The 55,446-nt window shown below is 68.2% G+C and carries 55 protein-coding genes, 1 tRNA gene and 1 pseudogene; 23 read left to right on the top strand and 34 right to left on the bottom strand.

Annotation, left to right across the window (positions count from 1 at the left end):
• Window positions 1-11: 11 nt before the first annotated feature.
• Window positions 12-407, bottom strand: a complete 396-nt coding sequence (locus tag ACTMTI_RS09550) for a response regulator transcription factor (RefSeq protein WP_441119644.1) — start codon at window positions 405-407, stop codon at window positions 12-14.
• Window positions 408-523: 116 nt separating this feature from the next.
• Between ACTMTI_RS09550 and ACTMTI_RS09545 the strand changes: the two genes are divergently transcribed.
• A tRNA-Arg gene (locus tag ACTMTI_RS09545) sits at window positions 524-595 on the top strand.
• Here the strand turns inward: ACTMTI_RS09545 and ACTMTI_RS09540 are convergent.
• The 5 genes from ACTMTI_RS09540 to ACTMTI_RS09520 all read right to left on the bottom strand — a co-directional run bounded on the left by ACTMTI_RS09540 (window position 584) and on the right by ACTMTI_RS09520 (window position 5,855).
• Window positions 584-1,138 (bottom strand): hypothetical protein, encoded by a 555-nt coding sequence (locus ACTMTI_RS09540; RefSeq protein WP_441119642.1) that lies wholly within the window; start codon window positions 1,136-1,138, stop codon window positions 584-586. The two genes, ACTMTI_RS09545 and ACTMTI_RS09540, sit on opposite strands and share 12 nt — an antisense overlap.
• Before the next feature lie 174 nt (window positions 1,139-1,312).
• A complete protein-coding gene (locus ACTMTI_RS09535) occupies window positions 1,313-2,944 on the bottom strand; it encodes an FAD-dependent oxidoreductase (protein WP_441119640.1) in 1,632 nt (543 codons plus the stop codon).
• Window positions 2,945-3,228: 284 nt separating this feature from the next.
• A complete protein-coding gene (locus tag ACTMTI_RS09530; RefSeq protein ID WP_441119638.1) occupies window positions 3,229-3,990 on the bottom strand; it encodes a class I SAM-dependent methyltransferase in 762 nt (253 codons plus the stop codon).
• Between the two features lie 45 nt (window positions 3,991-4,035).
• Complete coding sequence (locus ACTMTI_RS09525) at window positions 4,036-4,674, bottom strand: sulfotransferase family protein (protein ID WP_441119636.1); 639 nt, start codon at window positions 4,672-4,674, stop codon at window positions 4,036-4,038.
• Between the two features lie 11 nt (window positions 4,675-4,685).
• Complete coding sequence (locus tag ACTMTI_RS09520; RefSeq protein WP_441119634.1) at window positions 4,686-5,855, bottom strand: cytochrome P450; 1,170 nt, start codon at window positions 5,853-5,855, stop codon at window positions 4,686-4,688.
• Window positions 5,856-6,387: 532 nt separating this feature from the next.
• Here ACTMTI_RS09520 and ACTMTI_RS09515 point away from each other — a divergent pair.
• The 4 genes from ACTMTI_RS09515 to ACTMTI_RS09500 are packed head-to-tail and all read left to right on the top strand — an operon-like array spanning window position 6,388 to window position 9,627.
• Entirely contained in the window at window positions 6,388-6,903 is a 516-nt protein-coding gene (locus ACTMTI_RS09515; protein ID WP_441119632.1) for a MauE/DoxX family redox-associated membrane protein, read from the top strand.
• Window positions 6,903-7,415, top strand: coding sequence for a TlpA family protein disulfide reductase (locus ACTMTI_RS09510; protein WP_441119630.1), 513 nt, complete (start codon window positions 6,903-6,905; stop codon window positions 7,413-7,415). Before ACTMTI_RS09515 ends, ACTMTI_RS09510 begins: the two co-directional genes overlap by 1 nt.
• Window positions 7,412-9,214, top strand: a complete 1,803-nt coding sequence (locus ACTMTI_RS09505) for an ABC transporter ATP-binding protein (protein WP_441119628.1) — start codon at window positions 7,412-7,414, stop codon at window positions 9,212-9,214. Before ACTMTI_RS09510 ends, ACTMTI_RS09505 begins: the two co-directional genes overlap by 4 nt.
• The gene (locus tag ACTMTI_RS09500) at window positions 9,211-9,627 is read left to right on the top strand and encodes a S26 family signal peptidase (RefSeq protein ID WP_441119626.1); all 417 of its coding nucleotides are present in this window, start codon (window positions 9,211-9,213) and stop codon (window positions 9,625-9,627) included. Before ACTMTI_RS09505 ends, ACTMTI_RS09500 begins: the two co-directional genes overlap by 4 nt.
• A gap of 427 nt (window positions 9,628-10,054) precedes the next feature.
• Here ACTMTI_RS09500 and ACTMTI_RS09495 read toward each other — a convergent pair whose 3' ends face one another.
• The 3 genes from ACTMTI_RS09495 to ACTMTI_RS09485 all read right to left on the bottom strand — a co-directional run bounded on the left by ACTMTI_RS09495 (window position 10,055) and on the right by ACTMTI_RS09485 (window position 12,088).
• Window positions 10,055-10,462 (bottom strand): BTAD domain-containing putative transcriptional regulator, encoded by a 408-nt coding sequence (locus ACTMTI_RS09495; RefSeq protein WP_441119625.1) that lies wholly within the window; start codon window positions 10,460-10,462, stop codon window positions 10,055-10,057.
• Window positions 10,420-10,737: a hypothetical protein gene (locus ACTMTI_RS09490; RefSeq protein WP_441119623.1), complete on the bottom strand. Its 318-nt coding sequence runs from the start codon at window positions 10,735-10,737 to the stop codon at window positions 10,420-10,422. Before ACTMTI_RS09490 ends, ACTMTI_RS09495 begins: the two co-directional genes overlap by 43 nt.
• Window positions 10,738-11,089: 352 nt before the next feature.
• Complete coding sequence (locus ACTMTI_RS09485) at window positions 11,090-12,088, bottom strand: DUF5937 family protein (protein ID WP_441119622.1); 999 nt, start codon at window positions 12,086-12,088, stop codon at window positions 11,090-11,092.
• Between the two features lie 59 nt (window positions 12,089-12,147).
• Here ACTMTI_RS09485 and ACTMTI_RS09480 point away from each other — a divergent pair, with 59 nt between their 5' ends.
• Both ACTMTI_RS09480 and ACTMTI_RS09475 read left to right on the top strand, forming a co-directional pair.
• Window positions 12,148-13,359: an MFS transporter gene (locus tag ACTMTI_RS09480; protein WP_441119621.1), complete on the top strand. Its 1,212-nt coding sequence runs from the start codon at window positions 12,148-12,150 to the stop codon at window positions 13,357-13,359.
• Between the two features lie 305 nt (window positions 13,360-13,664).
• The gene (locus tag ACTMTI_RS09475; RefSeq protein ID WP_441119620.1) at window positions 13,665-15,302 is read left to right on the top strand and encodes an alginate lyase family protein; all 1,638 of its coding nucleotides are present in this window, start codon (window positions 13,665-13,667) and stop codon (window positions 15,300-15,302) included.
• Between the two features lie 198 nt (window positions 15,303-15,500).
• Here ACTMTI_RS09475 and ACTMTI_RS09470 read toward each other — a convergent pair whose 3' ends face one another.
• From ACTMTI_RS09470 to ACTMTI_RS09460, 3 genes are all read right to left on the bottom strand, one after another.
• Complete coding sequence (locus ACTMTI_RS09470) at window positions 15,501-16,316, bottom strand: carbohydrate ABC transporter permease (protein ID WP_441119618.1); 816 nt, start codon at window positions 16,314-16,316, stop codon at window positions 15,501-15,503.
• 98 nt (window positions 16,317-16,414) lie between these two features.
• The gene (locus tag ACTMTI_RS09465) at window positions 16,415-17,332 is read right to left on the bottom strand and encodes a carbohydrate ABC transporter permease (protein ID WP_441119616.1); all 918 of its coding nucleotides are present in this window, start codon (window positions 17,330-17,332) and stop codon (window positions 16,415-16,417) included.
• A complete protein-coding gene (locus ACTMTI_RS09460; RefSeq protein ID WP_441119614.1) occupies window positions 17,329-18,720 on the bottom strand; it encodes an extracellular solute-binding protein in 1,392 nt (463 codons plus the stop codon). Before ACTMTI_RS09460 ends, ACTMTI_RS09465 begins: the two co-directional genes overlap by 4 nt.
• 304 nt (window positions 18,721-19,024) lie before the next feature.
• On the opposite strand from ACTMTI_RS09460, the gene ACTMTI_RS09455 reads away from it, so the two are divergent.
• Together ACTMTI_RS09455 and ACTMTI_RS09450 are read left to right on the top strand one after the other, a co-directional pair.
• Window positions 19,025-20,161 (top strand): Gfo/Idh/MocA family protein, encoded by a 1,137-nt coding sequence (locus ACTMTI_RS09455; RefSeq protein ID WP_441119613.1) that lies wholly within the window; start codon window positions 19,025-19,027, stop codon window positions 20,159-20,161.
• The gene (locus ACTMTI_RS09450) at window positions 20,158-21,231 is read left to right on the top strand and encodes a Gfo/Idh/MocA family protein (RefSeq protein ID WP_441119612.1); all 1,074 of its coding nucleotides are present in this window, start codon (window positions 20,158-20,160) and stop codon (window positions 21,229-21,231) included. Before ACTMTI_RS09455 ends, ACTMTI_RS09450 begins: the two co-directional genes overlap by 4 nt.
• Window positions 21,232-21,287: 56 nt before the next feature.
• Here ACTMTI_RS09450 and ACTMTI_RS09445 read toward each other — a convergent pair whose 3' ends face one another.
• On the bottom strand, window positions 21,288-21,971 hold the full coding sequence (locus tag ACTMTI_RS09445) for a GntR family transcriptional regulator (protein WP_441119611.1): 684 nt from the start codon (window positions 21,969-21,971) through the stop codon (window positions 21,288-21,290).
• A gap of 73 nt (window positions 21,972-22,044) precedes the next feature.
• On the opposite strand from ACTMTI_RS09445, the gene ACTMTI_RS09440 reads away from it, so the two are divergent.
• Genes ACTMTI_RS09440 through ACTMTI_RS09420 form a run of 5 tightly spaced genes read left to right on the top strand, consistent with a single transcriptional unit; the run spans window position 22,045 to window position 26,829 of the window.
• Window positions 22,045-23,046 (top strand): ROK family protein, encoded by a 1,002-nt coding sequence (locus tag ACTMTI_RS09440; RefSeq protein WP_441119610.1) that lies wholly within the window; start codon window positions 22,045-22,047, stop codon window positions 23,044-23,046.
• On the top strand, window positions 23,043-23,813 hold the full coding sequence (locus tag ACTMTI_RS09435; protein ID WP_441119609.1) for a sugar isomerase domain-containing protein: 771 nt from the start codon (window positions 23,043-23,045) through the stop codon (window positions 23,811-23,813). Before ACTMTI_RS09440 ends, ACTMTI_RS09435 begins: the two co-directional genes overlap by 4 nt.
• Window positions 23,813-24,511 (top strand): SDR family NAD(P)-dependent oxidoreductase, encoded by a 699-nt coding sequence (locus ACTMTI_RS09430; RefSeq protein ID WP_138711675.1) that lies wholly within the window; start codon window positions 23,813-23,815, stop codon window positions 24,509-24,511. The genes ACTMTI_RS09435 and ACTMTI_RS09430 overlap by 1 nt, the downstream gene beginning before the upstream one ends.
• Before the next feature lie 21 nt (window positions 24,512-24,532).
• Window positions 24,533-25,480, top strand: coding sequence for a phosphotriesterase family protein (locus tag ACTMTI_RS09425; protein WP_441119607.1), 948 nt, complete (start codon window positions 24,533-24,535; stop codon window positions 25,478-25,480).
• Window positions 25,480-26,829 (top strand): FAD-dependent oxidoreductase, encoded by a 1,350-nt coding sequence (locus tag ACTMTI_RS09420; protein WP_441119606.1) that lies wholly within the window; start codon window positions 25,480-25,482, stop codon window positions 26,827-26,829. The genes ACTMTI_RS09425 and ACTMTI_RS09420 overlap by 1 nt, the downstream gene beginning before the upstream one ends.
• A 690-nt stretch (window positions 26,830-27,519) precedes the next feature.
• On the opposite strand, the gene ACTMTI_RS09415 is transcribed toward ACTMTI_RS09420, so the two are convergent.
• On the bottom strand, window positions 27,520-28,263 hold the full coding sequence (locus tag ACTMTI_RS09415) for a hypothetical protein (RefSeq protein WP_441119605.1): 744 nt from the start codon (window positions 28,261-28,263) through the stop codon (window positions 27,520-27,522).
• A 549-nt stretch (window positions 28,264-28,812) separates the two neighbouring features.
• Here ACTMTI_RS09415 and ACTMTI_RS09410 point away from each other — a divergent pair.
• The gene (locus ACTMTI_RS09410) at window positions 28,813-29,559 is read left to right on the top strand and encodes an AfsR/SARP family transcriptional regulator (protein ID WP_441119604.1); all 747 of its coding nucleotides are present in this window, start codon (window positions 28,813-28,815) and stop codon (window positions 29,557-29,559) included.
• A gap of 247 nt (window positions 29,560-29,806) precedes the next feature.
• On the opposite strand, the gene ACTMTI_RS09405 is transcribed toward ACTMTI_RS09410, so the two are convergent.
• From ACTMTI_RS09405 to ACTMTI_RS09310, 20 genes and pseudogenes are all read right to left on the bottom strand, one after another.
• Window positions 29,807-29,992, bottom strand: coding sequence for a hypothetical protein (locus tag ACTMTI_RS09405; protein ID WP_441119603.1), 186 nt, complete (start codon window positions 29,990-29,992; stop codon window positions 29,807-29,809).
• Window positions 29,993-30,017: 25 nt separating this feature from the next.
• Complete coding sequence (locus ACTMTI_RS09400; RefSeq protein WP_357900383.1) at window positions 30,018-30,179, bottom strand: hypothetical protein; 162 nt, start codon at window positions 30,177-30,179, stop codon at window positions 30,018-30,020.
• Entirely contained in the window at window positions 30,152-32,047 is a 1,896-nt protein-coding gene (locus tag ACTMTI_RS09395; RefSeq protein ID WP_441119601.1) for an ABC transporter ATP-binding protein, read from the bottom strand. The genes ACTMTI_RS09400 and ACTMTI_RS09395 overlap by 28 nt, the downstream gene beginning before the upstream one ends.
• Window positions 32,037-32,468, bottom strand: coding sequence for a S26 family signal peptidase (locus ACTMTI_RS09390; protein WP_441119599.1), 432 nt, complete (start codon window positions 32,466-32,468; stop codon window positions 32,037-32,039). The genes ACTMTI_RS09395 and ACTMTI_RS09390 overlap by 11 nt, the downstream gene beginning before the upstream one ends.
• Window positions 32,465-32,977, bottom strand: coding sequence for a TlpA family protein disulfide reductase (locus ACTMTI_RS09385; protein WP_441119598.1), 513 nt, complete (start codon window positions 32,975-32,977; stop codon window positions 32,465-32,467). Before ACTMTI_RS09385 ends, ACTMTI_RS09390 begins: the two co-directional genes overlap by 4 nt.
• A complete protein-coding gene (locus tag ACTMTI_RS09380; RefSeq protein WP_441119596.1) occupies window positions 32,977-33,492 on the bottom strand; it encodes a MauE/DoxX family redox-associated membrane protein in 516 nt (171 codons plus the stop codon). The genes ACTMTI_RS09385 and ACTMTI_RS09380 overlap by 1 nt, the downstream gene beginning before the upstream one ends.
• Before the next feature lie 275 nt (window positions 33,493-33,767).
• Window positions 33,768-35,831: a hypothetical protein gene (locus ACTMTI_RS09375; RefSeq protein ID WP_441119595.1), complete on the bottom strand. Its 2,064-nt coding sequence runs from the start codon at window positions 35,829-35,831 to the stop codon at window positions 33,768-33,770.
• A gap of 296 nt (window positions 35,832-36,127) precedes the next feature.
• A complete protein-coding gene (locus ACTMTI_RS09370) occupies window positions 36,128-37,216 on the bottom strand; it encodes an ABC transporter permease (RefSeq protein ID WP_441119593.1) in 1,089 nt (362 codons plus the stop codon).
• Window positions 37,209-38,831, bottom strand: coding sequence for a sugar ABC transporter ATP-binding protein (locus tag ACTMTI_RS09365; RefSeq protein WP_441119591.1), 1,623 nt, complete (start codon window positions 38,829-38,831; stop codon window positions 37,209-37,211). The genes ACTMTI_RS09370 and ACTMTI_RS09365 overlap by 8 nt, the downstream gene beginning before the upstream one ends.
• Entirely contained in the window at window positions 38,828-39,865 is a 1,038-nt protein-coding gene (locus ACTMTI_RS09360) for an ABC transporter substrate-binding protein (RefSeq protein WP_441119589.1), read from the bottom strand. The genes ACTMTI_RS09365 and ACTMTI_RS09360 overlap by 4 nt, the downstream gene beginning before the upstream one ends.
• A gap of 197 nt (window positions 39,866-40,062) precedes the next feature.
• Window positions 40,063-40,533, bottom strand: a pseudogene (locus ACTMTI_RS09355) (MBL fold metallo-hydrolase).
• Window positions 40,534-41,619, bottom strand: a complete 1,086-nt coding sequence (locus tag ACTMTI_RS09350; RefSeq protein ID WP_441119588.1) for an S-(hydroxymethyl)mycothiol dehydrogenase — start codon at window positions 41,617-41,619, stop codon at window positions 40,534-40,536.
• A 78-nt stretch (window positions 41,620-41,697) separates the two neighbouring features.
• Window positions 41,698-42,810, bottom strand: coding sequence for an alcohol dehydrogenase catalytic domain-containing protein (locus ACTMTI_RS09345; protein ID WP_441119586.1), 1,113 nt, complete (start codon window positions 42,808-42,810; stop codon window positions 41,698-41,700).
• Between the two features lie 35 nt (window positions 42,811-42,845).
• Window positions 42,846-43,163 (bottom strand): 2Fe-2S iron-sulfur cluster-binding protein, encoded by a 318-nt coding sequence (locus ACTMTI_RS09340; RefSeq protein ID WP_441119584.1) that lies wholly within the window; start codon window positions 43,161-43,163, stop codon window positions 42,846-42,848.
• Between the two features lie 46 nt (window positions 43,164-43,209).
• Entirely contained in the window at window positions 43,210-44,463 is a 1,254-nt protein-coding gene (locus ACTMTI_RS09335; protein ID WP_441119583.1) for an NAD(P)/FAD-dependent oxidoreductase, read from the bottom strand.
• Window positions 44,460-45,017 carry a cupin domain-containing protein gene (locus ACTMTI_RS09330; RefSeq protein ID WP_441119582.1) on the bottom strand — a complete coding sequence of 186 codons (558 nt, stop codon included), beginning with the start codon at window positions 45,015-45,017 and terminating at the stop codon, window positions 44,460-44,462. Before ACTMTI_RS09330 ends, ACTMTI_RS09335 begins: the two co-directional genes overlap by 4 nt.
• Window positions 45,010-45,681: a 4-carboxy-4-hydroxy-2-oxoadipate aldolase/oxaloacetate decarboxylase gene (locus tag ACTMTI_RS09325; protein ID WP_441119581.1), complete on the bottom strand. Its 672-nt coding sequence runs from the start codon at window positions 45,679-45,681 to the stop codon at window positions 45,010-45,012. Before ACTMTI_RS09325 ends, ACTMTI_RS09330 begins: the two co-directional genes overlap by 8 nt.
• 3 nt (window positions 45,682-45,684) lie before the next feature.
• Window positions 45,685-46,596, bottom strand: coding sequence for an ABC transporter substrate-binding protein (locus ACTMTI_RS09320; RefSeq protein ID WP_441119579.1), 912 nt, complete (start codon window positions 46,594-46,596; stop codon window positions 45,685-45,687).
• Between the two features lie 38 nt (window positions 46,597-46,634).
• Window positions 46,635-47,663, bottom strand: coding sequence for an amidohydrolase family protein (locus ACTMTI_RS09315; protein WP_441119578.1), 1,029 nt, complete (start codon window positions 47,661-47,663; stop codon window positions 46,635-46,637).
• On the bottom strand, window positions 47,660-48,844 hold the full coding sequence (locus tag ACTMTI_RS09310; protein ID WP_441119577.1) for a cytochrome P450: 1,185 nt from the start codon (window positions 48,842-48,844) through the stop codon (window positions 47,660-47,662). Before ACTMTI_RS09310 ends, ACTMTI_RS09315 begins: the two co-directional genes overlap by 4 nt.
• 466 nt (window positions 48,845-49,310) lie before the next feature.
• On the opposite strand from ACTMTI_RS09310, the gene ACTMTI_RS09305 reads away from it, so the two are divergent.
• From ACTMTI_RS09305 to ACTMTI_RS09270, 8 genes are all read left to right on the top strand, one after another.
• Entirely contained in the window at window positions 49,311-49,451 is a 141-nt protein-coding gene (locus ACTMTI_RS09305) for a hypothetical protein (protein WP_441119576.1), read from the top strand.
• A gap of 35 nt (window positions 49,452-49,486) precedes the next feature.
• Window positions 49,487-50,281 (top strand): ABC transporter ATP-binding protein, encoded by a 795-nt coding sequence (locus ACTMTI_RS09300; protein ID WP_441119575.1) that lies wholly within the window; start codon window positions 49,487-49,489, stop codon window positions 50,279-50,281.
• Window positions 50,282-50,339: 58 nt separating this feature from the next.
• On the top strand, window positions 50,340-51,092 hold the full coding sequence (locus ACTMTI_RS09295) for an ABC transporter ATP-binding protein (RefSeq protein WP_441119573.1): 753 nt from the start codon (window positions 50,340-50,342) through the stop codon (window positions 51,090-51,092).
• A complete protein-coding gene (locus tag ACTMTI_RS09290) occupies window positions 51,089-51,970 on the top strand; it encodes a branched-chain amino acid ABC transporter permease (protein ID WP_441119571.1) in 882 nt (293 codons plus the stop codon). The genes ACTMTI_RS09295 and ACTMTI_RS09290 overlap by 4 nt, the downstream gene beginning before the upstream one ends.
• Window positions 51,967-53,007: a branched-chain amino acid ABC transporter permease gene (locus ACTMTI_RS09285; protein WP_441119569.1), complete on the top strand. Its 1,041-nt coding sequence runs from the start codon at window positions 51,967-51,969 to the stop codon at window positions 53,005-53,007. Before ACTMTI_RS09290 ends, ACTMTI_RS09285 begins: the two co-directional genes overlap by 4 nt.
• Before the next feature lie 39 nt (window positions 53,008-53,046).
• Window positions 53,047-54,258 (top strand): ABC transporter substrate-binding protein, encoded by a 1,212-nt coding sequence (locus ACTMTI_RS09280; protein WP_441119567.1) that lies wholly within the window; start codon window positions 53,047-53,049, stop codon window positions 54,256-54,258.
• Between the two features lie 138 nt (window positions 54,259-54,396).
• Window positions 54,397-54,993, top strand: coding sequence for a TetR/AcrR family transcriptional regulator (locus tag ACTMTI_RS09275; RefSeq protein ID WP_441119565.1), 597 nt, complete (start codon window positions 54,397-54,399; stop codon window positions 54,991-54,993).
• A 34-nt stretch (window positions 54,994-55,027) separates the two neighbouring features.
• Window positions 55,028-55,402 carry a DoxX family protein gene (locus ACTMTI_RS09270; RefSeq protein ID WP_441119563.1) on the top strand — a complete coding sequence of 125 codons (375 nt, stop codon included), beginning with the start codon at window positions 55,028-55,030 and terminating at the stop codon, window positions 55,400-55,402.
• The last annotated feature ends 44 nt before the right edge of the window (window positions 55,403-55,446 follow it).

Below are 55,446 nucleotides of genomic sequence, written 5' to 3'. Positions count from 1 at the left end.
GCCGCACAGCCCTAGTGGTCGCCGCTCTCCGCATCGGCCGCCAGGTCCCGCACGACCTGGATGAGCTCCGCCGGATCGAACGGCTTGGTCAGATAGGCGTCGACCCCGATCCCCAGCCCCCGCCTCCTGTCGTCGTCCTGCGCCCGCGCGGTGATCAGCACGACCTTGATGTGGCTGGTCGCCTCCTCCGTACGCAACCTCTGCGCCGTCGCCCAACCATCCATGAACGGCATCATCACATCCAGCGTGATGACATCGGGCATGACGTCGAGCACGCGGTCGAGACAATCCTGCCCATCGGTGGCGGTCGCGACCTCGAACCCCTCCAGGTTGAGGTTCACCGCGATGAGCTGACGGATGACCTCGTCATCGTCCACGACCAGTACTTTGCCAAGAACATCACCCACGGGCGCAAAGTTAACCTGTGGTGGGGGCGTCACGGGTGGCTTTCACGGGATGTGTTCGTGGAGCGTTATCCGGTACGGAGTGGTGTCCCGATGCTGGTAGCCTTGTCATTCGTTGGGCCCCCTTAGCTCAGGGGATAGAGCACCGGCCTCCGGAGCCGGGTGCGTAGGTTCGAATCCTACAGGGGGCACGCACGATCTACATCGCAAGATGGGCAAGGACCTGCGGAAACGCAGGTCCTTCTGCGTTCCGGGATGTGCCACCCGATGGCGCCGATGGCAAGCATGTGCCCATGATCACGTACCAGACACGTACCGATCATGGCAGGCCAGGAGCCACCACCACACACGACGCACCTGTCTAGGCCATCCAGGGGACAGCCGCTGGCCGGCTCTGCTACGCGATCTAAACCAACCAGCACGTGTCGTGAAGCTCGCCAGCCGTTTCCGGCGTCGTCCTTGTAGGCCATCAGGTGGTCCTCGGTCACCTGCAGCAGACCGGGCGGGTTGGCCTCGCGCTGACGGTCGGCCGGCCAGGCCAGGAAGCCGGACAACGCGGCCAGGTAGGTGCGCCGGGTCTCGGCCGGCTCTTGCGCCTGCGGCCAGCCCGCCGCCGCCCGCCAGGTCGCCAAATCCAGCGCGTCCACGCGCAGGACGTCCGTCTCGGGCACCTCACCGTCGTCGCCGCGGCGGCGCTTGGGCCGCAATCCGGCGATGTCGCCGACGCTGCGCACCAGCGGCGCGGGCGGCGGCGCCAGGTCGCGCTCGGGCCCCGGGACGGCGGGCAGGCCCTGCCCAGAGCCGACGTCGTGGCTACCACGCTCCTCACCGCGGGATGCGCGCGTGCCCGGCGCGTACAGTGCGCTCGGCTCGATCGTGTCGGCCGGGGGCGCACTCCAGATCGCGGCTCACTTCGCGGGTTCCGCGGAGAGGATGGCGGTGAATGCGGCGAGCAGTTCCGCGGCAGGGTTCGCGGCCGGTCCGGTGCTTCGCCAGGCCACGAACCCGTCCGGTCGCACCAGCACGGCACCGCCTGCTCCGATGCCGTGCCGGACGGTCGCGGGTGTGCCGTCCGCAGCCAGGTCGATGCCGAATCGCCGGGTGGTCACCGGCAGCGGCATCTTGCCTGCCGCCGTCACCCAGTCCTGGCCGTCAGGGCCGGCCAGGAGGACGAAGCGCCCGCCGTACAGGTCGATCGTGGACCGCTCGAGGGAGCCGAGGAGTGGGAGATGAGGAGCCCTGGTGCCGGGATCTCCGCACAGGCCGGCGACCTCCACCGGCGCGGTCGCATCGTTCACGCTGCCGACCACCGCTGTCGACCGGTACCGGTGTCCCATCATCACGGTCGAGCGGTCCACCAACTTCTCATCGGCCATGGAGAGTTGTGCGAGGCCGTACTCGCCTGGCCCGGGAGCGAAGCGGGACCGGTATCGCGCGACCGCCTGCCGCAGGGCGAACGTCGCGACTGGGCGGCGCTCATCCTCGTACGTGTCGAGCAATCCCTCCCCGGCGTGACCGTGCACGACAGCGGCCAGCTTCCAGGCCAGGTTGTGCGCGTCCTCCACGCCCACGACACCGCCGAATCCCCCGGTCGGCGGCATCAGATGCGCCGCGTCGCCGATCAGGAACACCTGCCCCTTCCGGTAGGAGGCCGCCACGGCCGCGCCGACCTCGAACCGCAAGACGGTCTTGGCGGTGCCGGGTATCTGCGGCCGGAGCACCACCTGCACCGTCGGCAGGCCGGCCGCGGCACGCACCAGTTCGACGCATTCGTCCTCATCCGGCTCGGCACCATCCGGATCGTCCGTGGTGCCGAAAACCCAGTGCTGACCGCTCCGGTCCAGCGCCATCAGGTACGTCCTCGGCCGGGGTCGTTCGAGGAAGGCCATGTGCACGGTACGGCCGTCCAGCGCGGGCCGGAGGTCCGCGTCGACCATCAGCGTCAGCAGACGGAAGAAGTCAACAGGCCCTTCCATCGGTATGCCGAGCCCGCACCGGAGCGGGCTGCGCGCGCCGTCGGCCGCGACGACGTACCGGGCGAGGAGCCGATGCTCGATGCCGTCGAGATCGCGCAGCCGCGCCTCCACCCCACCGTCATGCTGGGAAAGGCCGAGGAACTCGGTGCCGAACCGGATCCGCGCGCCAAGCTCACGCGCGCGGATCCGCAGCAGGGATTCCACCCGGTTCTGGTCGATGGGCGTGCCCGTGCAAGGGCTGAAGGCGGCGGTTCGCGCTGCGTCGTCCTGCTGATCCACGGGGAGGTGCCGAGCACTGGCCAGCGTTTCCGCGCGGATGGCCACGTACTCGGCAGAACTGGCGAAATCCACCCGACTCTCATGGATGCGGGATTGCAGTCCGACCTGCCGGTAGATCTCCATGAGACGTGGGACCAGACTGCGCTGCCTGGGATGGCTCAGCAGGTCGGGGTGGCGCTCCACGAGGGTGCACCGCACGCCGTGATGAGCCAGGAACAGCGCGCAGGACAACCCGGTCAGGCCGCCCCCGACGACCAGCACCTCAGTGTCGTGGGACCGAGCCATCAGGCGACCCCCGCTCGACCGGTCCGGCGAACCATCCCGGCCGCCTCCGAATCGTGAACGGTCATCTCCTGTACTCCCTTGCTCAGCCCTGGATGCCAGGCCGTGGCCTGACCTCGCAAGGTCAGGCCACGGTGAGAATCGATCAGTACCAGTACCGCATGGCGCACCTCCTTGACTCGCCTCCGTGTCCATCGAGGTCCGATGGACCGTTTCGAGGCCGGAACAGCGCCGGCGACGTGGCAGGCGACCGGGGACCGTCCACGGAGGCCTCGAGCTCAGAGCGGTCAGCTGTCGTGCCGGGCGATCAGCGTTCCCTTGTCGTCGAGCGGGGTCACCTCGTCGGTCACGGCCGAGCCGCCCACGGCGGTCAGGCCGACCGCGCGCAGGTCGGCGAGCACGTCGGCGGGCCTATGGAGGTGGTAGTCGCATTCGACGATCTCAGTGGACACCAGCGTGTCGCGGTGGTAAGTGCGGTAGACGCGCCGCACTCCGGCCAGATCGGGGCCAAGCGGCCAGACGGCCGACGACAGGGTGTAACGGCACTCCCCCTGGTGCGCGCCACGCACCTCGCGCTCGGGATGGTCGGGGACGACCTCGTCGTGCACCATGTCCATGGCCAGCACACCACCCGGCGCAAGATACTCGGCCAGGCCGGCGAAGAGCGGCCGTCGTGCCTCCGGCGGCACGTCTTCGAACACGGCGGCCAGGTAGACGTAGTCGAAGCGCCGGTCGAAACGGAAGTCCGGTGCGGCGCCGCCAAGCACCGTCACCCGATGCCCCATGTCCGGCTCCCCTGCCAGCTTGGTCAGGAGCACCGCGCGCATCGCGGGGGAGGGCTCCAGGCAGTGCACGCTCGCCACGCGCTCGGCCACTGCCAGGGTCATCCGGCCGGTACCTGGGCCGATCTCCAACGCGTGCCCGCCGGGCGGAGCCAGGCCGGCGAAGAAGGACACCAGTGCCGCTGAGCCCGGCCCTATGTGCAGGTGGTCCCAGTACGCTGCCGCCACCCCGTACGGGTCAGCGACGGATGAAACGGTAAGCGCCACTTCCCTGTCCTCTCCTGTCCAGGCCGCCGGTCACACGCTGCTTTCTCACCGTGGCGGGAGGGCCCCGGCCTGCTCGGCCCGGCGCAGATACTCATCAGTGGTGTTCGCCATGGGAAAGGGCGCGTCCGGCACGTCGACCCCAAGTGCCGCGCAGAGCGGCTCCCATCCGCGCGATGGGTCGAATTCGATCAGCCGGCCAGATGGCACGGCATCGCGGACCGCGTCCAGATGGGCACGGTATACGCCGATGGCGTGGTCACGATCCTCAAATCGCCCGGCGAACGTTCCCTGCCAGACGATCTTCTCGATGACCTGGTCCCGCACGCCGAGGCTCGTCTCCCGCCCGGCGTCCGCGGGCCTGGTGCGATACAACGTGCGGGTCATGCTGGCATACCACGAAGCCGGATCCCGCACGATCAGCAGGACTTTCGCCTCAGGCCAGGTGGCAGCGAGCTCTCGCCAGTAAAAAGCCGCCGGCCAGGCAATTGTCGAGGTGAAACCGTCGAGCAGCCGTTTCCAGTCAGGTCCTCCGCCTTCGACCACCCGCAGCCATTCCTGCGCATGCGAAGGGCTGCTGAAAAGCTCTCTCATGTAATGGCAGGGACCGAATCCCAGGGTCTCCAAAGCCAACCGAACCGAAGAAGTCCCGGTACGCCCGAACGAGGCTCCCACGACCTTGAGCACATAAACCTCCTTCAGCGAAGGGTGACCTCGAAACGCTCAATACTGCGCGCTGTCAGGTTCGGGAAATACGTTGGCGCGCCGAGCGCCCTGATACCGGGATACAGCTCGGCGAGTACGCGAAGCACTACCCGGGTGAATATCGCTGTAAAGGGTGAGCCGAGGCAGGACTTCGGGCCCCGGCCGAAGCCGAGATGCGGATTGGGATGCCGGTCCAGCCGTACCACGTCCGGGTCGGGAAACCGCGCGGGGTCCCGGTTCGCCGCGCCCAAGAGCAGCGTGACCGCCTGCCCCGCGCGCACCGTGACGCCGCCCACCCCGGTGTCGTGCACGCACGCACGGGCGACCACCTGTATTGGGGAGGCGTAGCGGACCATCTCGTCCACGGCGCGTGCGGTGTCGGCCTCACGGAACCGCTCCAACTCGGCGACCCGCTCGTGGAGCAGGGCCACCGCCACCAGCCCGAGCAGTTTGCTGCCGGAGCTGTAGCCGCTGAACAGCAGTCCCCGCACCGTGTTGGCGATGATGGCCGGGTCCACGCCGCTGCCGGCCGCCCGTTTCACGATGATGCCGACGACGCCGGAGGGCGGCGGATGGGCGAGCCAGTCCTCAACCAGCACGGCCAGTTCCTCCTGCGCCGCCAGCACGGGTTGCGCCCGCTCGGGCCACAGCCCGGCGTCCATGCCTGCGACGATGGCACGGGCGGCCTGGCTGGCCCAGACCGGATCCGGCATCGGCACGCCGAGATACGCCGAGGTCGTCGACAGCGCCAGCGGTTCCGCGAACTCCGTGAGCAACTCGAACGACGGACGGCGTGCCAGCGCGGCCAGCAGGTCCGCCGTGTGTTGCGCGATCATCTGCTCCACGGCCATGTGGTCCTGCGCGCGCAGCGCCTCCATGAACAGCCGTCGGACCACGGTGTGCTCCGGCGGGTCCAGGGTCAGCATGTTGATCGCCCGCGGGGGCATCGTCTCACCGACCCGGCGCCAGTCGGCGGCGAAGTTCGCGCTGTCCTTCAGTACGGCGACGCAATCGTCATACTGGCTGAAAATCCATGAGTTAAGGCGGTCGTAGAAAAACGCGGGCCGTTCCCGACGGAGGTTTCCGTAGGCGGGATAGGGGTCGAGAAGGAGTTCGGGAGAGGCGAGGGCGAGAATGGGGTCGTGGTCAACGATCTCCGGCAAGGGGCTCCTCTAACCGGCTGTCAAGCCTAATCAGACTCAAGCTCTCTAGAGAGATAGTCCCTCAGTTTGGGACAGAACACAACCCTCGCTCGGACAACCGCACTGGCTCGCTGTAAAGGCGTCAACTGGAGATGGCAGAACGAATCCTCTATGTAAGTAAGCCGGTGCGCACTGTCAAGACGGCCGGCGCGACCCTTGCGAATGCAGCCGTCTTTCACCCGCAAGGTGCCGGCTCCCGTGCGGCCTGGAACCTCTGCACCTCGGCCGCCGGCCGGGACGTGTCTCCGCATGCCCGGGTCGGCGTTGCCGCCGCCCAGGAGGGCGCCGGCTCGCGGTGACCGTCTCGTACGGGCGGGACCCGGTGTTCAAGGAAGCGGTGCTCGACGCCGGCACCGGCAAGCCGGTAGGCGCCGGGTTCGGGCCCACAGACGCGCTCGCGATCAGCCGTCCTGACCCGCCGCCGGCGTCGAGTGCCTCTGCCGCTAACGCCGCGCTAGCGGCGCGCTAGTGGGGGACGGAAACATCGACGATTGTGGATCTGCTGCTTGTCGGGTGCCACGTGCTCATCGGGGTTGTTTTCGCGGTCGCCGCGTTCAGCAAGCTTCGCAGCCGTGCCGCCCTGCGGTCGTTCGCGTCGTCGCCGGCGATGCTGCCTGAGCGTTTCCGTATGCCCGTGGCGGGTGTGGTGGCCTCAGGGGAAGCAGCGGCGGCCGTGCTGATGGCGGTCCCACAGGCGGGGTTGCCGCTGAGCGGGCTGTCACTGTGCGCGTTCGGCGCGGCGATCACCGTCTCGATACGGCGAGGGCACCCGGTGTCCTGCCGGTGCTTCGGTCCCACCGCGTCCCGGCTGGGCCCGGTCCACCTGCTGCGGAACGGCCTGCTGCTGGCCGTGGTGGGACTTGGCCTGGCCGGGCTTGCCGCAGGCGGGGCTCCGCTGCCGGCCGCCGGGCCGGCGATCGCGGTGCCCGCGGGCCTGATCGGTGCGGTTTTCATGATCGCCTTCGACGATGTCGTTGATCTTTTCGCTGAGACTTCTGGAGGGCTGTGATGGTCTACCTGACCGCGGCGGTCGTGCTGGTCGGACTGCTGGGCCTGGCCAACCTGTTGCTGCTCGTCGGTGTGGTGCGTCGGCTGCGCAAACTTTCGGCCCAGCTCCCCGAGATGGTCAACGGGCCGGAGCCCGGCGAGAAGATCCCATCGTTCACGGCCTTGACCTCCGAGGGTGATCCGATCTCCGCGGAATCCTTGATGGGCGCCCCCGCACTGATCGGTTTCTTCTCACCCGGTTGCGCGCCGTGCAGGCAACTGTTGCCGGAGTTCGTCGAGCGGGCCGGACGGACCTCAGATCCGGTCATGGCCGTGGTGGTGACCGGTGGTGATGACGATGCCGCGGCGGAGTTCGAGCGGCTGGCTGCGGTGGCCCGGGTGGTGCGGGAGGAGCCGCACGGCCCCCTTCAGAAGGTGTTCCGGGTATCCGGGTTCCCCACAGTGATCACGACGGACGCCACCGGAACCGTCATCGGTAATGACGTCGACCTGCCGGAGACGGTCCACGCATGATCGGCACCGCTCGGGTGGCCGCGGGTATCGCCTTTCGTTCGGCACCCGGCCTGACCGCCACCTACGTCCTGGTGATGCTGGCCGAAGGCTTCGCACCGATCGTGGCCGCCTGGCTGACCAAGCTGGTCGTGGACGGCCTGTCGGCTGGAAGCCCCGATGTCGGGCTGATCACGCTGGGCGTGGGGCTGGCCGGAACCGGCGTGGTGATGGCTGCCTCACCCCAGTTCAGCCAGTATCTGGGCAATCAGATCGGCCGGGAGTTCACCGCGCGGACCACCGCTCAGCTGTTCAGCGCGACCTTGCGTTTCGCAGGTCTGCGCCGGTTCGAGGATCCGCACTTCCACGACCGACTCCGCCTGGCGCAAACCAGCCTGGGCAGCGGTCAGAGCATCGTCACCGGCGCGTTCAGCATCCTGCAGTCGGCGATCACGCTGCTGGGGATGGTCGGATCGCTTCTGGTGATCAGCCCGATTCTGACGTCGATCGTGCTGGTGACCGGGATCCCCGCGCTGGTGGCCCAGCTCCGCCTGTCGCGCCGCCGGGCCTCGATGATGTGGGAGATAGGCCCGGCGGAGCGGCGCCAGATCTTCTACGGGAACCTCCTGGGAACTGTCGAGGCGGCCAAGGAGATCCGGCTCTTCAACAGCGGCCGGTTCCTGCGCGGCCGCATGATGTCCGAGCTTCGGACCTCCAACGAGGCCCACCGTCGGATGGACCTCCGGGAGCTTTCCATCGAGACCACGCTGACGATGCTGGGCGCGGCGGTCGCCGGCGGCGGGCTGGTCTGGGCCGTGAACGCGGCGATGTCCGGCGCGCTGAGCGTGGGAGACGTCTCCCTCCTCGTGGCCGCCGTCGCCGCGGTCCAGGGCGCGCTCAGCGGTCTGGTCTCCAGTATCGGGATGCTCCACCAGGACCTGATCATGCTCGATCACTATGTGGCGGTGACCCAGGCGGGTCCTGACCTCCCGATCCCGGCCGATCCCAGACCGCTGCCCCGGTTGAGCCAGGGCATCAGGTTCACCGACGTCTGGTTCCGCTACAGCGACGACCACCCCTGGATCCTGCGCGGTCTGGACCTGTTCATCCCCGCGGGCAAGGCCGTCGCGATCGTCGGCCTCAACGGTGCGGGTAAGAGCACCCTGGTCAAGCTGCTGTGCAGGTTCTACGACCCCGAGCACGGCTCCATCACCTGGGACGGCGTCGACCTCCGCCTGGTGCGTCCCGAGGATCTCCGGCAACGTCTCACCGGCGTCTTCCAGGATCACATGTCCTACGACATGTCTGCCGCCGACAATATCTCCATCGGTTTCGTCGCCGCTCGTGAGGACGAGGCACGCATTCGGGGGGCGGCCCAGCGAGCGGGAATCGATGACAAGCTGTCGTCCCTTCCGCGCGGCTACGACACCCTTCTCAGCCGGATGTTCTTCAGTGAAGAAGACCGGGACGACCCCGAGACCGGCGTGCAGCTTTCCGGCGGTCAGTGGCAGCGAACGGCCCTGGCCCGGGCGATGTTCCGCGGTTACCGGGACCTCATGATCCTCGACGAGCCTTCCGCCAGCCTGGACCCGGAGGCCGAGGCCGACATGCACGCCAGGATTCGGCGCCAGCGCGACGGCGCCACCAGCGTGCTCATCTCGCACCGGCTCAACACCGTTCGCGACGCGGATCACATCATCGTCCTGGAGCACGGAACGATCGTGGAATCCGGGACTCACCACGAACTCATGGCGGCTGGCGGCCGGTACGCGGGGCTGTTCCGCCTGCAAGCTCAGGGGTATGCCGAGGCGGCGGTCGCATGAAGATCTGGTTTCCCGCCGCCGTCCTGCTGCTCGTCGCCGCCCTGGTCGTACGGCTGCGCCGGATGTATTCGATCATCCGCGTGGACGGCGACAGCATGAACCCCACCCTGGTCGACGGGGACAGGGTCTTGGCCCGCCGGGTCTCGCAGTCGGCCCTGCGCCGAGGTCAGGTCGCCGTCGTCGTCAACCCGCTGCCGGTGGGCGAGCGGTTTCTCATCAAGCGCATCGCCGCGCTGCCCGGCGATCCGGTCCCCCCGATGCCGCGGACCGTCCTGTCCGAAGAGCGGGTGCCCAGCGGGCAACTGATCCTTCTCGGCGACAACGCGGACGTCAGCTTCGACTCCCGCGATCTCGGCTATTTCCCGGTGTCCGAAATCCATGCCGTCACCATCAGAAAGCTGATGGGGATCTAGTGAAAGAAAACAAATGAAATTCATCGAATCACTGTCGGATCGCGTGCTGAGCCGGATCCTGCGGGAGGAGGCTGCTAGCGCCTTCATCAAGAAGGGGCCGTGTATCTTCGGCGTTCGAGTCGTCATGACATGCACGATGGATGGCCAGGGGACCTCATGCTGGAACAAGCGACTGGTGCCGTGCGGCAAGAAGTCCGGGAGGGGGCGATGAACGCCGTCCTCGGAAAGATCGCGGACCGCGCCCTGGGGTAAACGCCGCCGCCGCGGGAACCGTTTCCTGCACGCCGAGCAGTACCGGCGCCGGGCACTGGAGCTCGTGCCGGTACAACGCCAACTGTCACAGCCGGCTCTGGAAGGTCTACCTGGTGTGCTGCTGCCCGCCCGGGGGATCCGGATGCAACCTTCGGACCGGGGGCAAGCGGTGCTGCTAGGTCGTGTCTCCCCGGCCGAGTAAGCGACGATCACGCGTGAAGCCCGTGGTGGAAGTGGTGATGATGGAGATCAACTTCATCCGGGCTGCACGCTGCCGCCGGGTCACGCGCTGACGCCGACCCTTCGCGGGATGCCGGCGGCCGACGACGCCGTGGAGGATGTCCTGATGCAGTCGACGCACGTCATCGGCCGGTTCCACGCCGAGCTCCTCGCTGAGGATGGCGTGCATCCTGCGGCAGGCGTTGAGCGCCTCGGCACGGCGCCCCGACCGGCCAGAGCTCGCATCAGCATGGCCCACGAGCCCTCGCGAAAGGGATGGTGGAGAACGCGTTGCTCCACACCGTCGACGTGGCCTACTGATCAGCGTGGGCGGCTGAGGGCGGCCTCGGCCAGATCCGTCCATTTCTCGGCCGAGGAGTGGGGCACGACCACCCAGTCCTTTATCTCCCTGCCCTGCCCCGAGGGGTCGAACAGGGACGCCCCGGCCAGCTGGAGCGCGGCCGTGTGTTCGGGGGTGTCCCTGACCAGCCGGAACACCATCGCGCCGTCGCGCTGCAGGCTCGCGAACACCTTCCCCGCCTGATCTTTGAGCGCCGGACTCCCCATCATCCTGGACATCCGTACACCCAGGTCGGCCAGCTCGGCGCCGACCTGCTTGAAATCCTCTTCCGCGCTCATCGTCAGTCGATCCCAAATTCCATGGCGGTGGTCGGGGCCCTTCCCGCGTGACGCGATCGCCTCGGCCCCGCCTTCCGGCAGCACGGCGATCAGGCTAGTGGTCCTCGCGGCACCGATCAAGGCCGGATGCGGGGTGCCGACCATGCCGAGTCCCGCCGCCGGTCCTCGACTATGCGCGGTAGATCACCATCATTGCCGTGGCCGACGGCTCGGGTGATGTATCACCGCATAGCGGATTGTGGCGAATGAGGCATGGCGTGTCTGTGTCGCTTCGCAGCTGAGATGGCGAGCTGACGGGTTGGGGTGGCGAAGGGTTGGCGAGTTCTCGGCCAGGTGGGCCGCCCGGTGGCGTTCAGCTGTCCGCCAGGGCCGCGCCCAGCGGCGTGTGCTCGTAGCGGACGGCCCGGCCGGCGCGGGTGCGGGTGACCAGGCCGGCATCGCGCAGCACCGCCAGATGGCTGCCGACGGTGCCTAGGCTTAGGCCGAGCTGGGCGACCAGCTGCGTCGTCGTTGCAGGCACGTCCAGCGCACGCAGCACGTCCGCGCGACGCGGGCCGACCAGCCGGCTCAGGGCCTCACCGCCCGGTGCACGCGCCACAGGGCCGAGCAGGTCCGCGATGCCCCGGGCGGGATAGACCAGGGCGTAGGGCCAGGGCGGCTCGACGTAGCTGATCAGAGTGCCGAACACCGTCGGCATCAGCAGCAGGCCCTTGCCGGCCAGCCGGTGCCGGTCCCACTCGGTACGCGAGCCCGTGCGCACCTCGATGGTCCCGGCCTGCCCCTCGGAGCGCCAGCTCACCCGCGGGTCGAGATCGGACAGCGCTGCCGCCCAGCCGTACATCGCCAGGTATCCGGCGCGGCGGACCAGGTCACGCTCCAGCACCGCCCGCAGCCGCGGCCAGTCCGGCTCGACCAGCGCCTGCCAGCTCGCCTCGAGCGCATCGGCGAGCCGGGTGACCACGTCCGGTGCGTCGAGGATGCGCTGCACGTAGCGTGGCGGCGTCCGCAGTCCCGCCAGGTTGCGGGCCAGTTCCAGGCGTGCACGGCGCAGCGGCGTGGCGCGCACGGCGGCCAGCTCAGCGGCGAAGTCGCCACCGGAGCCTGACGGCGGCGGATGGATGAAGTCGGCATTGTAGCCGCCGCGGCGGAACAGCGCCGTCAGCGCCCTGACTGTGGGCACCTGCCGGCGCAGCTGCTCGTACCGGGGCGCGATGCGCTCGGCCCACGGCCGGAGCGGGCCGGCGGCTTGCACGCCGGCTGCGACGCGCAGCGCCTGCATCGCCTCGCCCAGCGGCGAGATCGCGTAGCGGGTACGCGCCACGTCGACGGGCCCCACCTCGATGGCCAGCATGTTTTGCCTCCACACGAAAGCATAGTCACCGTGGCCGGGCTGCCGTGATGCTGTCGGCCATGACCACCACGTCCGGCGCGCCACGCCCGGCCACCTACCGCGAGGTGTTCGCTGTGGGCCAGTTCCGCGTGCTGTTCGGCAGCTACACGCTCTTCCTGATCGGCGAGACGGTGCGGATGCTCGCACTGTCCGTGACCGTCTACGCGGCAACCGGGTCGCCGCTGATGTCGGCGCTGGCGTATGCGGCAGGCTTCCTGCCCTATGCCCTTGGCGGCACGCTGCTGCTGGCTTTCGCCGACCGCTGGCGCCCGCGCACCGTCATGATCGGCTACGAGGTGCTGCGCGCCGCGGTCAGCGCCGTGCTCGCCGCCGGTCTACTGCCGGTACCGGCCATGCTGGCGCTCGTGTTCGTCACGGGTTTACCCAGCGCCGTCGCCTCCGCTTCGCGCACCGCCCTTCTGCCCGACCTGCTAGACGGCGACCGCTACGTGCTCGGCCGTGCCGTGTTCTCCATGGCGGCAGGCGGCACGCAGGTGCTCGGCTTCGCCGCCGGCGGCATGCTGATCGCCGCTGTCGGCGCGCCAGGCGCGCTCTGGATCACCGCCGCGACCTGCCTGGCCTCGGCAGGCCTGCTGCAACTGCGCCTCGCCGACCACCCACGCCGCCGCACCGGCGGTTCGGCCGGCATCAGCGAGACCTGGCAGGTGAACCGGGCGCTCCTGCGCCGGCCTGCGGTCCGGGCGCTGCTGCTGGCGCAATGGCTGGCACCGGCGCTGATGGTCGGCGCCGAGGGCGTGCTGGTCCCGTACGCCGCGCAGGTCGGCGCGCCTGACGCGGCCGGTCTGCTGTTCGCAGCGGTCGCCGCCGGGATGTTCGCCGGCAACCTGATCGTCGGCCGCCTGGTGCGCCCTGCGGGCCGGGAGCGGCTGGCCGGCCCCCTCGCGCTTGCGCTCGGATTGCCGCTGCTGGGGTTCGCGCTGCGCCCCGCACCGGGATACGCCGCCATCCTAATGACAGTGTCCGGTTTCGGCGTCGCCTACCAGCTCGCACTGGCCCGCAGGTTTCTCGACGCGGTGCCCGAGACGCAGCGCGGTCAGGCGTTCGGCCTGCTGCTGACCGGAACGATGACGCTGCAGGGCCTGGCCGCCGCAGCCGGAGGCGCGCTGGGCGAAGTCGCGGCCCCGGGGCTGGTCGTCACACTGGCCGGCGCGGCCTCGGCCATCGCCGCCCTGATGTCCTGGCGAACGCTGTCGCCCACACGGCGACCCTGACCGCGGCCGATGGCCGTCTCGGTGGTCCTTGCCGCTCTGCTGCGCCGCGCGGAGGAAGGCCCCGGCAACAGCCGGGCACTCGCCCGCACCCGCCCGAAGGTCGGCCACAGGACGTGTCAGCGACTACACGGTCCGCGCACGCCTGCCCGAACCGCGTGAAAAAGCTGACACAAATGCCCAGAACCTAGCGGCCAAGGATCGCTAGGGGAGGCCGAGGGCGCTTTCCCAGAACCAGTTCCAGCGGATCTCATCGCGGAAGCGGTTCTCGCCCGCTCCGTACAGCACGCCGATCGCGCCGTTTCCCGGTGTCGAACCCCGACCACGGCTGCTCGGACGAGCGCAAGGACGCCATGGCGGCCTACACGCACGCCCTGCAGTGGTACCTCACCAAGGACTCCCGCTACGCCGACAAGGCGATCCAGATCATGGACGCCTGGTCAGCCGTGATCGCCAAACACACCGGGAGCAACGCGCCGCTGCAGACCGGCTGGGCGGGCGCCAACTTCTCCCGCGCCGCCGAACTCATCAAGCACACCCACTCCGGCTGGGCCCAGGCCGGCCGGTTCGCCGGCAAGCTCCGTTCGGTGTACCTGCCGACCGTGATCGCCGGCGCGCCCAACAACAACGGCAACTGGGAACTGATCATGACCGATGCCGCCATCGGCATCGCCGTGCACCTGGACGACCGTGCCTCATTCGACCGAGCTGTCGCGACCTGGCGCGGCAGGCTGCCCGCCTACGTCTACCTCAAGACGGACGGCTCGCTGCCCAAGGCGCCGCCGAACAGCAAGTACGACACCAAAGCCGAGATCATCGACTACTGGAAGGGGCAGACCACGTTCGTGGACGGGCTGACCCAGGAGACCTGCCGTGACTTCTGGCACACCGGATGGGGTCTTGCGGCCATCTCCCACGTCGCGGAGACGGCCGGCCACCAGGGTGTGGACCTGTACGCCAAGGCCAAGCACCGGCTGCGATTCGCGATGAACCTCCACGCTCGCCTGCAACTGGGCGGGACGGTGCCGTCGTGGCTGTGCGGCGGAAAGGTCACCAAGGACCTCGGGGAGCACTTCGAGGTCGGCTTCAACGCGCTGCACCACCGTCTCGGGTACGACGACATGCCCTATGCCAAGCAGTGGGTCGAGAAGAGCCGCCCCGCCGGGGTGTCGCACTTCCTGGGCTGGGAGACGCTCACCCACGCGCAGAACCCGCACTTCGGCGGGCCAAAGGGCGTCACGTCGGTTTATGGGGTGATGCCGGACGGGCGGCTGACCTATACCACCATCGACGCCGCCACCGGGAAGCGCACCCACGGCGCGGTCGTCTCCACAGCCACCCTCGGCTTCACACCCAAGGCCATGGCCACACTCAACTACAACACCATCCTGGTCACCGACACCAACGGCAAGCTGTACCGCGTCGACGTGCGGACCAACCGTGACAGCCTCACCTTCAACCCGCCCGTCCTGCTGGGCAGCGGCTTCACCCACGACCTGCTCGCCTACGACGGCACCAGCCACCTGTTCGGCATTGCGAACGGAACCCTCCACCGCTACACCATCACCGCCGCCCAGCCTGACCTTGCCGACATCACCGACAACACCGCCATCGGCAGCGGCTTCACCCTTAAAACCCTCACGGCCACCGGACCCGACTGGATCCTCGGCACCACGGCCGAAGGGCAGCTCATCTCCTACAACATCAGCGGTCCCGGCTCCGTGAAGCGCTACCAGCTACGCGACTCCACCTGGCAGGCAATGGACCACCTGCTGTCGCCCGGCGGGGGTGTCTACTACGGCCACAGCCGCGACAACTCCATGCACCGCTACCTCGACATCAACCCCTACGACGGCCGCGCCGGCGACCTGACCGGCCAGGGCACCGTCGACGCCAGCGGCTGGGCACAGGTCCTCCTGTCCGCCCAGCCCGCCACAGTCTCGTGAGCGAATGACAGATGGAGCGTCAGGGTGTCCAGTCAATAGCTCTGCCAAGATGCTTGCGGTAACGGACTGTAACCGGATCCTCGAAGCAGGACCGTCTTGCGGAGCAGGCGGGTTGTCGGGCGCTGTCATGATCTGGGCGTCTCCCCGGCGGAGCAGGGTGCCTACACCCTCTCCGCCGGTTGCCGAGCATCCGCCGAGTCATTCTTTCACCGACCCGGCGGTGAGGCCGGCGACGATTCGCCGTTGCAGGAGGAGCACGAGCGCGATCACCGGGACCATGACGATCAGGGATGCCGCCATCTCATCGCCCCAGGGGATCGTGTACGCGCTGGACTGCGCGCCGATGTTGGAGATCAGGACCGGCACGGTCCAGTTGCTGCTGTCCGACTCGAAGGAGAGCGCGAACAGGTACTCGTTCCATGCCGCGATGATGGCGAGGATCGACGTGGCCGCCAGGCCGGGAGCGGCCAACGGCATCATGATGCGCCAGAAGGTCTGCATCGGGGATGCGCCGTCGATGTAGGCGGCTTCTTCGAGTTCGTGGGGCAGTTGCTGGAAAAAACTGGCCAAGGTCCACACGGTGAAGGGCAGGATGAAGATCAGATAGGTGATGATCAGCGCGGGCAGTGTGTTGTACAGGTTCGTGGCCGTCAGCATCTTGTACAGCGAGCCGAGGATGGCGATGTTGGGGAACATCGACATCGCCAAGATGACGTAGCGCATCATGCTGCGACCGCGGAAGCGGAACCGGCCCAGAGCGTAGGCCGCGAACGCGCCCAGGAAAACGGAGATCACCGTGACGGACACGCCGACGATCACCGAGTTGATGATGCTCTGCATGAAGCGCGGGTCGCTGAGGGCGTTGTTGAAATGCTGAATCGTGAATTCCTGCGGCACGTAGGCCGCAGGGGTCGCGTAGATCTCCCGATCTGGTGAAAGAGCTGTCTTCGCGGCCCAGTAGACGGGGAAGAGCAGGAAGACCGCGATCGCGAGGACGAGCACGTACAACAGCACGCGCCGTACCCAAGCGGCAGGTGTTCGCCCATGCCAGAGCCGGACCTGGCGCCTCGTCTGCTTCCTCATGGTCGGGGGCTGTGGGATCAGGGTGTTGGTCACTTGTTGTTCATCCTCGCGTTCAGGCCCACGTACATCGTGATGAAGACGGCGATGAGCAGCATGGCGGCGACGCTGATCGCCGAGCCGTAGCCTGCCTTGCCGAAGTCGACGATGTTCTGCTCGATGTAGATCGACATCGTGGTGGTGTCTGCTCGTGCGCCGAAGAGCACATAGAACACGTCGAACACGCGCAGTGCGTCCAGACTGCGGAAGACCAGTGCGACCAGCAGTGCGGGCCGAAGCTGCGGCAGTGTGATGGAGAAGAACCGCCGCACCGGTCCCGCTCCATCCACCTGCGCGGCCTCCTGAGTGTCGCGCGAAATGGATTGCAGCCCGGCCAGCAGCAGGAGCGCCATGAACGGCGTCGTCTTCCATACGTCGATCGCCGAGACCGACAGCAGCGCAGCCGTACGGGTGCCGAAGAAGTCGAACGGCTCACTGGCCAGGTGCAACTTGTCGACGAGCAAATCGTTGAAGACGCCGTAGCTCTGGTTGAACATCAACTTCCAGATGCTCGCCGAGATCACATTGATGATCGCGAACGGAACCAGCAACAGTGCCCGCATGATTCCACGACCGATGAAGACGCTGTGCAACGTCAGCGCGAGAATCATTCCCAGCACGGCCTCGATCGCGACCGTGATCACCGAGAACTCGATCGTGATCCAGACCGAGGACCAGAAGGCCGCGTCCTCCAGCAGGGTCGTGTAGTTACCCAGGCCGATCCAGCTGGAGGTGCCGCCGAAGGTGTCATTGGTGAAGCTGCGGTAGATCGTGGTGATGGCCGGGTACAACGCCACCACAGCCGCCACGGCCAGGCTGGGAGCCAGCAGGATCCAGGCGAGCCGAGCCTGTTGCGCGGCGAGGCCGGCGCTCGAGCGACGAGCGTGGCCGGAGCGTGGCGGAGCCGTCATCCGATCAGTTCCCGAAGATCGCCGGCCATCTTCTTCACTCCCGACTCCACGTTCGAACCGCGAAGCATCGCGTTCACCGCCTGGAAAATGATCGTTGATGCCTCGTTGTACTGGGCGCCGATCTGGGTCGGACGCGCGAACGGGACGACCTTCTGCTTCAGAGCCGGCAGCGCGGCCTGCACCTCCGCCATGGCGGCGACGGCCGGCTGGGCGGGGACATCGGCGGAATTGATGGCTCGATAGGCCTGCGCCTCGGGGCTGGTCAGGTATCGCAGCCACTCCACGGCGGCCTCCGCGTTCTGGCTGTTCTTGTTGATGGCGACCGCCCATCCGCCCGCGGCCGCGGCGGTCGTGGCGCCGGCCCCGGTGCCCGCGGGCAACGGCGCGACCGCGAACTTCCCGGCGACGTTCGACCCCTTCTGCAGGTCTTCGGCGTACTCCCAGTTGCGCATGAAGGCCGCGTTGCCGGCACCGAACGCGCTGTGCGTCTCGTCCTCGGTGAATGTGGTGACGCCGGTCGGAGAGATCTTGCCGACCCAGCTCTGGGCCAGCTTCAGCGCGGCGATCGCGCTCGGGTTGTCGACGGACACGGAGGTTCCGTCGATGAACGTGCCACCGTTGTAGGAGGCCACCCATTCCAGAGCGTTGCAGGTCAAGCCTTCGTAGGCGTTGCCCTGGAAGACGTAGCCGGCGAATGCCTTGTTGGCCTTCTGCTCACCGGCCTGGATCTTGGTCGCCATGGAGGTGAGCTCGGTCCAGGTTTCCGGCGGCTTGGAGAATCCGTACTTCTCCAGCAGATCGGTCCGGTAGTAGAGGCGCCCGAACCCGCCGTACCACGGGTAGGCCACGAGGCGAGAGTCGATCGTGTTGACCGCGATGAGGTTGGGGTAGCTCAGCTTGATCTCGGCCTCGGTGAGATGGCCTTTGAGATCAAGGAGATACTGGGCCAGCGCGGGCGGATAGATGAGGTCCACGAGCAGGACGTCGGGACTGCTCTGATTGGCGGCGAGCAGGCGCTGGTCCGCGGCGTACGCGTCGGACGTGCTCTTCGGAAGCGGAACAGTTTTGATCTTGATGCCGGTCTCGGCCTCGAACTGTTTCGCCAGCTGCTCAGTGGTGGACATCTCCGTACCGAAGCCGGGGATGTCGGTCGCGACCGTCGTACCGGCGTATTTCTTGGCGGTGGCTACGTTGTGCACGGCCGGAGCGGACGGCAGCCCTGCTGCCGACGCGGTGCTGCTGCTTGTGCCGCTGCCGCCGCCGATGCCGTTGCCCTTGCCACAGGCCCCCAGGAGCGCAGCCCCTCCAAGACCCATCGCACCGAAGCGTAGGAAGTGCCGGCGGTCGATGCCGGACGGGATCGCGCCATGACGCACCGTGTCGTTCATCTGGGTCCTCCAGTGGAAGGTCAGCGTCGATGTAGCGAGACGATAGGCCGACATCGATATAGATGGCTAGTGTTCCGATACCCAGAATTAACACGATCTTCAATGAGTGCCGCACCCCGCCAAGGAGGCATGACGGACCTCCTTGCCCGGGAGTGACCAGGTAGGTCAGCCAGCTGTGGACCATACAGCAACGCGGACCACGTGCACGGCGCCGGTCGGCTGGCCGATCGGTGACCTTGACCGGCACACAGGCGTCTGCTTACATAACGACCTGTATAGATGGCTGCTCGCGGAGGTCGAATACATGCCGGAAGGGACGAACGCTTCGGGGATCTGGCGGGTCGCGGTGCTCGGCTTCGATCACATGCATGCCGGCGATCAGCTGCGCCTCGCCGCCGAACACCCCAGCGTGGAGCTGGTAGGCGCGTGGGATGACCGGCCAAGCCGTGGCAGAAGCGTGCTCGCACACCTGGGCCTGCCCGAGGTCCTGCTCTACACCGACGTCGACGAGATGCTTCAGCGCGCGTCGCCGCAGATCGTCATCGTGTGCTCGACGACCGCCGACCATGTGCGCTGGGTCGAGTACCTGGCTTCCCATCCGGTGCACGTGGTCGTCGAGAAGCCCTTCGCATCCTCGCTGGCCGATGCCGATCGCATGATCGCCGCCATGCGCGACACCGGACGCACGCTGACGGTCAACTGGCCGCTGGCGTGGTATCCGCCCCATCGCACGACCAAGCGGCTGGTCGGCGAGGGAGTCATCGGGGAGGTCGCCGAAATCCACTACTACGACGGCAACCGTGGGCCGCTCAAACACGCACACGACAAGCGCGAGGTCGCGACGAGCGAAGACGTCGCCACCAAGAACGCGTCATGGTGGTATCAGCGAGCCGCGGGCGGCGGTTCACTACTGGACTACCTCGGTTACGGCGTCACGCTGGGCACCTGGTTCCGCGACGGGGAGCTGCCGAGCGAGGTGACGGCGGTGACCTACATCCCGCCCGGACTGGAGGTGGACGAGCAGTCGGTCGTCACCGCGGCCTACCCCGGCGGCCTGTCCACGTTCCAGACCCGGTGGGGTACTTTCACCGATCCGTGGACCATCCAGTCCGCGCCGCGTTGTGGATTCACTGTCATCGGATCTGAGGGAGTCATCACGAGCTGGGATTACGCCGAGACCATCACCCTGCACACCGCCGCCCGGCCGGAAGGCGCCCCGGTCGCCGTGGACGTGCTGCCGGCGGCCGAACGGGATCACCTCGGACTGCTCATCGATTCGCTGGAGCGCGACGTACCGGTCGCCGGACCGAGTTCCTGGGGCATCTCCCGGGCGGGACAGCAGATCGCCGATGCGGCCATCTTGAGCGCACGCCTGCGCAGAACGGTCTCGCTCGCGGACGTCGCCGCTGCTCAGCCGCTTACGGTCGGGACCGGCCGATGACTGCCGGCGACAGAACGGTGCGGTATCTACCGCAGGAGCCGCGGCACTACCGGCCGGGCATCGGGTTGATCGGCTGCGGAGGTATCAGCGCTCTGCACCTCGCCGCCTACCGCGAGGCCGGCTACGACGTGCTCGTGCTGTGCGATCTGCTCGCCGAGCGTGCGTACGAGCGGCAGGCGGAGTTCTTCCCGGGCGCTCGGGTCATCACCGATTACCACGAGATGCTCGCCATGCCAGAACTCGAGGTGGTCGACATCGCCACCCACGTCGATGTGCGCCCGCCGATCGTCGAGGCCGCGCTGCGCGCCGGCAAGCATGTCCTCAGCCAGAAGCCGTTCGTGCGCTCGCTGGCCGAAGGGCGGCGGCTGTGCGCCATCGCCGATGAAGTCGGCCGCACGCTCGCGGTCAATCAGAATGGGCGCTGGGCGCCTCATTTCTCCTATCTTCGCCATGCCGTTGCGGCCGGTCAGATCGGCACACTGACCTCTGCCGACTTCGCCGTCTACTGGCCGCATGATCGGATCGTGGAGAGCGATCCACGCTTCTCCAAGATGGAGGACTTGATCCTCTACGACTTCGGTATCCACTGGTTCGACCTCATCGCCAACCTTTTCGGGGAGCATGGTGAGGCCCGGAGCGTCATGGCGAACTGCGGCACGCGCCATGGACAGGTCATCCCGGTCCCGACACAGGCCCAGGCCCTCATCGATTTCGACGACGCGCAGGTCAGCCTCGTATTCCGCGGCTCCAGCAGGTGGGCTGAGTCCGGCGGCTACCGGGTCGAGGGAACAACTGGTGTGCTCACCCACACAGGGCAATCGCTCGGCGGCCCGGACGTCGTTCTCACTGACGCACGCGGCACTCACCCGGTGACCGTTGAAGGCGACTGGTTCGCCAACGGGATGCGCGGAACGATGGGCGAGATGCTCCGCGCGATCGAGGACGGGCGGCGGCCTGGCATAGAGGGCCGGGCTTCATTGCCGGGACTGGCGCTGTGTTACGCCGCGATCGAGTCATCGCGTACCGGGTTGCGGGTCGATCCCCGTGACGTCGACGCGCTTCCGCGATGAAGCCGGCCTGCCCCGCGCTGATGTGCCGACGCCGCGGCCGCCCTGGCGCCGGTGCGTCAGCCGCGCTCGAGGACGACATCGAACAGGTAACGCTCGCCGACGTAGGAGGTCTCGGTGTATTCCATCGGTGCTCCCTGCTGATCGAAAATCGTGCGACGTTCGACCAGCAGCCCGGCCCCCACCTTGACCGCCAGCAGTTCGGCCTCAAGCGGGGACGCGGTCGCCGCCGTCAGCGAACCGCGAGCCAGCGTCGGCTCACGTCCCAGCTCCCGCACGAGTTCATGCATCGACGACGTCGCCAGGTCCGCCTGCAAGATCGGCGCACTACCAGGAGGCAGGATGGCACGCTCCAAGGCCAAGGGGATCCCGTCGGCCAGACGCACGCGCGTCACGGCGACGACACGATCAGCCGCGGCGAGATGCAACGCGCGCAGCTCATCTGCCGAGCCGGCTCTGAGCCCAGCGTTGAGCACCCGCGAACTGGGCACTCGTCCACGGGACCGCATGTCCTCGGTGAACGACCGTAGTCGGTTCATCCCGCGATGGATGTGATGATCGGCGATGAAGCTACCGCTGCCCGGCACGCGATAGATGGCTCCCGCATTGACCAGACGCAGCACGGCCTGACGCGCGGTCATCCGGCTGACGTTGAAGCGCTCACAAAGCTCGCTGTCGCTGGGCAGCTGATCACCAGGTTGACCAGCGGCGATGAGCTTGCGGAGATGCTCCTCGATCACCACGTAACGCGGTGTGCGAGCGGCAGCCACAGCCGGCTCCTTTCTCGTCGCAGCAACTACGAGGCTAGGTTACTCCATGTCTAGAGGGCTAGATAACCAAGATCGGACGCTGGCGGGCGCGCCCGAGGTGGCGTGCTGGCTGGGTGTCGATGTCGGCGGCACGAACATCAAATGGACGATCCTGAACGGTCGTGAGGTGGTCGCATCCGGCTCGATGCCTACGGCGCGCGATGGTGAGCATTCGGTCGTCGATCAGGTCGCCGCGCTGATCAACGAACAGGCAGGCGATGTCAGGGGGGTCGGGATCACCGTTCCCGGCCATGTCGATGCCGCTACCGGCCGGACCGGCATCGTGCCCAATCTGCCGGGACAGTGGCGTGACTTTCCGTTGGGCGCAGTCCTGACCAGGGCCACCGGACACCACGTCGCTGTGCTCAACGACGCCCGGGCATTCGCTCTCGCCGAGTTGCGCCTCGGCGCCGCGACCGATCTCGCTGACGCGGTCTTCGTGGCCATCGGAACCGGGGTGGGCGGCGCCGTCGTGCTCGGCGGAAGGCTGCTCGGCGGCGTCGCGGGCCGCGTCGGCGAAGTCGGGCACGTCAGCGTGGTACCCGACGGGCCACTGTGCGGCTGCGGCGGCCGCGGCTGCGTCGACGCCGTCGGCGGCGGCGCCGCATTGGTGACAGCCGCTCGCGCCGCCGTCAGGGCCGGTGCCGCCCCCCTCATCGAACGTCGCAGCGGCGGCGATTTGGCGCGGCTCACTCCCGTCGCCATTTTCGCCGCGGTCGCCGACGGTGACCGCGGGGCGGCGGCGGTCGTCAGCCACGCGAGCGCCGCGCTGGCAGCCGGCGTGGCCAACGCGTGCGCTCTGCTCGGGATATCCAACGTCGTCCTCGGCGGCGGGCTCGCGCACGGCTATCCCGGCCTCGTCGATGTCGTCAGACGGCGGTTGGAGACTGTGGCGCCGCTCATCGGGCCGTCACTCATCCGGCTCGCCCACTTCACCGACCATTCCGCCGCAATAGGTGCCGCTCTCGGCGCCCAGGACGATCAACCAACCCTCTTGGAGTACACGTGAGATGGACTGATCAGGCTCGCCGCATTCTGGACGCACTGGACAGCACCCAGCAGGACCCGATCGAGCAGGCCAGCCAGATCGCCGCCCGTTCGATCGGTGGCGGCGGGCTGGTCCACGCCTTCGGTACCGGACACTCCCGTATCCCGATTGAAGAGCTCTTCCCCCGCTACGGGTCCTACCCGGGCTTCAGTCCGCTGGCCGAGCTGTCGATGACCTTTCACACTCAGGTCGTCGGTGCCAACGGCCAACGCCAGGCGATGTTCATCGAGCGTATGGAAGGTCTCGCCGACGTCATCCTCGCCAACTTCCAGCTACGACCCCAAGACAGCATGATCATTTTTAGCGCGACCGGGCTCAACGCCGTGCCGATCGAAATGGCCATCGGCGCCCGCAAAGCCGGCCTGCCGGTCATCGCGGTCACCTCCTTGGCCGCGACCAACGCCGCAGAGGCGCGGCATTCGTCAGGAACCAAGCTCTGCGACCACGCCGACGTCGTGATCGACCTTTGTACCCCTGTCGGCGACGCTCTTTGCGAGATCCCGGGGCTGGATACTCCGATAGGCCCGGGAAGCACTCTGGCCGCCGTCGCCATTGTCAACAACATCAAGGTCCGCACCGCCGAACTGCTGGTGGCCGCAGGGCGCATGCCGGCCGTGCTGACCAGCGGCCAGCTCGTCGGCTCCGAACGGTCGACGGCGATGTTCGAGGACGCGTACCTCGATCACGCGGCCCGCGCCGCCGCCGTCCTGCGCAAGAAGGCACTTTGATGTCCGGGCGCGTCCTCGTCGCCGGCGCCCGTGGCGGCATCGGCGCCTCGGTGATGGAAGCGCTGGCAGCTGAAGGATGTGCCGCCTACGGTGTCGACCGCGACGACGTCGACGTGACCAGGCCCGGCGGAGCAGAGTCGGCCGTCAGGCAAGCCAGCGAGCGCCTCGGCGGCCTGGATGGAATAGTGCACGCCATCGGCATGAGCGGGCGCGGCCTGGGAGACGGTCCGATAACCGACTGCACCGATCAAGCCTGGACCGAGGTGCACCGGGTCAACCACGAGTCGGTCTTCCGGCTGCTGCGAGCGGGGATTCCGGAGCTGGCCCGAGGCGGCGGGGGGTCCATCGTCGTCGTGGGCTCGGCGCTTGCCACGACCCTCGCGGACGACTTCCTCACAGTCGCCTACGCGAGCGCGAAAGGAGCCCTGGTGCCCCTCGTCCGCTCGGCGGCCTACGAGGCGGCCCGCTCCGGTGTGCGCATCAACATCGTCGCGCCAGGGCTGGTGAACACACCCATGGCGCAGCGCGCTCTGGGAGACCCGGATATCACCCGCTCGATGGCGGCGCTCCAGCCCCTGAGCCGCCGGGCGCTGGAACCCGCCGAAGTCGCCGCCGCGATCCTCTGGCTGCTGTCGGACGCGGCCCGCACCATGACCGGCGCCGTCCTACCCGCCGACGGCGGCTGGACCCTACGCTGACGCGACGAACGGAGCAGTGGAGTGTCTCTCGTCCAGACGGTCTGCGGGCCGGTCGAGGCGGACAGCTTGGGCGTCGTCGACGCCCACGAGCACGTGTTCCTGTCCAGCCCGGCCTTGCCCGGGGAACACTTCGACGACCCGGACAAGATGTGTGCCGAGCTGAGCCTCGTCGCCGGCAGCGGCATCGACACCGTAGTCGACTTGACCACAGTGGGGCTCGGGCGCCGGCCCACTCACCTGGCCGAGATCTCGCGACGCTCCGGCGTCCAGGTCGTGCTGGCCACCGGCTATCACCGCGACGCCCACTACACCGCCGATCACTGGGTACACCGCGAAAGCGCGGACGTCCTGCTGGATGTTCTGCTCACCGACCTGCGTACCGGCATCGACGACCGGGACTGGCGCGGGCCGGCACCGCTGCCGACAACGGTGCGCGCCGGACTGATCAAGATCGGCGCCTCCTATCAGCGGATCACCTCCGGTGAACGCCGCCGGATCGAAGCCGGCATCGAAGCGGCGCGGTTGGCCGGGGTCAGCGTGGCCGTGCACTGCGAGATCGGAACGCTCGCCCACGACATGCTCGACATGGCCGAAGCCGGCGGGCTGAGCCCCGACCGGGTCGCACTTGCGCACATGGACCGCAACGCCGACCCGGACCTGCATGGCGAGCTCGCCCAACGCGGCGCGTACCTGCTCTACGACACGGTCGGCAGGATCAAATACCGGCCGGACTCCGACCTCATGGCGCTCATCGAGCGGCTCCTCGACGGCGGGCACCCCGAACGACTGATGCTGGGAACCGATGTCGGCCGCAGCACGATGCTGCGTGCTTACGGAGGCGGGCCGGGGATGGACGTACTCGGCCGCGACTTCTTGCCCCGGCTGCGCCGCCGCATCGGCGATCAACCGGTCGACCAGATCACTCGCACCAACCCTGCCCGATTCCTCGCCATTAAGGATATTTCTTGATGCCCCCGAGTTCATTTCGCCTCGCCACCGCGATCACGCCGGTGCTCGGTCAGGTCCCGCAGGTAGCCACCGTCGACGTGCTCGTGGCCGGCGGCGGATCAGCGGGCTGTGTCGCCGCGATCGCCGCCGCTCGCTCAGGCGCTCGAGTGCTCCTGGTCGAGCGCCACGGATGCCTCGGAGGCATCGGAACCAGCGTCCTGGACACGTTCTATGGCTTCTACACCCCAGGCCCGAACGCGAAGGTCGTCGGAGGAATCGCCCAAGAGGTCGTCGATGCGCTTACGACGCGTGACGCCGCCTTCATCCGGCCGAACACATACGGCGCAGGAGGAGGCGTCACGTATTCCCCCGAAGTGCTGACCATGGTGTGGGACGAACTCGTCGCCGGCAGCGGCGCTGACGTCCTGTTCCACACCATGGCGATCGACGTCATCGTCGACGCCGAAGGAGGCGACGTCACCGATGTACTGCTCGCCACCAGAAACGGCCTGCTCAGGGCCTCTGCGAGCGTGGTCGTCGACTGCACCGGCGATGCGGATATCTGCGCCCACGCCGGCGCCGGCTACGACGGAGCGGAGACCGGGGAACCCGTTCAAGCGCTGACCACGACGTTCCGGGTCGCCAACGTCGACACCGACCGCGCCCGGTCGTTCCCGAAACAAGAACTGTTCGAGCTGATGGCTCAGGCTGCGAGCCATGGTGACTACAAGCTGCCTCGGCAGGAGGGCAGCATCCACCGGACCCCGGGCGACGGCGTTTCACTCGCCAACATGACACGGGTGGTGGGCGTCGACCCGACCGATGTCCGCCAGCTGACCCGCGCCGAAATGGACGGACGGCGGCAGGTCGGGGAATACGTTCGGTTCCTGCGGGACCTCGTACCCGGTTACGAGAAGGCCGGCCTGGTCGGACTGTCCTCGCACATCGGCGTACGCGAAGCTCGCCGTGTCCACGGCGACTACCGGCTGACCGCCGACGACGTACTGAGCGCACAGCGCTTCGATGACGCCATCGCTCAATGCGGCGCGCCGATCGAAGACCACACCAGCGGCACCGACACCCTCTGGCGCTACATCCCGGACAACGGCGTGTACGACATTCCCCTACGCTGCCTCCTCCCTGTCGGCCTGAACAACGTCATCGTCGCCGGACGCTGCCTGTCAGCCACTCACGAGGCCCACGCCAGCGCACGCTCCATCGCCCAATGCATGGCCATGGGACAAGCTGCGGGGACGCTCGCGGCGCTGAGCAGCGCCAGTCGCAAGCCTCTGCGTCAGATCGACGTCGCAGAGCTACAACGCCACCTCTGCCGCGATGGAGCAATGCTCAGCCCGAAAACATCGATCTGACACGCGCGAGCGCATCCACAGCACCTGATCCGCCCGCTCCCCCGTCGGATGCGCCGTCGCAGGAAATCTCGACGCCATCGCATCCGGCGGCGGGGGGCGGTTCCCAGGTCTTCCTCTCGACGACGCCCTGGCTGAGTTCATCCGCGCAGGGCCGCCGCTGGAGGCCAGCTCATCTCCTACCGCATCAACGGCGCCGACTCCTGGCAACGCCACCAACTCCGCGACACCACCTGGCAGGTCTTCGACCACCTCCTCTCCCCCGGCGGCGGCGTCTACTACGGCCACCACCGCGACAGCTCCATGCACCGCTACCACGACCAAAATCCCTACGACGGCCGAGACGACGACCTCAAGGGCCAAGGCAGGTCGCTCAGCGGGTCGGCGACGTGCTCCAAGGGGCGTGCGAGCACGTCGATCGGGGATGACGGCACGCGAACGCGGCCCCTGTTCTTGATCGACTGGCGTGGACGCCAAGGATCATCAGGGGTCGCGATCGTCATCTGCGCCCGGGGTGCTCAACCGCCCCGGGGTGTCTCATCGAGCCCGTGTGTGTCCCACGAGCCGAGAGCGCTTCGGCCCTACTCCAGGTGCAGCCCTGTCGCCCGCGAACCCGTCCTGGACGCAGCCCTTGGTCACTCGCACGACGTTGACCACCGGTAGTGGGGCAGATCGCGATTATTCAGCGCGATCCTAGCGGTCGTAAATCACCAGCGAAATCGATCCTTCACTGGTCTCGATCGGGAAGGTGTAGAGGCTGAAGCCCGGATAGTCCGAGCCTGGAGCGCTCTCGAAGGTGAACCCGAGCATTTGTATCGCCTTGGGGAACGAGTGGAGCTCGCTGTTGTCCACGGTGGCCTGCACTATCCATCGTCCCGGATCAGTGTCCCCCGCGATGTACGAGTACGTGATGCTGAACAGGATCACCGAATTGTCGTTCGAGTCGATGGCTTCTCCGTTGCCGATGCAGAATTGGAGCTCGACGCTGGTTGTGCCTTGAATGAAGCCGTCGCCTCTGGTCAGTACGACCGTGTCGGTCTCTCCGGTGAAGAGGGGGTTGGGCACGTTGGAGATGTCCGCCTTGGTCGGGCGGCAGTTGTACAGCGTGAGAGCCTTCGTCGAGTTGTTCGTGACGGTGATCTCCAGAGACTCCCCTGCCGACTGGTGCGTCAGCACCGTGTTGGCGATGTTCGCACCGAGTTGCGCTGCCGCGATCATGTTCGACTGAATCGTGGCGGCCACCCCGACCGCGGCCATGCCGACCGCCGGCGCGATACCCGGCAGGGCCTCCGGCCCACTGCTGCTGTTTTGGTCGAGGTATTGATAGAAGCCGACGATGTCTCTGTTGGCCTGCAATGCGGCGTCGTTCATGTCGTCGAGGAATGTCACGGTGCCGTGGGTGGTGGTCGTGCCCGTAACGTCGGTGGTCAGGGTCATTTTGTCTCCTCTGGCAGGGTGCCGACGGGTTGAAAGAGCGGGAATTTCCATCTGACAATAACCACACCGCCCGCCTTGGCCCTGTCGTGACGAAGCATTGTCCCGGCCACTTTTGACTCGAGAAAGAATGGGCGATGGGGTCCGAAGGTAACCTCCGGGCCAGCGGCTCATACCCGCCTCCCCACGGATGCCTGGAACGATCCACAGGCGCGGCTCGCTCCAGGGTGCGACGCCTACGACGGCAAGGGCAACCGCTCCGGCAAGGGCCGAGCTGCCGGTGACGCCGATCGACGACACCACCCGCCCATCACCTCCGTCGTGCGCATCGCCGAACTTGGGTCGGGCCGGATCGGCATCGCCTGGGACACCCCCACGACCAGTCCGCCGCCATCTGGCGCCCGTTGCCGATGCCGCCGCGGTCCGCGAGCTCACCCGGCCTGGCCCGCCGCACCCTGGCCCTGGCCCACCTCTGAGCTCCGGTACGGCACGCGCACCTGCCCATACCTGGGATATACCCGGCACGATCACAATGCCGGTTGGAGGTGCACGATGTTCCAACTGTTAGGACGCTTGGCGGTGGTCGACGGCGGGGGCCGCGCGATCAACGTCCGGGCCGCGAAGCAGCAGGCGATCCTCGCCGTTCTCATGCTGCGCCCGGGCGGAGTGGTCAGCGTGGATCGGCTGATGACGGAGCTCTGGCCGGACGAGCCGCCGGCCACGGCCAGAGCGAGTCTGCAAACGTATGTTTACCGCCTGCGACGCGCTCTGGCACCGCTTGCCGCCCACGGTGTCAGCCTGACCACCCTCGAGAACGGCTACACCCTGGTCGTCCCGGATCGAGCGGTGGACATCAGGGCGTTCGAGCAGCGCTTCACCCGGGGATCGGAGGCTCTGATCGCGGGCAGTCCGGCGGTGGCGGCCGGGCTGCTGCGGGAGGCGCTGAACATGTGGCACGGCCCGCTGGCGCCGGAGATCGACGTCGAAACCGTCCGCCGCGAGCGCCGGCGCCTGGACGCGGTGCACTTGACCGCATCCGAGCTCTGGGTGGAGGCCGAGCTGCGGCTCGGCCTCCACAACTGGGTCATCCCGGAACTGGAGCGCCTCGTCGAGGCCCACCCTTTCCGTGAATCCCTATGGGAGATGCTGCTGCGGGCTCTGGCCGGGCGCGGCCGCCGCGCCGAAGCGCTCGCCGCCTACCGGCGCATGCGAGACATCCTCAGTACGGAACTCGGCATCGAGCCGGCCGACTCCCTGCGCCGGCAGCACCAGGAGATACTTCGAGGCGCGCCGCTCTAGCAACAGGTGTTGCAGACGATCACGTATTTTCCACAACTTCCGTCACAGCAGTGCGCCCGAAGTTTCGTTCCGCCGATGCATTTGTAGATGTAGTAGCAGTCGACGGCGGCAGCGCTGTGCTGCGGGACGACCATCGCCAGGATCCGGTCGCCGAGCTTTCCTATCGCGTTTCTCATGGTCCTCGATCTCGCGTTCTACGGGAGTTCCCCCTGGCCGGCGCCAGCCAGGGGGCGATCCCTTTACTTACCTACGCGCACTGCTTTCTCGTGTAGACCGAGCAGTCGCTCCTCCAGCACTTGAAGTAGGCGCAACAAATGCTGCCGGTGCAGGTCGTGTGGTCGAGAATGCAACGTGCGGTGCAGGCGGCCTGCGCATCGCCGGCCGGTACGACGAAGGCAACGATCCGGTCCGCCAAGGCAGTGATGGATTTCACCTGTCCCACCTTCTCTCCGCCGATTTTATTCGCACATGGTGATCGTGCGATAAGTGCAGTTGGCGTAATAGCACTTCATCTTGTAGCACCCGGTGTTCGGGTCGTAGCTGATCTGCACGCACCTCGGGGTGCACGCCGCGTCAGCCTTGACCGTGGGAATCAACCGGTCGATGAGCTTGTCCAGCATTCTGTGTTCACCTCCTTTTTTGTCTCGGGTCGACTGGGCGCGGTTTCACGGGAGGCTGTCTCGTGATATCCGCGGGCTTGTAGGCGGAAGAGGCGGGCGTAGGTGCCGTCCACCGCCATGAGGTCGTCGTGGCTTCCCCGCTCGGCGACGCCTCCGTCCTTCAGGACGACGATCAGGTCGGCGTCCCGCACCGTGTTCAGCCGGTGGGAGATGAGCAGGCTGGTCTGGCCCGCGCGGTGGTGGCGCATCCGGGCGTGCACGTCGGCCTCGGCTTCGGGATCGAGACCGGAACTCGGTTCGTCGAGGATCATCAGGTCCCGTCCGTCACGGAGGAAGGCTCTGGCCAGGGCGGTTCGCTGCCACTGGCCGCCGGAGAGCACGACGCCGGTCGAGGAGTCCTCGCGGTCCTCCTCGCTGCTGAACATCCGGGTGAGCAGCGTGTCGTAGCCGCGGGGAAGGGCCGCCAGCAGCTCGTCCACCCCGGCCCTTCGCGCGGCGGCGCGGATCCGGTTCAGGTCGTCACGGGCACCGACGTCTCCCATGCCGATGTTGTCGCGGGCGGAGAAGTCGTAGGCCATGTGGTCCTGGAAGACGCCGCTGATCCGCTCCCGCAGCGCCTCCGGCCGGACGTCGCGCAGGTCGGCTCCGTCCCAGAGGATCGCTCCCCGGCTCGGGTCATAGAACCGGCAGAGCAGTTTGACGAGCGTGCTCTTGCCCGCGCCGTTGAGCCCGACCAGCGCCACGGCCGCGCCGTACGGGATGAACAGGTCGACGCCGCGCAGGATCCAGGGATGGTCGTCGCTGTAGCGGAACCACACGTCGCGCAGTTCGATCCCCCGGCGCAGCGGCGGCAGCGGCGCGGGGTCGGCCGGCGCGACGAGGTCGGGCTCGGCCCTGACCACCGCCACGTAGTGGCCGAAGAGCCGCAGGTTGTGATCGGTGATCGCGATGCCGTTGACCAGGGTGTCGAGCCCGCCCTGGACGGCGACGACGGCGACGGTGAACATCGACACGTCCCCGACGGTGAGCGTGCCGGTCCGGGCCGCGGCTATGGCCCAGACGAGCCCGCCTCCGGCCACCACGGCGGACAGCAGGGCGAGCGCCCCCTCCGCCGACAGCTCCTTGCGGTCCATCCGCCGCTTGCCCGCGTGAGCCGTTGACAGCTCGGCCATGAGGCGGCCGCGCAGGAATCCGCCCAGGTTGAAGAGCCTGATCTCCTTGGCCGCCTCGATCGTGCTGAGCAGGGTGCTGTAGAAGAGCTGCCGCCGCTCCGCCGGGCCGATCTCCCACATCAAGGTCGTGCGCTGGCGGGACAGCTTCAGCTGCGCGATGAGTGCCGGTACGGCGGCGCACAGCACGATCAGCGTCATGGCAGGACTGATCACCAGCAGGGAACCGACGAAGCCGATCACGGTGACGGCGGAGCGGGCCAGGCCGAATGCCTCGGTGACGATGCCGTCTGCCCTGGACGTCCCCTCCTGGGCCAGGCGCAGCCGGTCGAGGAAGCGCGGATCCTCGAAGGGCCGGAGCCCCGGAAATCGTGCCGTGGCCGCGAAGAGCCGGTCCGTCGTGGTGGCCGCCATGGCGCGGCCGATCTCGCTGCCGAGGTATCGCGAGCAGTGCGGCAGGATCGCGGCGGCGACGCCGGTACCGGCCAGCCCCGCGGCGAGGCCCAGCAGCTCGGCCAGGGAGGCCGCCCCGGTGAGGCCGTCGATGACCAGCTTGGTCAGCCAGGCCACCGCGACCGGCGCCGTGGCCGTGCCCAGTAGGGTGACCGCGTACCCGATCATGGGAACGGCGGCGCCACTCCAGCCGGTTGCCGCCGCCTCACGCGCGGAGGCGGTCAGGCGCACTCCGTCAACGGTCATGCTGTGGCTCCAGCTTTCTGACGGTGACGGCATGAAGGTCGTCGGCGTGGAAGAAGCCGTGCTCGCGGGAGTCGAAGCTGGCCTCGGTGTTGTCACCGATCAGGACGAACCTGCCGGCCGGGACGACGTCGTCGGCGACGACCTCCCGTACCCGCTCCGGGACCGGATCGCCGGGCAGGGCGGCAACGCGTTTGATCAGGAACTTGCTGCCGGTCGGGCGAGGGCTCAGGACGACGGCGATCTGCCCGTTGCGCAGCGCCGCCAGGTGCGTGCGCCGGGACAGGAGCCGGTCTCCATGGGTCAGCGCCGGGGCCATGCTGTTGCCGCTGACGTGGATCACCAGGTACGTCGCGCGCAGCCGTACGGCCAGCACGGCCAGACCCGCGAGCCCGCACGCCGCCGCGAAGAACGCCCGCCTCACGGCGCCTTGACCTCGACGGGCATGGTGTGGCCGCTGCTGACGACCGTGTCCCCGGCGTCGATCGTGATGACCGTCGGGTACGCGTTGACCTTGAACGCCGTCTGGAGGGGTCCCTGGGGCACCTCCGTGACGACACGTGCCACCTCCGCGAGCCGTTCGATGTCGGCTGCGGAGTCCTCGCCGGGGTCGGCGACGACCACGGCGAGCACGGCGTCCGACGTGCCACGTGCCCGCTCCACGAAGAGAGGAAGCAGGTCCTTGCAGGGCTGGCAGCCCCGGGAGAAGAAGCCGACCAGCGCGGGTCCGCCCAGGAGCTCGTCGGAGATCGGCTCGCCGCTCGTGGTCATGGCGGCGAACTGTGGGACCCTCGCGCCGGGCGAGAGGCCTTCCGCCGGCATCGACGACGGCAAGCTCTGGCTGCGCAGCCGGCGGATCACGCCGACGGTCAGCAGCATGTTCACCATGCACAGCAGACCGACCAGCACGACCGCAGCGACCAGGTACTGCATCACACTCTCCCCGTTCTGTCCATGAACAACTCGGCGATGTCGTCGAAGACGATGAACACGACCGCCCCCGCCAGCCCGGCCGGTATCGCCACCGCCAGCGCCGCCGCGGCCGGCGGCCCGCTCGTGAAGGTCAGCGCCATCCCGCCCAGCGCCACCACCAGCAACAGCAGGACGTTTCGCACCAGGTGCACCCAGCCGAGCGAGACCACGGACGGGCCGAAGCAGCGGCAGGACACTCGCATGCCCCGCCGGACGGTGACAGCGATCACCAGACTGAAAGCGCCGAGCATGATCCCGCTGAGGACCAGCCCGATCTCCGGGATCGCCATGAGCGCAGCCGTCGCCGCCTCACTCGTCGCGACCACACAAGCCACCGGAAGGCGAAGCCGTTCCGGCACCATCACCAGGGTGGACGCGAACGAGCGCAGGTCCGCGCGGCTGCGCAGCTTGGTGAACGCGGCGACGGCGAACACGGCCCCGATCAGGATTTGGCACGCGACGAGCAGGAGATCCACGATCCAGATATTTCCTGATCCCGCTAGCCCGGCCCTCGCGCGCCGCTAGCCCGGCCCTCGCGCGCCGCTAGCCCGGCCGCCGCGGCGGCCTGACCACGGCCGGCCCTCGATCGCCGGGCAGCTCGCCGAGGCCTGCGCGCCGCCGGCGCCCGGCGAGGAGCCTCCAGTCTCACGGAGTCCCGTCCGTGACAGGCCGCCGGAGCTCGGCTTGACCTCGTGAACGACTACCGACGGCGACCGCCGTTACCGACTATGGCCGGCACCCTCACGATGGCTCAGGCGAGCCGCCCGATGACGGCACGGCTGACCCGCTGAAGTTCCTCGTCGTTGTCGATACTCGCAAGCCGGCCGCCGCGCTGGGGAAGGGCCAGCTGCGAGCGGAGCCGCGGCAGGGCCGGTTCTGCCGCGAGGCCCATCCGGTCCAGGCACGCCACCACATGATTGGCCGTGGCAGGATTCTGCGCCCAGGCTGGGAGCAGTGTGTCCAGAACGGCCGGCGCCTCAGCCTCGCCGCCGATCTCCCACAGCGCGGCCGCGCAGTGGACACGGACCCATTCATAGCTGTGAGTCAGCAGCTCCCGCAGACGCGGCAGTGCGGCCACGGCGGGAGGGCCGATCTCGCCGAGCACGTCCGCAGCTTGCATCAGCCAAAAGAAAGGGCGGCCTTCGAGCAGTTCACGCGACAGTGGCATTACCTCCTCTCGGTCGCCGCTGACGGCCCACAGCGCGGCGACGGCAGCGGGCCGCACGTGAGCGTCGGAAGCCGCGGTCAGCGGTCGGATCGCCTCGAGGGCTGGCGCCGCTGCGGGCCCGAATGCCGCCAACGCTTCCAGGGCCGAGCACGTGGTCGGCCACTGCTGGTGACGTACAGCCGCAACAAGGGTGTCGGTGATCAAGGGCAGCGCCGCCTGATCGCCGAGCGCGGCCAGGGCGGACAGCAACGGGCCTGCGCTCATCTCGAGCCACTGCTGGGCATGGTCGACGCGGCGCAAGTGGTCACACAGCCGAGGCACAAGCTGGTCCGCGGCCTCCGGCAGGGCTCCGGTGACCTGCACCGCGCGCCAGTCGTCGACTCCGCTGTCCAGTGCCGCCAGCACACTGGGCACGGCTCGCACATCGCCGAGGCGGGCGAGCGCCCGGACCGCCTCCTGGTGGGCCCTGCGCAGCTGCGGCTGCGGTGCGGCCCACACGTCTGGTCCGTGCGCTGTGCGCTGCGCGGCGACGTGCGCGGCCAGGGCCTCCCGGGCCGGCTCGGCGATCGGGTGACAGGCCTCGAGGACGGCTGCCGCCTCGGCGGCGACTTCGTGGTCGGTCGCACCGAGGCGTCCGGCGACAAGCATGATGAGCGAGGTGTGGTCACCGCGCCAGGACTTCATGAGCTCCGCGCTCATCCGTATCGCGTCCAGGAGGGAGCCGGGATCAGGGCTGCGCAGCTGCTCCGCGAGCAACGCCGTGCGCTGGGGTACCCGTGCTGCCAGTGCCCGATGGAACGTGCGCAGCAGATCCGTGGTCGGTGTGTGAACGCGCCCTTGCCGGTCGAGGTCCTCGAAGGCGGCAACGATCTGCGGTGGCACGCCGTTCGCAGGAGCCGCCTGGCGAGGTGAGTCCCACCATGCCCCGTCCGGCGCCGTGCCGTGCGCCATCTCCTGCAGCAGGCCGATCGCGGCCGGGACGACGTCCTTGCTGATCTGCTCCGGAGCACAGCGGGCCCGCTGGACCACGGCCGCGAGCCTGGTCTCGGGGTCTGCGGCTGAATCGGCGGCCAGCCCGGCGAACCACGCCATCGCGTCGTCCGGCAACGTCGGCAGGCGAAGGGCCAGGGTCGCCATCGCCTCCACGATCAGCAACCGCTCGACGATCCCGGGCTCGGCCGGCAGCCGGTCCCGCAGCACCGCCGCGGCCCGGTCCGCGTCGTCGAGGAACAGCCCCAGCCCCGGAATCGCGGCCCGGCGAACGCGGGGATCGGCATCCGATGCCAATCCGACGAACACCTCCGCGCGCTTACGCACCGCCGCCGCGGCCTCGGCGTAGTCCACTGAGCCGACGTACTCGCAGCGTTGGACGGCTTCACTCCCGATGCTGACCAGCAGCTCGACGATCGCGGCACGGTCAAGTGCGGCGGCGTCGCCCACCAGCTCGAACAGGAACGGCAGACTCGCCGTCGTACATGCATACACATCGCCCTGATGGTGGACCGCATCGTAGAACCTGCTCAGGGCCTTGTGCCGGTCCTCCGCGTCCGTGGAACACAGGGCCGACAACAGCGCCGGAACCTCATCGGCCGAGCCGTACGCATGCTGCATCGACGACCAGTCGACGTCGTGGAGTCCGTTGAACATGCGTGGCACTATGCCCGATCACACCGACACTGACATCGTGTGCGCAGCGGTCCAACGCGGTTAAGGTCTTGACGACCGCCCCCAATGGGTTCAAGATCACCCATCACGGGACCCAGCCCAAACGCGTCAGCAACCGCTGACGAGGCCTTCGTCCGCCAGGCGTCCATCACCCTGTCACGATAAGCGTCCCGCCCAAGGCTGCAGCATTGGCCCCGTGAGACCGCGCTGTTCGCAGGTTGCCGCCCGGCGGATCTTCAGCACGTGACAGCACCGCGGCCGCGGATGGGACGCCTGTGTCAACCGCCGCTTGCCGCCGACCGCCTGGTGTTCAGCTGGTCGAATCCGACCGCGACGAGGATGAGCACGCCGATGGCGATCTGGAGGTAGAAGGCGTTGATCGCCAGGAGGTTGCCGCCGTTGTTGAGTACGCCCATGATCAGCGCTCCGGTGGCGGCGCCGATCGCGCTGCCCTTCGCGCCGAAGAGGCTGGCGCCGCCGATGACGCAGGCGGCGATCGCGCTGAGCTCGAAGCCGGTGCCGGCGGTGGGGATGCCTGCTCCCAGGCGGGAGGCGAGCAGCACCCCGCCGAGACCGGCGAGCAGGCCCGAGATCATGTAGACCGAGATCGTCACCATGCGGACGGGGACGCCCGCGAGGCGGGCAGACTCCGGGTTCGAGCCGACGGCGTAGATGTAGCGGCCGAAGACGGTCCGGGTGAGCACGAACCACATCGCGGCGGTGACCACGGCGGCGATGATGAGGAGGTTGGGGATTCCCAGGATCGTGCCGTTCGCGATGACCTGGAATGCGTCCGGTACGCCTTGAATGGTCTGGGCGTCGGTGCTGACCAGGACCATTCCGCGGGCGATGCCGAGCATGCCCAGGGTCGCGATGAACGGCGGCAGCAGGGCCCGGGTCACCAACAGGCCGTTGACGACCCCGAGCCCGGTGCCGATCCCCACTCCGAGCAGAATCGACGGCAGGATCGGCATGCCTGCGACCAGGAACTGCGCGGTGGAGGCGCCTGACAGGCCGAGGATCGACCCCACCGACAGGTCGATCCCGGCTGTCAGGATGACCAGGAGCTGGCCGACCGCGATGATCGCGAAGATGGCCACCTGACGGGCGAGGTTGGACAGGTTGTTGCCGGTGAGGAACTCGTCGCTGGCGAGCGTGAGGGCGCCGATCGCCACGAGCAGCACGACGAGCCCGCCGCTCTCCCGTCCAGCGATGTCCCCCAGCGTGATGACCCGTCGCCTCGGCTCGGGCACCTGCCTGGGCTTCGGCACCGTCTCCGGTGCCGCCGCCTCGCCTGTTTCGCCGCCGGGCGGCCTGTGAGTGATCGTCGTGGTCTCGATGGGCTCGCGCCAGATCAGCTTAGGCATCTCGGCTTCCCCCTCCTGGGTCGTCCGGCGTCGGTGGAATCGCGCGCCGAGGAGCCGAGACCTCGCCCGGGAGCGATGGGGCGTCGTCCGGACGCTCGTCTTCGGCGGCCGGGAGCTCGGCGCCCCCGCTACCGCTCGCCAGGCGGAGCACGTCCTCCTCTGTGGCGGATCCGGGAAGCTCTCCCGCGACCGCCCCGTCGCGCAGCACGAGGATGCGATCGGCGAGCCCCAGCAGCTCCGGGAGGTACGACGAGACCACGATGATCCCCAGCCCGCTCGCCGCCAGGTCACCGATGACGGTGTAGAGCTCGCCCTTGGCCCCGACGTCGATGCCCTTCGTGGGCTCGTCGAACATCAGTACCTTCGGCTTGGTGAGCAGCCACCGGGCGAGCAGCACCTTCTGCTGGTTGCCGCCGGACAGCGTCGACACCGGCTGGTCGTAGGAACCGGCACGCAGCCGCAGGCTGTCGAGCAGCCGGTCCGCCTCCTCGGCCTGTTCGCGGCCGGGCAGGAGACCACGGCGAGAGCCGCTGCGCAGGCTCGCGATGGTGACGTTCTCCCGGATCGACAGCTCAGGCAACAGTCCCAGCACCTTGCGGTCCTCGGTGAGGAGCCCTACCCCGGCGTTCATCATCGTGCGCGGTCCGGACGGTTTCACCGGCTTGCCCCCGACCTCCAGCTGACCGGCCACGATGGGAGCGGCGCCGAAGATGGACAGCAGCAAACCGCTCCGTCCCGCCCCCAGCAGCCCTCCGATGCCGAGGATCTCCCCCGCCCCGACGTGGAGGTCGATGCTCGGCGAGCGGTCGAACCGGCGCAGCCCCCGGACACGCAGCGCGGGCGTTCCTGCGTGCCGGTGGGTCTCCGGATAGAGAGAGCTGACCTCCCGGCCGACCATCGCGGTGATCAGTCGGTCCTCGTCGTAGTCGCTGATCGGCCCGGCCTCGGACAGACCCCCGTCCCGCAGGACGGTCACCCAGTCGCCGATCTCGAACATCTCCTCAAGCCGGTGGGTCACGTAGAGCATCGCTATACCGCGCTCGCGCAGCCGCAGGATGTGCTGGAGAAGCCGCTCCGACTCCGCCTCGGTGAGCGCCGTGGTCGGCTCGTCGAAGACGATCACCTTGACGGAGTCCGCAGTCAGCACCTTGGCGATCTCCACGAGCTGGCGCGTGGCCGCCGGGAGCCGTTCCACTATCGCCTGCGGGCTGAGATCCGTCAGGCCGACCTCGTCAAGGGCCTTCCTGGCGCGGGCCTGCAGCCGGCTCTTGGCGATGATCCCGGTGCGCGCCGGGAGGCGGCCCATGAACAGGTTCTCCGCGACCGACAGGTGGGGCAGCAGGCTGAGCTCCTGGTAGACGGCCTGGACGCCGGCCGCGCGCACCGATGCCGGGGTCGGCGCGGGGACCGGCCGGCCGTCGATCTCGTAGCTGCCGCTGTCCCGGCGCAACGCACCCGTCAGCACGCGGATCAGGGTCGACTTCCCCGCGCCGTTCTCCCCGGCGAGGCAGTTCACCTGGCCGGGGAGCAGGTGGAGCGAGACGTCGCTGAGCGCCTGGACGGGGCCGAAGGCCTTGGAGACGCCATGCAGTTCGACGACGGGCTGGACCATCATTCCGCCTTCATCGTCGGCGGGTTCAGAAGCTGCTTCACATCGGGCTCTGTCATGTTCTTCTTGTCGACCACGACCGCCCCGGGATCGATGTCACGTGGTGGGATGCGCTTGACCGTGGCCATCCCGGCCGCCAGAACACCCTGGTAGCCGAAGAAGTAGGGGTTCTGCACCACCAGCGCGTCGATGGTGCCGGCGGCCAGCGCGGCGTTCTCCTGCGCGTCGGAGTCGAACGCCACGACGGGGACGGTCGCGGTGGCGTGGTTGTCCTGGATCGCCCGAGCCGCGCCGACACCTGAGGTGTTGTTGTCCGCGAACACCCCCGCCAGGTTCGGGTTGGCGGTCAGCGCATCGTTGACCTGCGACGCCGCGGTGTTGATGTCGTTGTTGTTGTAGCGCTGCAGCGCCACCTTGACCTGTGGACAGTTGTTCGCGATGCCCTGCTTGAAGCCGGCGTCCCGATCGACGAGTGACTGGATGCCGGCCACGGAAGACTCGATCATGACACTGCCGCTCGTCTTGTTCTGCGCCTTGAGCAGCTCGCACATGCGCTTGCCTGCCTGCATCCCGGCCTTGACGTTGTCGGTGCCGATGAACCCCTCCGAGGCGGTGGTCACGCGGCTGTCCACGGTGATGACCTTGAGACCCGCCTTGCGCGCCCGGTCGATCGCCGAGTTCAGGGCGCTGGAGGAGTTGGGTGCGATGACCAGCCCGTCAACGCCCCGGGAGATGGAGTTCTCCACCAGTTGCACCTGCTGGTCGATGTTCGTCTCGGACGTCGGGCCGAAGGTGCTCACGTCGAGGCCGAAATCCTCGCCCGACTGCTTCGCCCCAGCGATCATCGTCTGCCAGAACGAGGAGTCGCTCGCCTTGATGATCACATCGATCTTCTTGCCGCTCGCCGCCCCGCCCGAGCCGCCGCCCGCAGCCTGTCCGGATGAACTCGTCGCCCGGCCTCCCACCACTCCGAGCACCAGCGCCACCAGAGCGATGGCCGCGACCAGTGAGAGCGAAAAGACGATACGAGAGCGCGCCATGACGGCCTCCTGAAAGGTGTCTCAGACGGCAGTCACGCTCCGGTCGTGTCTCTTGAACCTGATGATGGACAAGCGCCAACGGCGGTGAGGTGCGCCCCCGGAGACCTCTTCATTCAACAAGGACTCAAAACAATTGGTCTCTTCTAGCAAAGCCCGGGAAGTTACTGGTTGGAAACTAACAAAGAGAAAAGAACTCATTACTCGCGACTGCCACCCGGCCCACCCTGATAGAGGGTGTCCCCGGTGAAGACGGCACCGAGGTCGGGTACGTGGAAGCAGCAGGCGCCGGGAGCGTGGCCCGGTGTGTGCAGCACCCGCACTCCCATGCCCGCCACCTCGATGATCTACTCGTCGGCCAGTTCGCCGTCGGGCTCGCGTCCGGGGTGGGTGAGTCGCCACAGGGGCAGGTCGGCGGGATGGAGGAGGATCGGCGCGCCGGTCAGGTCGGCCAGTTCGGGGGCGTACCGGATGTGGTCGTCGTGGGCATGGGTGGCCAGCACGGCGAGCACCCGCCTGTCCCCGACCAGTTTCATGATGGCCTCGGTGTCGTGCGGGGCGTCGAACACCACGCATTCGATGTCGTCGCCGAGCACCCAGACGTTGTTGTCGACGTCGAACGTCTCACCGTCCAAGGTGAAGGTGCCGGAGGTGACGGTGTGGCCGATCATTCAGAGAGTCACCACCGAGCGGAGCACCTCGCCGTGGCGCATCTTGGCGAATGCCTCCTCGACCTGGTCCAGCGCGATGGTCTCGGTGACGAACTTGTCCAGCGGCAGGCGGTGCCGCAGGAACAGGTCGATCATCATGGGGAAGTCGCGGCTGGGCAGGCAGTCGCCGTACCAGGACGATTTCAGCGAACCGCCGCGGCCGAACACGTCCAGCAGCGGCAGCTCGATCCGCGTCTCGGGCGTCGGCACCCCCACCAGGACGACGGTCCCGGCCAGGTCGCGGGCGTAGAACGCCTGCTCGTACGTCTCCGCGCGGCCGACCGCCTCGATGACCACGTCCGCACCGTGGCTGCCGGTCAGGTCGCGGATCGCCTCGACGGGATCTACCGTGCGGGAGTTGACGATATGGGTGGCGCCGAAGTTTCGCGCCCAGGCGAGCTTCTGATCGTCCACGTCCACTGCGATGATCTTTGCGGCTCCGGCCAGCGACGCTCCCAGGATCGCGGCGTCGCCGACGCCGCCGCAGCCGATCACGGCCACGCTGTCGCCTCGGGTCACCCCGCCGGTGTTGATGGCCGCGCCGATCCCGGCCATCACGCCGCAGCCCAGCAGGCCCGCCACCTGGGCGGGCGCCTTTGCCGACACTTTGGTGCACTGCCCGGCCGCCACCAGCGTCTTCTCCGCGAACGCCCCGATGCCCAGCGCGGGCGACAGCTCGGTGCCGTCCTTGAGTGTCATCTTCTGCTTGGCATTGTGGGTGTTGAAGCAGTACCAGGGTCGGCCGCGTAGGCAGGCGCGGCACTGGCCGCACACCGCGCGCCAGTTCAGGATCACGAAGTCACCGGGAAGCACGTCAGTGACGCCCTCGCCGACCGCCTCGACGACGCCCGCCGCCTCGTGGCCGAGCAGGAACGGGAATTCGTCGTTGATCCCGCCTTCCCGGTAGTGCAGGTCGGTGTGGCAGACCCCGCACGCCTGAACGTTCACCACCGCTTCGCCCGGTCCCGGGTCGGGCACCAGGATGGTTTCGATGGACACCGGCTCGCCCTTGGCGCGGGCGACGACGGCTTGGACTTCGTACGTCATGGGATCGATCTCTTTCTCATGGCTGAACACCGCGGATGGGAAGCGACTCCCAGGCGCGGGGTGTTGTGGTGATGGCGATCAGATCTCGACGAGGTAGCTGGTGAAGCCGCCGTCGCCACTGGCGACACCGGAGATCGCCTCGTTGATCTCGTCCAGTGGCCAGCTCTTGGGCTGCAGCACCGAGATGTCGATCACCCCGTGACGGATCATCTCGGCCAGTTCCATTCCTTCGGCGGTGGTGAACCAGACCGAGCCGATCAGCTCCATCTGTTCATCCATCCACCACTTCACGTCGACGCCGAGCTCACCGGCCGTCCCCCCGATGTTGACGATGCGGCCACCACGCCTCACGCCGTACATCGCGTCCTTGAAGGAGTCGAGTGAGGCGACGGCACCGAGCGTATCGATCATGTAGTCCGCGCCCTGGCCGGCGGTCGACGACTTCACCCAGGCCGCGGTGCTGCCTTCGACGTTCGAGAACGTCTCGACCCGGTCGGGGGCGAGTGCCCGCAGTCGCTCCAGCAACCGGGTCCCGCGCGCCACGGCATGGATACGTGAGACGCCGAGCGCCAGGGCCACGAGGGTGACGCCGACCCCGAGGGTTCCCGTCGCACCGTTGATGATCAGCGACTTGCCCGCCAGGGGTCCCAGCTTCTTGACCGCGGCAAAGGACGTTCCGAGGTAACCCATGCGGGTGGCCTGCCGGAACTCGATGTTGCCGGGGAGCTTGACGAGGGCGTTCTGCGGGGCACGCATGTATTCGCAAAAGCCTCCGTGCGGATAACGCCTGAACATCTCGAGGCTGTTGTCGTTGTAGCCGAAGTAGCCGTTCAACGTCCAGAAGTCGCATTTCTGCGGGGTGCCGGACGTGCAGGCATGACAGGCGCCGCACGAGCGACCCGGATTCACGTAGACCCGGTCTCCCGGCTTGACGTTGACGACGAGTTCCCCGACCTCGTGCACGATGCCGACGGGATCCAGCCCGAAGATCGCCGGACGCGGTGGGAGCGGCATCTGGGGGTACCAGGACTCCCAGTTCGCGAGCACGTTGGCCAGGTTGGGGACCATTCCACAGCCCCTCACCGCGACCACGACGTCCGTGCCGGTGGCAGTCGGGCGTTCCACGTCCTCGATCATCATTTTGTCGCCGACCGCATGCAGCCGCGCGGCGCGCATCAGTTGCACCATCATGCCTTTCTTGAAGCGGAATGTCGCCGCAGCGTTCGTCAGTCCTCGGGCGCGATCGTCACGCGCACGCGGTCGAGCTGGGGACCGAAGATCAACTGGCAGGCCAGGCGGGAGTTGACCGCGAAATGGTCGGACGCATCGAGAAGATCCCCTTCGTCCCGCGACGCAGGTGGGAGCTCGGCGCCGTCGGGCAGAGCGTCGACGTAGACGTGGCACGTCGCGCAAGAGAGGCTTCCCCCACAGATCGCCTGCAACTCCTCGATCCCGGCGTTGCGAATGTTCTGCATCAGCGACATGCCCTCGCGGCCTTCCACCGCGTGGGCCACACCATCTCGTGTCGTGACAGTGAAGTGCATGGTTCGTTCCTCCTCCTGGCAAAGAGACTGTGATCGGCGCAGCGGATCAGGCCGCCGCCGCGGCGATCTCCTTCAGTGGCGTCCGCGCATCGGCCAGAAGTGCAGGGTCGATGCGCGCGCCGGTTTCCACGAGCCTGCGCCCCTGTACGTAGTCCCGGGTCGCGTTGATGCAGTCCAGCGCGATGACCGCGCCGTTCTTCAGATAAAAGAGGGAAAAGCTTCGTCCTCTGGGGCCGCTGCGGAGGACTGTCAGGTCGTGCCCGAGGCTCAGGCCGATGGTCTGGAGGCGCAGGTCGTACTGGTGCGACCAGAACCACGGGACAAGACGCAACGGCTTGGGGAGCCCGCTGATCGCCTTGCCTGCCGTGTGAGCCTGTTCCGAGGCGTTCTGCCGTGACTCGATGCGGACGCCGGGCCCGCTCCTCATCACCGCGCAGTCGCCGACGCAGTACACGTCCGCGAGCGTCGTACGGCAGAGGTCGTCGACCAGGACGCCGGTCCCGCCGGACGCCGCCTCCGCTCCCGCACGCAGGAGCGGCTGGATCGCCGGCTCGATGCCGATCCCCACGATGACCTGATCGGCCCGGATCACCGTGTCGTCCGTGAGGCGCACGCCGCTCACCGCCCCGTCGCGGCCCAGGATCTCGGCGACGCCGGCGCCGAGGCGCAGGTCCACGCCGCGGGATCGGTGCTCGGCCTCGAAGAAGCGGGACACCGGTTCCGCGGCGACACGGGCGAGGACCCGGTCCAGCGTTTCGATGATCGTGACCTCCTTGCCGAGTTCGCGGAGCACCGCCGCGGCCTCGAGGCCGACATAGCCGCCGCCGATCACCGCGAAGTGATGGCTCTGCGGCAGGACGGCGATGAGCCGGTCGCAGTCCGCCTTGTTGCGCAGCGTGCGGACGCCGTCCAGGTCGTTCCCGGGGCACGTCACCGCGCGCGGACGGCCTCCCGCGGCCCACACCAGCACGCCGTAGCCGATCGTGGTGTGGTCGTCACACGTGACCGTGCGGGCCTCGGGGTCGACGGCTTCGACCCGCCGGCCGAGGCGCAGCGTCACCACGTGCTCCGTCCAGAACTCCGGGGGACGCAGCAGCAGTTGCTCGAAGTCCTTCTTGCCGGCCAGGTACTCCTTCGAGAGGGCAGGACGCTCATAGGGCGGCACCGGCTCGTCCCCGAGCAGGCCGATACGTCCCTCGAACCCCGCCTGCCGAAGGGCGATCGCGGTCTCGGCGCCCGCGTGCCCGGCGCCGACGACGAGGCAGTCGAAGCGCTCGATGGTGGAGTGTTCCGGTGTCATCGTGGCGCCGCGCCGATCAGGACGAAGCACATCGTCGCGGTCCGGTCTGTCTTGTTCCGCCACGCGTGCCGGGTACCGCACTGGATCGCCACGTCGCCGGTCCGCAGATGCGTCGTGGCCCCGTCGTCCAGCTCCAGCCAGATCTCCCCGTCGAGGACGATGTCGTAGTCGACCGTCTCCATGCGGTGAAACCCCGGCGCGTCAGCCTCGAACCGCTCGGCCAGACCGGGGATGAACTCCCGCTGCTCCGCATCCGCGGCGGCCGGGTCGAACTGCGGGCGCGCCATCGACGAGTCCGGCGGAAAGGTGACGATCATGAGGCGGGTCTCGCCCGGTGCCGGCGGCACCACGAGTCCTGCGGGCGCGCACTCGCCGTCGTCCTGCGGCAACGGCGGAGTCGCCGCGGTCGCGTAGAGGACCGAGGTCATCATGCCGGGGATCGAGGTGTAGTGGTGCGCGTTCGGGACCGGACCGTCGCTGACGACGACGGACTTTCCGTCCCTGGTGCCGGTGACCACACGCCGCGGGACGTCCGGCCGCGTGAACCTACTCATAGATCAGTCCCTTCTCCTGCAACCGGCCCCGCATCTCGTTGACGTCGAGGCTGAGCCGGCCGGATGCGTAGAGCTGACGTTTCTTCTCCTCCGTCGCCGCGCGCCGGCGTGCCGTCTCGAGCACCGCGGCCGCGGTGCCTCGCGGCACCACGCAGACACCGTCGTCGTCCGCGACGATCACGTCCCCCGGAGTGATCGAGGCGCCCGCGCAGACGATGGGGACCTGCACGTCGGCGAGCGTCTCCTTGACGGTCCCCTGGGCGCTGACGGTCTTGCTCCAGACGGGGAAACCCATCGCGCGCAACTGCGCGACGTCGCGCACCCCGGCGTCGATCACGAGCCCGCGGATGCCTCTGGACATCGCCGACGTGGCGAGGAGATCACCGAAGTAGCCGTCGTCGCAGGGGGAGGTCGGGGTCACGACCAGGATGTCGCCCGTTTGCGCCTGCTCGAGCGCGACATGGATCATCCAGTTGTCCCCCGGCGGCACCTCGCAGGTCAGAGCCGTCCCTGCGACGGTCGTCCCGGATTGGCGCGGGCGCAGTCGCGGGCCGAGAAGTCCCGTCCGGCCCTGCGCCTCGTGAACGGTCGCCACGCCGACTGCGGCGAACCCGTCACAGATCGCCGCATCGGTGCGCGCGATCGTCTTCACCACGTGTGCCATGGCTCAACCCACCGGTACGAAGCTCGGGTCGAGGACGCCTGTCGCCTCGGCGCGCTGTTCCGGCGTGAGCAGCCTGGCGCGGATCATGGCATCCACGGTGGCTTCCAGGGCCGTCGGGGGGACCTCGAGATTCTTCGGCCACATGCCCATGTCCCGCGTGTAGGACAGACCCTTCGCGGCCAGGACCGGGTCGCCGGGCGTCGTGAGCCGCTGGTAGATCGGCAGCGTGACGGCGTCGTGGGCCGGATCGTTCACGATGTCGTGGGCGTCGGCCAGTGCGGCCACCAGCTTGGTGACGGTGTCCCGGTTCCGCGACGTCCAGCCGGCATCGGCTATGACCGCCGCGAAGATGATCTCCGGGAGTACGTCGTTCACCTCGCCGATGAGGCGGTACCCCTGCCGTTCGGCCAGGAAGTTCCAGGGTGCCGGCTGAGGAGCGCAGTCGATCTCGCCCTTCTGCAGTGCGTCCCACCGGGCCGTGTGCACACCGGCGAGGCCGAAGTCGTAGTCACCGGGGTACGACAGGCCCTCCGGCTGAAGCATCATCTGCGTGTAGATGGCCGTCCCCTCCGTGAGGGATGACGTGCCGATCCGTTTCCCCCGCAACTCGGCGATGCCGCCGATCCCGGGCCGTGCGACGAGCGACATCGGAAGGCGGAGCGAGTTGGCCGCGATGATGCGCAGATCGCCGCCGGAGACGAAGTCGAAGACCGCACCCTCCGGCGGTGTGATCGCCAGATCGGCTGCGCCGTCCCGCACGGCCGAGGTGGCCTTGTCGACCGAGCCCAGCCGCAGATACTCGATCGCCAGTCCGTACTTCGCGAACAACCCCTGGTCCTCCGCGACGAAGACCGGGAGCCAGTTGAAGCCTTGGGCGCCGCCGGCAAAACGTACTCGTGTCAGGTCAGCAGGCATCGATGGAACCTCCAATGGTCCAGAAGACGAGCGCCTGATCAGCGCCCTTGTGCCGTGAGAAGCGCATCGAGCCTCGGGTAGGCGCGTCGCGCATTGCCCTCGAGGACGGCGTGACGCGTCTCGTCGTCCAGGCCGAGCGCGTCGATGTAGCGCTTGGTGTCGTCGAAGGGGTGCCCCGTCTCCGGGTCCACGGCGCGCACCGCGCCGAGAAGCTCGGACCCGAAGATCAGGTTCTTGGGGTCGATCACCGTGAAGAGGGCATCCATGCCCGCCTGGTGGTAGACACAGGTGTCGAAGAACAGGTTGTGCATCAGGTGCTCGGACAGCGGGGGCTTGCCCAGCATGATCGACAGGCCCCGGTATCGCCCCCAGTGGTACGGAGCCGCACCGCCGCCGTGCGGGATGATCAGCCGTAGTGCGGGATGCCGCTCGAAGAGGTCACCCTCGACCAACTGCATGAAGACTGCGGTATCGGCGGCGATGTAGTGCGCCCCCGTCGTGTGCAGGGCGCGTTCGCAGGAGCCGGAGACATGGATCATGGCCGGTACGTCCAGCCGGGTCAGGGTCTCCCACAGCGGATCCCACCAACGGTCGTAGAGCGGCGGTGCCGACCAGTGCCCGCCCGAGGGGTCCGGGTTGAGATTGCACCCGATGAAGCCGTGGCCCACGCAGCGCTCCAGCTCTGCGAGCACGGGCTCCAGATCCCCGTCGATCGTCTGGGGCAACTGGCACACGGCGGCGAAGTTGCGCGGGAAGAGCTCGCAGATGCGCCGGACCGTGTCGTTCGACAGGCGGGCCCACTCCGTGGCGATGTCCTGCCCCGGGACATGATGGCCCATGCCCGATGCGCGCGGCGACAGGATCGTCAGGTCCGAGCCCCGTTCCTGCTGCACCCGGAGCTGGTTCTGCGCGACGATCCGCCGCAGCTCGTCGTCGTCGGTCCCGGAGTAGGCGGGGCGTTCCTGCGATCGCCCTTCGGCGAAGGCGATCTGCGCCTTGCGGAAGGCGTGGAACTCCGGGGGTTCGGTCGTGAAATGGCCATGGCAGTCGATGGCCAGGTTGCTCATGCCTCCCATGTCGCCGGAATCTCCGTGACGCCGCGGAAACGCCAGCCCTTGGCCCGCACCTCGCGCGTGTCGTCCAGCCGCAGGTTCGGCAGCTGCTGGAAGACCTCCTCGAGCGCGATCTGACCCATGGCCCGCGAGAGGGCGTGACCCGAGCAGAAATGCGGCCGGAAGCCGAAGGACAGGTGCGGCCGCTTCTTGCGGTGCATGTCGAACGCGTCGGGGTTCTCGAAGCGGTTCTCGTCCCGGTTCGCCGAGGCCATGACGATGGCGACCGAGGCTCCGGCCGGGATGGTCGTGCCGGCCACGACGACGTCCTCGGCGGCGACCCGTGGCGTGACCCCGATGGGGGCGATCCAGCGCAGGCCCTCGTCGAACGCGCGGAGCGCGTGCTCCGCCGGGTCGGCGGCGACCACCTTCGCCTGGTCGGGGTTCAGCAGCAGGCCCGCGCAAGCGTTCGCGGCGGCGTGGCCGGGCTCCTGGAGGCCACCCAGGATGATCACCTTCATCGTGGGCAGGATCTCGTCGAGGCTGCGCACCTGCCCCTCGGGCATACCACCGCGCATCACATGGCTCATCAGGGTGTGGTCCGGCGTGGCGAGCGCCCGTTCGTAGAGCACCCCCAGTTGCGCCTCGATCTCGGCCAGAGCTCGGTCGAGCCGATCCCATACGGCCTGGTCGTCACTCACGTTCTGCAGGCCCGCCGCCATCGCGTGGAACCACTCGACCAGGGTTTCGTTCGTGGTGTCCCTGAGGCCTATGACGTTCCCGATGCAGCGGACCGAGATCGGCTCGAAGAGGTCGGCGGTGAGATTCGCCGCGCCCCGGGGCTTCAACCGGGTGAGGTAGTCCCGCACGACCGGGCGCGTCAGTGCTTCCACGTAACCGCGGACCGCCTCCTGGGTCAGGTTGTCGTCGATGCCCGCGCGCAGCAAAAGGTGCTCGTCACCGCTCATGCTCAGCACGTTCGGCATGCCCATGACGCGCGCCTCCGGCCGGTCGGGGCTGCCGGACGGGCCGAACACCCGATCGTTCGAACCCACCGTGCGACAGTCCTCGAAACGCGTGACGAGGAATTCCTTGGTGCCCTCGAAGAAGGCCACCGGCGATTCCTCCCGCAAGCGGGCATACACCGGGTAGGGATCCCGGAACAGGTTCTCGCCCGTCAGCTCCGATACAGACATGTCATCTTCCTCGATTCAGTCTTGACGGGAAGGTCGGATTCAGTCGGCGGTCGCGATCCGTCGCGGGGAGCCGCACGGCGGCCCACTGAGAAACCGGCTGGACTTTGGATACTGCAAGGTATGTAACGTGGCTTGCGGTGTCAATACCCCATGCAGCTCGCGCGGGAGCCCGGCACTGCCAGACGTCAAGGCCCCAGCCGACCTGCATCGACGCCACTTCGTCGAGGCCATGAGCCCGCACCGCCGAGAACTCCGGAGACGTCCCGGCGGCCGCCGCACGGCAACGCGTGTTTCGTCGCGATGAACTTGTTGACATCCGTCACCGGCAACAGATACCGTCCGGAATCCAGATTCTGTGGGGGATTTCACAGAGCCGTGAGCAGAGCCGCCCTGGCGCCACGGAGCACAGCCCCCGTTACCCCGGACTCGCCCCGGACCGTCCCGTCACACGAAGAGGTGAGATTCAGTGAACGACACCGCCCTCGACGTGCTCGCCCCCTCGGACCCGATGGTCCGTGAGGTCGCGTCGATCGAGGACGTCGTCCACGTCGAGGACGCGAAGGCCGACGAGTCGATGGACGGCGAGCACCACCGGTGCTCGCCGTGACCGGCGACCTCGCACGGACAAGGACGGTGCCGACGATGACCGACCCACCACCCAACATCGCGTTGCGCGTCGGCGCCCTGGGAGTCAGCTTCCGGGGGGTCCAAGCACTCCGCGACGTCTCTTTCTCGATCCCCGCGGGCGGTGTCTCCGCGGTGATCGGGCCGAACGGAGCAGGCAAGACCACGCTCCTGAACTGCATCAGCGGGGTCGTCCGCCATGAGGGCACGGTCGAGCTCGAAGGTCATGACCTGAGCCGGCTGCGCGCCGACCGGCGCGCAGCGCTCGGCATCGCACGCACCTTCCAGACACCGCTGCTCGTGCCGGACCTCACCGCCCTCGACAACGTCCTGCTGGGTGCGCACCCGAAGGTGCGCGGGGGGGTGATCGGATCGATGCTGCGGCTACCCGCCGTGAGGTCGGACGAGACCTCGATGCGTGCGCGGGCAGCCGAACTGCTGTCGCACCTCGGTCTCGCGCGAGCGGACGTGCGCCGCGTCGTCAGCCTGGCGCACGGCGACCGGCGACGGGTCGAGGTCGCCAGGGCCCTGCTCGCCGAGCCCCGGCTGCTGCTGCTCGATGAGCCGGCCGCGGGACTCGGTGCGGACGAGGCCTCCGAGCTGCTCGACGACGTCGAGGTGTTCGCGGCGGCTGCCGGGACGACGTGCGTCCTCGTCGAGCACGACGTCGGCCTCGTGATGCGGGTGTCGCGCCACGTGGTCGTCCTCGACGCAGGACGTCTTCTGGTCGCCGGGCCGCCCGCGGAGGTGGCGGCCGATCCGCAGGTCGTCGCCGCCTACCTCGGCGACGAGTGGTCGGAGGTGGAGGCGTGAGCGAGCGAACCATGAGCACAGCAGCACTTTCGCTCACGGTGCCGCCGAAGGAGGCACCGTGAGCACAGGACTGCTCGAGACCCGGCAGCTCGTCGCGCGGTACGGCTCGGTCGAGGTCCTTCACGGGATCGACTTCAGCATCGCTCCGGGCGAGATCGTCGTGCTCCTGGGGCCCAACGGAGCCGGCAAGACGACGCTGCTGCGGGCCATCTCCCGGGTGGTGCCGACGCGTGGCGAGATCACCCTCACCGGGGTGAGCATCGCCGGCTGGAGCGGCGCACGCACCGCCCGCGCCGGCGTCGGACACGTGCCCGAAGGCCGAGGCACCTTCGCCGACCTCACTGTGGAGGAAAATCTGCGACTCGGCAGCCTGGCCCGTCCGAAGGGACGGCGGTCGAGCGCGCGCGAGGACTTCGCCCAGGTCTACGCCACGTTCCCGGTACTGGCGGACATGCGACGGCGTGCCGCCGGGCTCCTGTCGGGCGGACAGCAGCAGATGCTCGCGATCGGACGTGCGCTGATGGCGCGCCCTCAGTTGCTGCTCATCGACGAGCCGTCACTGGGCCTGGCGCCCATGGTGACCCAGCAGCTCTTCGAGGCCCTGGCCAGGATCAGGGGTGAGTGGTCGACATCGCTGCTGATCGCCGAGCAGAACGCACGGCTTTCCTTGCGCGTCGCCGACCGCGCCGTCGTCCTGGCGGGCGGCCGCGTCGCCGCCGCCGGCCCCACGGCGGATTTCCGCGACGGCGACGTGATCAGGCGCGCCTACCTGGGAGAAGCGGCCGGCGGTCCGGAAAGGGACGAGAAATGACCGAACTGCTCCAACAGTTGCTGGACGGACTGAGCTCAGGGCTCGTGTACGGCATGCTCGCACTCGCGCTGAGCGTCGTCTTCCAAGGCACGGGAATGCTCAACTTCTCCCAGGGGGAGATGGCCACCCTGTCGGCATACGTGACATTGGTCCTGACCCAAGCAGGCGTGGGGTTCTGGGCGGCGCTTCCCCTCACCGTGGCTCTGTCCGCGGGCGGTGGGGCGCTCATCGAGAGAGTACTGGTCCGGCGCCTGGAGGGCGCCGGCGAACTCCCCCTGCTCACGCTCAGCGTCGCCCTGCTCCTCGGCCTGAACGCGCTCATGTCGATCATCTGGACGACCGACCCGCGGACCTTCCCCAGCCCGTTCGGAAGCGGGCTGATCGAGTTCGCGGGGCTGCACATGACGGTGCAGCAGGTCGGGTCGCTGATCACGCTGCTCGCCGTCATGGCCGCGACGGCGCTGCTGTTCAACCGGACCAGTGTCGGATTGCGGCTTCGCGCGGTGGCACAGAATCCCGCCTCGGCGACACTCCTGGGCCAGCACCAAGGCCTGTGGCTCATGGTGGGGTGGGCCGTCGCCGCCGCGGTCGGCGCGTTCGCCGCGGTCGTGGCCGCGCCGGTCCTCACACTCTCTCCGGGGATGATGACCTTCCCCCTCCTTCTGGCGCTGGCCGCCGGCACGCTCGGCGGGCTGTCCAGCCGCGTGGGGTCGGTCGTCGGGGGCGTCCTGATCGGCATCGCCGACAACCTGGCCAGCCGGTACGTGCCCGGACTGGACAGGGATCTCGCCATCATCGCTCCCTTCGCCCTCACCGCCCTCGTCGTGATGCTGCGGCCGGCGGGGCTCTTCGGCAGGACCAGGACGGTGAGGGTATGAACACGCGCCTGCGCTGGGCCGTCCCCATCGGCTGGGCCGCCGCACTCGTGACCGGCGTCGTCGTCCCCTTCGTCGTCTCCGACTACGACCTGCTGGACCTCACGCGCATGCTCGCCATCGCGATTGCGGTCGCCGGGCTGAACCTCCTGCTGGGGCATTCCGGCCAGATCAGCGTCGGCCACGGCGCCGTCTTCGGGCTGGGCGGTTACGCCGCCATCATTCTCGTGGCCACGTACGGATGGCCGTGGTGGTGCGCGGTCCTCGTCGGCGGCGCCGTGTGCCTGGTTTTCGGCCTGCTGCTCGGCGTCCTCGGCCTCACCATGGGCGGGGCCAACCTCGGGCTGCTCACGATCGCCGTAGCGGCGATCTTCCCACTGCTCCTCATCCGGCTCAAGCCGATCACGGGCGGGACCTTCGGCATCTTCATGGCGCGCTCCCCGATCGAACCCCCGGCCTGGAGCGGACTGACCGAGGCGCAGTTCGGTTTCCTCGTGTGCCTCGTCGCACTGGCCCTGATCCTCCTCGTGCTGCGCAACCTGGTCACCGGCCGGCTCGGCCGAGCCTTCGCGGCCGTCCGGACGAGCGCACTCCTGGCAGCCGCGAACGGGGTCAACGTCAACCGCACGAAGCTCGTGGCATTCGCCGTCAGCGCGGCGGTCGCCGGGATGGGGGGCGCGTTCTACGCGCTCATCGCGGCGATCGCCGTGCCGGACAGCTATCTCGTGTCTTTCTCGATCGCGCTGCTCGCGGCGAGCGTCGTCGGCGGCAGCAGGACCTGGGCCGGCGCCCTCGTCGGCGCGGCGATCGTGATCTATCTCCCCAAGTTCGCCGAGAGCATCGTCGGTGCCGAGTCCGCGGGCAACTGGTCCCAGCTCGTCTACGCCTGCGGCCTCATCCTGACCCTCATCATCGCGCCGTCCGGCCTCGTCGGTGACCTTTCGCGCCTGGCACATCGCGCCACCGGGCCCCGGGGTGACGCGCCTCCCGTGCGCGCAGCCCGTACGGGCCGTGCCGACGACGCAGCCCTCAACAAGTAGATGTCCGACCCCACGTGGGCCCCGAACGAGAGGTTTCCCATGGTGCGCTACAGAAGTAAGAAGGTCATGGCCGTGGCCATGGCGGCGTTGGCGGTCGTTCTGGCGGGATGCTCCGGGCGCGCTGCGTCCTCTCCGGGCACCGCGGACGGCAGCGGCGACATCGTCATCCGGGCCAGCTACCCGCTCAGCGGTCCTCTGGTGTCCGCGGGCGCCTCGGCCTCCGGGGCCAAGGCGTACTTCGACGCCGTGAACACCGCCGGAGGCATCGGCGGGCGAAAGGTCGACTTCAAGGTGGTCGACGATGCCTTCGACCCTGCCCGGATGGTTTCCAACAACAGGCAGTTCGCCGAGCGCGACAAGGCGACGATCGTCATCAACTTCGGCGGGATCTCCGTCGCCGCGCGGCCGCCGCTCAACGCGGCGCACGTCGCCCAGATCGTGCAGGGCGGCGAGAAGGAGCTGAGCGACGTCCAGAACTTCCCCTACACGCGCGCCTTCGTGCCGGACATCGCCTGGGAGGGCGAACTCCAGGGGCGGTACATCGCCAAGAACATCCCCAAGGCCGTCGTCGGTTTCCTGGGGTTCAACAACGCCTTCGCCGAGAGCCAGCTCGCCGGGCTCGCAGCGGCCGGCATCACCCCTGTGAAAGCCATACGGATCCCGCCGGGCCAGGGGGACCTGTCGTCCCAGGTGACAGAGCTCAAGGCCGCAGGCGTCAACGTGCTGGTCGTGACCCACGGCCCGCCGACCATCGGCGCGCTGCTGTCTCACATGGGCCAGATCAAGTACAAGCCGACGATCTTCATCGGCAGCCCGTACGCCGACTTCGCCAGCACGGTCAAACCCGCCGGCGCGGAGAACGTCGTCGGAGCTCTCTCCTACCAGTGGTTCAAGGATCCCCAGAACCCCGCCCTGAGCGACGACAAGGCGCTGGCCCAGTACCGGGCCGACATGGCCAAGTACGCGCCGTCCGCGGACGCCGGACAGACCTTCACCCTCACCGGCTACGGGCTGGCGGCGGCCATCGTCTCGGCCCTCCGCTCGGCAGAGGAGATCAGCAGCGACGGCTTCCTCTCCGCGTGGGACTCGCTCTCCCAGGAGGAGAACCCCCTGCTGATCGATCAGGCCTCGCTCACCGGCGAAAAGGACGGCCGGCTGGTTCACCAGTACCAGCTGCACGAGTTCGACGGTAAGAGCTGGGTGGCGCGCGACTCCGCCATCGATGTCTCCAAGGCCGGCATCGCCGGCTGAATCGAGCTGCGCGCGCGGCCTTACGCTGTGAGCCCGGGCGGGCGGCAGGAGCGGTTGCCGCAATAACCTTCCTCCGGGGAAGGAGCAGCGGTACACCCGCGCGCAATACAAGAACAACCGAACGGATGTGGAGTATCAATGGCTCGGCTGACGCGAGAGCAGAAGCAGGCACTCACGCGGGAGAAGCTTCTTCTCTCGGCGCTGGATGTCGTCGCGCGCGACGGCTATGACGGCGCCTCGGTCGAACGCATTGCCGAGGAGGCCGGCTTCTCGAAGGGAGCTTTCTATTCCAACTTCTCCTCGAAAGAGGAGATCCTGCTGGAGCTGCTCGAAGGGAATGCCGGCCACGACGTCGAGGAGCTCTCCGAACTGCTCCGCGAGGTCACGGATCCTGACGAGGTGATCGAGGTCGTCGCCCGGTGGTGCGACTCCCGTGCAAGCGAGCAGAAGTGGGGCATCATCGCCATCGAGTTCCTGCGCCGTGCGCAGCGCGACGGCACCCTGAGCGATCGGCACCGTCAACTCTTCGTGAGTCAGTGGGAACAGGCCGGCGCGCTCCTGCAGAGCAAGCTCCTCCCCGGCCACGAGCCGGGCATCAGCGCACTCGACCTCGGCGGGATCGTCCTCGAACTCACCTACGGCGGCATCTCGAGCTTCCTCAAGGCCAACACTTCGGGCCAGATGATCCGGCACGTGCTCAACGCGCTCCGGAACTCGGTCCGCGTGACTCACTAAATCCCCGCTCCTTCACCCCTTCAGGAGTCCAGCCATGGACATTGCTTTTCGGCTTGCCTGCGTCGCCATCGGCCTGCCCTTCATCTGGCTCGGCTACGAGGCCATCGCCGCGCCCGGCGCGCGTGTCGCGATGGCGGCCAAGCTCCGCATCCCCCGCCCGGAGATCGCCGTCCGATTCAATGGCGCCGCGATGGTCGCGGGCGGCATCGGCGTCGCCATCGGCCTGCTCTGGCAGGCCGCGGCAGTCGGCCTGGTGATCTCACTGATCCCGACGACGCTCGCCGGTCATGCGTTCTGGGCCGACACCGATCCTCAGGTACGCAAGGCCAACCGCATCCAGTTCCTCAAGAACCTCGGGCTCATGGGTGGCCTCCTCGCCGTGGCGCTCGCCCCGTACGTCAACGGCTGAGCGATCGGTGAGGGGGATTTCCGCGTGGAAGCCCGGACGGTTGC

Origin of the sequence: Nonomuraea sp. H19, assembly GCF_052068215.1 — a bacterium.
Lineage (GTDB): Bacteria > Actinomycetota > Actinomycetes > Streptosporangiales > Streptosporangiaceae > Nonomuraea.
Note: the sequence above shows the minus strand (reverse complement) of the source record. Positions and strands in the feature narration are given on the sequence as shown.

Bases quoted from the DNA above. Each gene is read 5' to 3' on its own strand.
- ACTMTI_RS09415 (WP_441119605.1), bottom strand. From the start codon at position 28,263: ATGACCCTGACCACCGACGTTACGGGCACGACCACCACCCACGGCACC.
- ACTMTI_RS09270 (WP_441119563.1), top strand. From the start codon at position 55,028: ATGGACATTGCTTTTCGGCTTGCCTGCGTCGCCATCGGCCTGCCCTTC.
- ACTMTI_RS09330 (WP_441119582.1), bottom strand. From the start codon at position 45,017: ATGAGTAGGTTCACGCGGCCGGACGTCCCGCGGCGTGTGGTCACCGGC.
- ACTMTI_RS09360 (WP_441119589.1), bottom strand. From the start codon at position 39,865: ATGGCGCGCTCTCGTATCGTCTTTTCGCTCTCACTGGTCGCGGCCATC.
- ACTMTI_RS09290 (WP_441119571.1), top strand. From the start codon at position 51,089: ATGACCGAACTGCTCCAACAGTTGCTGGACGGACTGAGCTCAGGGCTC.
- ACTMTI_RS09485 (WP_441119622.1), bottom strand. From the start codon at position 12,088: ATGCTGGCCATCGAGGTGGGGCCCGTCGACGTGGCGCGTACCCGCTAC.
- ACTMTI_RS09365 (WP_441119591.1), bottom strand. From the start codon at position 38,831: ATGATGGTCCAGCCCGTCGTCGAACTGCATGGCGTCTCCAAGGCCTTC.
- ACTMTI_RS09420 (WP_441119606.1), top strand. From the start codon at position 25,480: ATGCCCCCGAGTTCATTTCGCCTCGCCACCGCGATCACGCCGGTGCTC.
- ACTMTI_RS09395 (WP_441119601.1), bottom strand. From the start codon at position 32,047: ATGACCGTTGACGGAGTGCGCCTGACCGCCTCCGCGCGTGAGGCGGCG.
- ACTMTI_RS09500 (WP_441119626.1), top strand. From the start codon at position 9,211: ATGAAGATCTGGTTTCCCGCCGCCGTCCTGCTGCTCGTCGCCGCCCTG.
- ACTMTI_RS09455 (WP_441119613.1), top strand. From the start codon at position 19,025: ATGCCGGAAGGGACGAACGCTTCGGGGATCTGGCGGGTCGCGGTGCTC.
- ACTMTI_RS09350 (WP_441119588.1), bottom strand. From the start codon at position 41,619: ATGACGTACGAAGTCCAAGCCGTCGTCGCCCGCGCCAAGGGCGAGCCG.
- ACTMTI_RS09400 (WP_357900383.1), bottom strand. From the start codon at position 30,179: ATGCTGGACAAGCTCATCGACCGGTTGATTCCCACGGTCAAGGCTGAC.
- ACTMTI_RS09370 (WP_441119593.1), bottom strand. From the start codon at position 37,216: ATGCCTAAGCTGATCTGGCGCGAGCCCATCGAGACCACGACGATCACT.
- ACTMTI_RS09320 (WP_441119579.1), bottom strand. From the start codon at position 46,596: ATGCCTGCTGACCTGACACGAGTACGTTTTGCCGGCGGCGCCCAAGGC.
- ACTMTI_RS09310 (WP_441119577.1), bottom strand. From the start codon at position 48,844: ATGTCTGTATCGGAGCTGACGGGCGAGAACCTGTTCCGGGATCCCTAC.
- ACTMTI_RS09490 (WP_441119623.1), bottom strand. From the start codon at position 10,737: ATGAGCGCGGAAGAGGATTTCAAGCAGGTCGGCGCCGAGCTGGCCGAC.
- ACTMTI_RS09440 (WP_441119610.1), top strand. From the start codon at position 22,045: ATGTCTAGAGGGCTAGATAACCAAGATCGGACGCTGGCGGGCGCGCCC.
- ACTMTI_RS09450 (WP_441119612.1), top strand. From the start codon at position 20,158: ATGACTGCCGGCGACAGAACGGTGCGGTATCTACCGCAGGAGCCGCGG.
- ACTMTI_RS09385 (WP_441119598.1), bottom strand. From the start codon at position 32,977: ATGCAGTACCTGGTCGCTGCGGTCGTGCTGGTCGGTCTGCTGTGCATG.
- ACTMTI_RS09480 (WP_441119621.1), top strand. From the start codon at position 12,148: ATGACCACCACGTCCGGCGCGCCACGCCCGGCCACCTACCGCGAGGTG.
- ACTMTI_RS09325 (WP_441119581.1), bottom strand. From the start codon at position 45,681: ATGGCACACGTGGTGAAGACGATCGCGCGCACCGATGCGGCGATCTGT.
- ACTMTI_RS09345 (WP_441119586.1), bottom strand. From the start codon at position 42,810: ATGATGGTGCAACTGATGCGCGCCGCGCGGCTGCATGCGGTCGGCGAC.
- ACTMTI_RS09315 (WP_441119578.1), bottom strand. From the start codon at position 47,663: ATGAGCAACCTGGCCATCGACTGCCATGGCCATTTCACGACCGAACCC.
- ACTMTI_RS09340 (WP_441119584.1), bottom strand. From the start codon at position 43,163: ATGCACTTCACTGTCACGACACGAGATGGTGTGGCCCACGCGGTGGAA.
- ACTMTI_RS09410 (WP_441119604.1), top strand. From the start codon at position 28,813: ATGTTCCAACTGTTAGGACGCTTGGCGGTGGTCGACGGCGGGGGCCGC.
- ACTMTI_RS09495 (WP_441119625.1), bottom strand. From the start codon at position 10,462: ATGGACGGATCTGGCCGAGGCCGCCCTCAGCCGCCCACGCTGATCAGT.
- ACTMTI_RS09510 (WP_441119630.1), top strand. From the start codon at position 6,903: ATGGTCTACCTGACCGCGGCGGTCGTGCTGGTCGGACTGCTGGGCCTG.
- ACTMTI_RS09375 (WP_441119595.1), bottom strand. From the start codon at position 35,831: ATGTTCAACGGACTCCACGACGTCGACTGGTCGTCGATGCAGCATGCG.
- ACTMTI_RS09430 (WP_138711675.1), top strand. From the start codon at position 23,813: ATGTCCGGGCGCGTCCTCGTCGCCGGCGCCCGTGGCGGCATCGGCGCC.
- ACTMTI_RS09535 (WP_441119640.1), bottom strand. From the start codon at position 2,944: ATGGCTCGGTCCCACGACACTGAGGTGCTGGTCGTCGGGGGCGGCCTG.
- ACTMTI_RS09505 (WP_441119628.1), top strand. From the start codon at position 7,412: ATGATCGGCACCGCTCGGGTGGCCGCGGGTATCGCCTTTCGTTCGGCA.
- ACTMTI_RS09275 (WP_441119565.1), top strand. From the start codon at position 54,397: ATGGCTCGGCTGACGCGAGAGCAGAAGCAGGCACTCACGCGGGAGAAG.
- ACTMTI_RS09300 (WP_441119575.1), top strand. From the start codon at position 49,487: ATGACCGACCCACCACCCAACATCGCGTTGCGCGTCGGCGCCCTGGGA.
- ACTMTI_RS09460 (WP_441119614.1), bottom strand. From the start codon at position 18,720: ATGAACGACACGGTGCGTCATGGCGCGATCCCGTCCGGCATCGACCGC.
- ACTMTI_RS09285 (WP_441119569.1), top strand. From the start codon at position 51,967: ATGAACACGCGCCTGCGCTGGGCCGTCCCCATCGGCTGGGCCGCCGCA.
- ACTMTI_RS09465 (WP_441119616.1), bottom strand. From the start codon at position 17,332: ATGACGGCTCCGCCACGCTCCGGCCACGCTCGTCGCTCGAGCGCCGGC.
- ACTMTI_RS09335 (WP_441119583.1), bottom strand. From the start codon at position 44,463: ATGACACCGGAACACTCCACCATCGAGCGCTTCGACTGCCTCGTCGTC.
- ACTMTI_RS09280 (WP_441119567.1), top strand. From the start codon at position 53,047: ATGGTGCGCTACAGAAGTAAGAAGGTCATGGCCGTGGCCATGGCGGCG.